At 61.5% G+C, this 57,442-nt stretch carries 47 protein-coding genes, 1 tRNA gene and 1 pseudogene; 31 read left to right on the forward strand and 18 right to left on the reverse strand.

Annotation, left to right across the window (positions count from 1 at the left end):
• Positions 1 to 160: 160 nt before the first annotated feature.
• From HMPREF3009_RS04145 to HMPREF3009_RS04155, 3 genes are all read right to left on the reverse strand, one after another.
• The gene (locus HMPREF3009_RS04145) at positions 161 to 1,447 is read right to left on the reverse strand and encodes an MFS transporter (protein ID WP_070509652.1); all 1,287 of its coding nucleotides are present in this window, start codon (positions 1,445 to 1,447) and stop codon (positions 161 to 163) included.
• Between the two features lie 46 nt (positions 1,448 to 1,493).
• Entirely contained in the window at positions 1,494 to 2,846 is a 1,353-nt protein-coding gene (locus HMPREF3009_RS04150; protein ID WP_070516782.1) for a dicarboxylate/amino acid:cation symporter, read from the reverse strand.
• 117 nt (positions 2,847 to 2,963) lie between these two features.
• On the reverse strand, positions 2,964 to 4,034 hold the full coding sequence (locus HMPREF3009_RS04155) for a lipoate--protein ligase family protein (RefSeq protein WP_070680187.1): 1,071 nt from the start codon (positions 4,032 to 4,034) through the stop codon (positions 2,964 to 2,966).
• Positions 4,035 to 4,497: 463 nt separating this feature from the next.
• Between HMPREF3009_RS04155 and HMPREF3009_RS04160 the strand changes: the two genes are divergently transcribed.
• From HMPREF3009_RS04160 to nrfD, 4 genes are all read left to right on the forward strand, one after another.
• Entirely contained in the window at positions 4,498 to 5,340 is an 843-nt protein-coding gene (locus HMPREF3009_RS04160; protein WP_070516786.1) for a PRC and DUF2382 domain-containing protein, read from the forward strand.
• Positions 5,341 to 5,463: 123 nt separating this feature from the next.
• Complete coding sequence (gene fdnG, locus HMPREF3009_RS04170; protein WP_232760918.1) at positions 5,464 to 8,739, forward strand: formate dehydrogenase-N subunit alpha; 3,276 nt, start codon at positions 5,464 to 5,466, stop codon at positions 8,737 to 8,739.
• 9 nt (positions 8,740 to 8,748) lie between these two features.
• Positions 8,749 to 9,792: a 4Fe-4S dicluster domain-containing protein gene (locus tag HMPREF3009_RS04175; protein WP_070680193.1), complete on the forward strand. Its 1,044-nt coding sequence runs from the start codon at positions 8,749 to 8,751 to the stop codon at positions 9,790 to 9,792.
• A complete protein-coding gene (gene nrfD, locus HMPREF3009_RS04180; RefSeq protein ID WP_070680196.1) occupies positions 9,789 to 10,883 on the forward strand; it encodes an NrfD/PsrC family molybdoenzyme membrane anchor subunit in 1,095 nt (364 codons plus the stop codon). Before HMPREF3009_RS04175 ends, nrfD begins: the two co-directional genes overlap by 4 nt.
• Here nrfD and selD read toward each other — a convergent pair.
• The gene (selD, locus tag HMPREF3009_RS04185; RefSeq protein ID WP_070516789.1) at positions 10,873 to 11,850 is read right to left on the reverse strand and encodes a selenide, water dikinase SelD; all 978 of its coding nucleotides are present in this window, start codon (positions 11,848 to 11,850) and stop codon (positions 10,873 to 10,875) included. The two genes, nrfD and selD, sit on opposite strands and share 11 nt — an antisense overlap.
• Before the next feature lie 35 nt (positions 11,851 to 11,885).
• On the opposite strand from selD, the gene HMPREF3009_RS04190 reads away from it, so the two are divergent.
• The 5 genes from HMPREF3009_RS04190 (at position 11,886) to HMPREF3009_RS04210 (ending at position 15,851) form a co-directional block, all read left to right on the forward strand.
• Positions 11,886 to 11,980 (forward strand) — tRNA-Sec (locus tag HMPREF3009_RS04190).
• A gap of 24 nt (positions 11,981 to 12,004) precedes the next feature.
• Positions 12,005 to 13,288: an L-seryl-tRNA(Sec) selenium transferase gene (gene selA, locus HMPREF3009_RS04195; protein ID WP_198531111.1), complete on the forward strand. Its 1,284-nt coding sequence runs from the start codon at positions 12,005 to 12,007 to the stop codon at positions 13,286 to 13,288.
• Complete coding sequence (selB, locus tag HMPREF3009_RS04200) at positions 13,289 to 15,079, forward strand: selenocysteine-specific translation elongation factor (RefSeq protein WP_070680201.1); 1,791 nt, start codon at positions 13,289 to 13,291, stop codon at positions 15,077 to 15,079.
• A gap of 182 nt (positions 15,080 to 15,261) precedes the next feature.
• Complete coding sequence (locus tag HMPREF3009_RS04205) at positions 15,262 to 15,543, forward strand: type II toxin-antitoxin system RelE/ParE family toxin (RefSeq protein WP_049156403.1); 282 nt, start codon at positions 15,262 to 15,264, stop codon at positions 15,541 to 15,543.
• An 8-nt stretch (positions 15,544 to 15,551) separates the two neighbouring features.
• Positions 15,552 to 15,851, forward strand: coding sequence for a HigA family addiction module antitoxin (locus tag HMPREF3009_RS04210; RefSeq protein WP_049156400.1), 300 nt, complete (start codon positions 15,552 to 15,554; stop codon positions 15,849 to 15,851).
• Positions 15,852 to 16,299: 448 nt separating this feature from the next.
• Here the strand turns inward: HMPREF3009_RS04210 and HMPREF3009_RS04215 are convergent, their stop codons facing one another.
• Positions 16,300 to 17,148: a hypothetical protein gene (locus tag HMPREF3009_RS04215; protein ID WP_232760920.1), complete on the reverse strand. Its 849-nt coding sequence runs from the start codon at positions 17,146 to 17,148 to the stop codon at positions 16,300 to 16,302.
• A gap of 79 nt (positions 17,149 to 17,227) precedes the next feature.
• Between HMPREF3009_RS04215 and zupT the strand changes: the two are divergent.
• Positions 17,228 to 18,024, forward strand: a pseudogene (gene zupT / locus HMPREF3009_RS04220) (zinc transporter ZupT).
• Between the two features lie 3 nt (positions 18,025 to 18,027).
• Here zupT and HMPREF3009_RS04225 read toward each other — a convergent pair.
• The 3 genes from HMPREF3009_RS04225 to HMPREF3009_RS04235 are packed head-to-tail and all read right to left on the reverse strand — an operon-like array spanning position 18,028 to position 20,246.
• Positions 18,028 to 18,948, reverse strand: a complete 921-nt coding sequence (locus tag HMPREF3009_RS04225) for a DUF808 domain-containing protein (protein ID WP_070516797.1) — start codon at positions 18,946 to 18,948, stop codon at positions 18,028 to 18,030.
• A gap of 42 nt (positions 18,949 to 18,990) precedes the next feature.
• Positions 18,991 to 19,527 carry a ribonuclease FAU-1 family protein gene (locus HMPREF3009_RS04230; RefSeq protein WP_070516799.1) on the reverse strand — a complete coding sequence of 179 codons (537 nt, stop codon included), beginning with the start codon at positions 19,525 to 19,527 and terminating at the stop codon, positions 18,991 to 18,993.
• Positions 19,527 to 20,246 (reverse strand): Rv1157c family protein, encoded by a 720-nt coding sequence (locus HMPREF3009_RS04235; RefSeq protein WP_070547287.1) that lies wholly within the window; start codon positions 20,244 to 20,246, stop codon positions 19,527 to 19,529. Before HMPREF3009_RS04235 ends, HMPREF3009_RS04230 begins: the two co-directional genes overlap by 1 nt.
• Before the next feature lie 280 nt (positions 20,247 to 20,526).
• Here HMPREF3009_RS04235 and typA point away from each other — a divergent pair, with 280 nt between their 5' ends.
• The 8 genes from typA (at position 20,527) to HMPREF3009_RS04275 (ending at position 28,294) form a co-directional block, all read left to right on the forward strand.
• Positions 20,527 to 22,437 (forward strand): translational GTPase TypA, encoded by a 1,911-nt coding sequence (gene typA, locus HMPREF3009_RS04240; protein ID WP_070680207.1) that lies wholly within the window; start codon positions 20,527 to 20,529, stop codon positions 22,435 to 22,437.
• Between the two features lie 68 nt (positions 22,438 to 22,505).
• Positions 22,506 to 24,107 (forward strand): ABC transporter family substrate-binding protein, encoded by a 1,602-nt coding sequence (locus HMPREF3009_RS04245; RefSeq protein ID WP_070680212.1) that lies wholly within the window; start codon positions 22,506 to 22,508, stop codon positions 24,105 to 24,107.
• Positions 24,097 to 24,966 (forward strand): PIG-L family deacetylase, encoded by an 870-nt coding sequence (locus HMPREF3009_RS04250; protein WP_070680215.1) that lies wholly within the window; start codon positions 24,097 to 24,099, stop codon positions 24,964 to 24,966. The genes HMPREF3009_RS04245 and HMPREF3009_RS04250 overlap by 11 nt, the downstream gene beginning before the upstream one ends.
• A complete protein-coding gene (locus HMPREF3009_RS04255) occupies positions 24,963 to 25,355 on the forward strand; it encodes a hypothetical protein (RefSeq protein ID WP_049154368.1) in 393 nt (130 codons plus the stop codon). Before HMPREF3009_RS04250 ends, HMPREF3009_RS04255 begins: the two co-directional genes overlap by 4 nt.
• A 50-nt stretch (positions 25,356 to 25,405) precedes the next feature.
• The gene (gene fdxA, locus HMPREF3009_RS04260) at positions 25,406 to 25,729 is read left to right on the forward strand and encodes a ferredoxin (RefSeq protein WP_005327491.1); all 324 of its coding nucleotides are present in this window, start codon (positions 25,406 to 25,408) and stop codon (positions 25,727 to 25,729) included.
• 3 nt (positions 25,730 to 25,732) lie between these two features.
• The gene (gene dapC / locus HMPREF3009_RS04265) at positions 25,733 to 26,818 is read left to right on the forward strand and encodes a succinyldiaminopimelate transaminase (RefSeq protein WP_070680221.1); all 1,086 of its coding nucleotides are present in this window, start codon (positions 25,733 to 25,735) and stop codon (positions 26,816 to 26,818) included.
• On the forward strand, positions 26,819 to 27,625 hold the full coding sequence (locus HMPREF3009_RS04270; RefSeq protein WP_070680224.1) for a pseudouridine synthase: 807 nt from the start codon (positions 26,819 to 26,821) through the stop codon (positions 27,623 to 27,625). It abuts the gene before it with no gap.
• A 105-nt stretch (positions 27,626 to 27,730) separates the two neighbouring features.
• On the forward strand, positions 27,731 to 28,294 hold the full coding sequence (locus HMPREF3009_RS04275) for a GtrA family protein (RefSeq protein ID WP_070680228.1): 564 nt from the start codon (positions 27,731 to 27,733) through the stop codon (positions 28,292 to 28,294).
• A 433-nt stretch (positions 28,295 to 28,727) separates the two neighbouring features.
• Here HMPREF3009_RS04275 and HMPREF3009_RS04280 read toward each other — a convergent pair whose 3' ends face one another.
• The 6 genes from HMPREF3009_RS04280 to HMPREF3009_RS04305 all read right to left on the reverse strand — a co-directional run bounded on the left by HMPREF3009_RS04280 (position 28,728) and on the right by HMPREF3009_RS04305 (position 34,667).
• Positions 28,728 to 29,207, reverse strand: coding sequence for a SoxR reducing system RseC family protein (locus HMPREF3009_RS04280; protein ID WP_232745310.1), 480 nt, complete (start codon positions 29,205 to 29,207; stop codon positions 28,728 to 28,730).
• A complete protein-coding gene (locus HMPREF3009_RS13540) occupies positions 29,191 to 29,400 on the reverse strand; it encodes a helix-turn-helix transcriptional regulator (protein ID WP_046648286.1) in 210 nt (69 codons plus the stop codon). The genes HMPREF3009_RS04280 and HMPREF3009_RS13540 overlap by 17 nt, the downstream gene beginning before the upstream one ends.
• Positions 29,401 to 29,454: 54 nt before the next feature.
• Complete coding sequence (locus tag HMPREF3009_RS04290) at positions 29,455 to 30,315, reverse strand: DUF559 domain-containing protein (RefSeq protein ID WP_070516808.1); 861 nt, start codon at positions 30,313 to 30,315, stop codon at positions 29,455 to 29,457.
• A gap of 483 nt (positions 30,316 to 30,798) precedes the next feature.
• On the reverse strand, positions 30,799 to 32,229 hold the full coding sequence (locus HMPREF3009_RS04295; protein ID WP_046648289.1) for an amino acid permease: 1,431 nt from the start codon (positions 32,227 to 32,229) through the stop codon (positions 30,799 to 30,801).
• A gap of 89 nt (positions 32,230 to 32,318) precedes the next feature.
• Positions 32,319 to 33,290, reverse strand: coding sequence for a 2,3,4,5-tetrahydropyridine-2,6-dicarboxylate N-succinyltransferase (dapD, locus tag HMPREF3009_RS04300; protein WP_070516812.1), 972 nt, complete (start codon positions 33,288 to 33,290; stop codon positions 32,319 to 32,321).
• Positions 33,291 to 33,308: 18 nt separating this feature from the next.
• On the reverse strand, positions 33,309 to 34,667 hold the full coding sequence (locus HMPREF3009_RS04305; protein WP_070680231.1) for an amino acid permease: 1,359 nt from the start codon (positions 34,665 to 34,667) through the stop codon (positions 33,309 to 33,311).
• A 91-nt stretch (positions 34,668 to 34,758) separates the two neighbouring features.
• Here HMPREF3009_RS04305 and dapE point away from each other — a divergent pair, with 91 nt between their 5' ends.
• Genes dapE through HMPREF3009_RS04340 form a run of 7 tightly spaced genes read left to right on the forward strand, consistent with a single transcriptional unit; the run spans position 34,759 to position 39,662 of the window.
• Positions 34,759 to 35,847: a succinyl-diaminopimelate desuccinylase gene (gene dapE, locus HMPREF3009_RS04310; protein ID WP_070680234.1), complete on the forward strand. Its 1,089-nt coding sequence runs from the start codon at positions 34,759 to 34,761 to the stop codon at positions 35,845 to 35,847.
• 7 nt (positions 35,848 to 35,854) lie between these two features.
• Positions 35,855 to 36,625: an LOG family protein gene (locus HMPREF3009_RS04315; RefSeq protein ID WP_046648293.1), complete on the forward strand. Its 771-nt coding sequence runs from the start codon at positions 35,855 to 35,857 to the stop codon at positions 36,623 to 36,625.
• 26 nt (positions 36,626 to 36,651) lie between these two features.
• Complete coding sequence (gene folP, locus HMPREF3009_RS04320) at positions 36,652 to 37,464, forward strand: dihydropteroate synthase (protein ID WP_185963809.1); 813 nt, start codon at positions 36,652 to 36,654, stop codon at positions 37,462 to 37,464.
• 3 nt (positions 37,465 to 37,467) lie between these two features.
• On the forward strand, positions 37,468 to 38,205 hold the full coding sequence (locus HMPREF3009_RS04325) for a glucosyl-3-phosphoglycerate synthase (protein WP_070680240.1): 738 nt from the start codon (positions 37,468 to 37,470) through the stop codon (positions 38,203 to 38,205).
• Positions 38,206 to 38,208: 3 nt separating this feature from the next.
• Positions 38,209 to 38,562: a DivIVA domain-containing protein gene (locus HMPREF3009_RS04330; RefSeq protein ID WP_070516820.1), complete on the forward strand. Its 354-nt coding sequence runs from the start codon at positions 38,209 to 38,211 to the stop codon at positions 38,560 to 38,562.
• A gap of 35 nt (positions 38,563 to 38,597) precedes the next feature.
• Positions 38,598 to 38,765, forward strand: a complete 168-nt coding sequence (locus tag HMPREF3009_RS04335) for a DUF3117 domain-containing protein (RefSeq protein WP_010187237.1) — start codon at positions 38,598 to 38,600, stop codon at positions 38,763 to 38,765.
• A gap of 9 nt (positions 38,766 to 38,774) precedes the next feature.
• Entirely contained in the window at positions 38,775 to 39,662 is an 888-nt protein-coding gene (locus tag HMPREF3009_RS04340) for a methyltransferase domain-containing protein (protein ID WP_046648297.1), read from the forward strand.
• A gap of 444 nt (positions 39,663 to 40,106) precedes the next feature.
• On the opposite strand, the gene HMPREF3009_RS04345 is transcribed toward HMPREF3009_RS04340, so the two are convergent.
• Complete coding sequence (locus HMPREF3009_RS04345; RefSeq protein ID WP_070680243.1) at positions 40,107 to 41,564, reverse strand: GH32 C-terminal domain-containing protein; 1,458 nt, start codon at positions 41,562 to 41,564, stop codon at positions 40,107 to 40,109.
• Between the two features lie 11 nt (positions 41,565 to 41,575).
• Entirely contained in the window at positions 41,576 to 42,730 is a 1,155-nt protein-coding gene (glgA, locus tag HMPREF3009_RS04350) for a glycogen synthase (protein WP_070680246.1), read from the reverse strand.
• A 188-nt stretch (positions 42,731 to 42,918) separates the two neighbouring features.
• On the opposite strand from glgA, the gene glgC reads away from it, so the two are divergent.
• Positions 42,919 to 44,136 (forward strand): glucose-1-phosphate adenylyltransferase, encoded by a 1,218-nt coding sequence (glgC, locus tag HMPREF3009_RS04355; RefSeq protein WP_070680249.1) that lies wholly within the window; start codon positions 42,919 to 42,921, stop codon positions 44,134 to 44,136.
• Between the two features lie 432 nt (positions 44,137 to 44,568).
• Here the strand turns inward: glgC and HMPREF3009_RS04360 are convergent, their stop codons facing one another.
• Positions 44,569 to 45,216, reverse strand: a complete 648-nt coding sequence (locus tag HMPREF3009_RS04360; RefSeq protein WP_046648301.1) for an O-methyltransferase — start codon at positions 45,214 to 45,216, stop codon at positions 44,569 to 44,571.
• 164 nt (positions 45,217 to 45,380) lie between these two features.
• Between HMPREF3009_RS04360 and sigE the strand changes: the two genes are divergently transcribed.
• From sigE to HMPREF3009_RS04375, 3 genes are all read left to right on the forward strand, one after another.
• Complete coding sequence (sigE, locus tag HMPREF3009_RS04365) at positions 45,381 to 46,046, forward strand: RNA polymerase sigma factor SigE (RefSeq protein WP_070516829.1); 666 nt, start codon at positions 45,381 to 45,383, stop codon at positions 46,044 to 46,046.
• Between the two features lie 83 nt (positions 46,047 to 46,129).
• Positions 46,130 to 46,579, forward strand: a complete 450-nt coding sequence (locus tag HMPREF3009_RS04370) for an anti-sigma factor family protein (RefSeq protein ID WP_046648303.1) — start codon at positions 46,130 to 46,132, stop codon at positions 46,577 to 46,579.
• A gap of 67 nt (positions 46,580 to 46,646) precedes the next feature.
• Complete coding sequence (locus tag HMPREF3009_RS04375; protein ID WP_070680252.1) at positions 46,647 to 47,219, forward strand: twin-arginine translocase TatA/TatE family subunit; 573 nt, start codon at positions 46,647 to 46,649, stop codon at positions 47,217 to 47,219.
• Between the two features lie 6 nt (positions 47,220 to 47,225).
• Here the strand turns inward: HMPREF3009_RS04375 and HMPREF3009_RS04380 are convergent, their stop codons facing one another.
• The gene (locus HMPREF3009_RS04380) at positions 47,226 to 48,365 is read right to left on the reverse strand and encodes an Mrp/NBP35 family ATP-binding protein (RefSeq protein WP_198531112.1); all 1,140 of its coding nucleotides are present in this window, start codon (positions 48,363 to 48,365) and stop codon (positions 47,226 to 47,228) included.
• Between the two features lie 159 nt (positions 48,366 to 48,524).
• On the opposite strand from HMPREF3009_RS04380, the gene HMPREF3009_RS04385 reads away from it, so the two are divergent.
• Together HMPREF3009_RS04385 and HMPREF3009_RS13545 are read left to right on the forward strand one after the other, a co-directional pair.
• On the forward strand, positions 48,525 to 49,301 hold the full coding sequence (locus tag HMPREF3009_RS04385) for a hypothetical protein (protein WP_070509648.1): 777 nt from the start codon (positions 48,525 to 48,527) through the stop codon (positions 49,299 to 49,301).
• A 389-nt stretch (positions 49,302 to 49,690) separates the two neighbouring features.
• The gene (locus HMPREF3009_RS13545) at positions 49,691 to 57,283 is read left to right on the forward strand and encodes a G5 domain-containing protein (RefSeq protein WP_070680255.1); all 7,593 of its coding nucleotides are present in this window, start codon (positions 49,691 to 49,693) and stop codon (positions 57,281 to 57,283) included.
• Positions 57,284 to 57,442 lie beyond the last annotated feature (159 nt).

The following is a 57,442-nucleotide window of genomic DNA, read 5'->3' on the forward strand; positions in this document are numbered from 1 at the left end:
TCAGGTGTCTACCTAACAGGGGTCAGGTCCCCTGGCCCTGCTCGTCGTCTGAAACGACAATTCGGATCGCCAGCGGTCGGGCGATTGACGCTGCCGCTGAAGCTCAAGTGTGGGTCGTTGATGGAAGTTACTACCAGGAGGGGGAGAGTGAGGCGGTGGGCTAGATCTCTTTTAGGCGATTCCGCTTGGAGGCGAAGAGAACGCCTCCGCCGGTGATAATCGCAGCGGCAACAAGGTAATACGCCGGGGCGAGTTGGTTGTCTGTTTTGTCAATAAGCCAGGTGGCGATCATGGGCGCTGTGCCGCCGAAGACAGCGTTAGCTGTGTTGAAGGTGAGTGCAAAGCCGGAAAGGCGAACATGGGTGGGGAACTGTTCGGAGAGGAAGGAGGGGAGGACGCCGTCGTTAAGCGCAAGCACGCCGCCCAGGCACACCTGGATGATGATGACCAGGAGAATCCCAGCGCCGTCTAGGAGCATGAAGGCAGGGACGATGAAGAGGCCCATGAAAAGTGCAGCACACAGCATGGTGGTGCGGCGTCCCAGGCGGTCCGAAAGCAGGCCGGTGAGAAGTGCGAAGCCGACATAGAAAGCGGAAGCGACCGACGACGCAATGAAGGCAGGTGTTTCCGCCATGCCCAGCTCCTGGGAAAGGTAGGTTGGCAGGTAAGTCAGGATGACATAGAAACCGATGGCGTTGAGAACTGCGCCCGAGAAGGCAATTGCTAGGGCCTTGGGGTATTTGATGACCTCGCGAAGAGGGGATTCTTCCGTGTCATCTTGATTCTCAAAGCGGGAAGACTCGTCGGCGTTGCGGCGAATCCACAGGCCATAAAGGCCCAGAGGTAGTGCGATGAGGAAGGGGACGCGCCAACCCCAAGAAATGAGAGCATCGTCGTCTAGTACGCCGGTGAGTAAAGCCGCAATGAGGGAGCCCAATAGCAGGCCGGATGCTGTGGCGGAAGGAACGATTGCGGCGTAAATGCCCCGCTTATGCGTCGGGGCGATTTCTGCGAGGTGCGTGGCTGCACCGGCATATTCGCCAGCCGCGGAGAAACCTTGGACCATGCGCGAAAGTAGAAGCAGCAGGGTGGCGGCGAATCCGATGGTTTCGTAGCTGGGGAGGAAGCCGATCACGGCTGTCGCTAGTGACATCATCGTGATCGATACCGTCAGGGTTTGAATTCGTCCGTGTTTGTCACCAAAGTGTCCCCACACTATTCCGCCGAGCGGGCGGACGAGGAAAGAAAGCGCAAAGAGTGCGAATGTCATGATGAGCGCGCGGCGCCCTTCCATCTCCGGGAAGAAGACTCGGGAGATAATGGCCGACATATAAATGTAGGCCGCATAGTCAAACCATTCGATGAAGGTTCCTATGAAGGACGCTTTGATAGCGCTGTGGTGTTGTGTGGAATCGGGGCCTGGTGGTGCTTGGGTTGACGTGGACATAGCTTCCACCGTACAGAAACTATATGTGCTCCACGTCACTTAATTCCTAAACGTTCACGCTTTCCCGCTCGTTCTCGTCAGCGTTCATGATGTCATTGACGCCACCCTCGGCAGCGTCCCAGGTTGCTCGGTCTTGGATGCCGGCGCGCTTGGCGACGATCGTGGCGCACAGAGCCTGACCGGTGACATTGACGGCGGTGCGGCCCATATCGATGATGGGCTCGATGGCGAGCAAGAGGCCGACGCCTGCCAGCGGGAGACCCAGTGTGGAGAGCGTCAGTGTCAACATAACGGTGGCGCCTGTCGTGCCGGCAGTAGCTGCGGAACCAATGACGGAAACGAAGATGATGAGAAGGTATTGGGTCGGGGAAAGGTCAATTCCGTAGAACTGCGCAATGAAGATGGCGGCGATAGCCGGGTAGACGGAAGCGCAGCCGTCCATCTTCGTGGTAGCGCCGAGCGGGATGGCGAAGGAGGCGTATTCGCGAGGCACACCCATAGCCCTCTCCGTAAAGCGCTGGGTAACCGGCATGACTCCCATAGAAGAACGGGTGACGAAACCGAGGGAGAATACTGGCCATACGCGCTTGTAGAAGCCAATGATTGGAATGCGGTTGAATGCGAGGACGGCAGGGTAGACCACAACAATGACAAGGGCGAGCCCGACATACATCGCGAGGACGAACTTGCCCAAGGAGCTCAGCGCATCCCAGCCGTAGGTAGACACGGCTTTACCGATGAGGGCGGCGGTGCCAATCGGGGCGAGACGGATGATCCACCAGAGAACCACCTGGATGACCTTGAGGAAGGATTCGGTAAAGCGCAGGAAGGGATCGGCTGCCTTGCCAGCCTTGACCGCTGCGATGCCCAGAGCCAAAGAAATGACAAGGAGCTGAAGGGCGCCGAAGCTGAGGGAGACTTCGCCATCACTCAGGGAAGCCTTGAGTCCAAAGAAGTTGGCGGGGACGAGTTGCTGGAGGAAGGCGGTCCAGGACCCAACGTTGGAAGGATCGGCGGCGGTGGAGGCGTCGACAGTTGTGCCCACTCCGGGCTTCATCACGAGGGCAACGAGAATGCCGGCCAAGACGGAGAAGAAGGCCGTAATGGCGAACCATACGAGGGTGGAGATTGCCAGCGAGGCGGCGTTAGCCACCTTGCGCAGGTTGGCAACCGAGGTGACGACGGCCGCGAAGATGAGCGGCGGGACCATTACTTTGAGCAATTGGACGTACGCGCCGCCGACGCCGGACAAGGTATCGGAGAGCCACGAGGACTCCATGCCGGAGGCGATGAAGCCGAGAATGAGGCCGATAATGAGGCCGGCGATGACTTGGGCGCCAAAGCCGGTGGCCCACGAGGGCAGCGTGCGCGAGGATGCGCGGGAGGAAGTGTCGGACACGAGATTTTCCTTCTAGACAGTGTTGTATAGAAATGGACCATTTGGTTCGGTAAAGTCATACCGATCGGTTCATTAGAACATGTAACACCGTACGCTGCCCAGAAATTCCCCCGCAAATTATGGGATGCGCTTGGTCCACTCGTCGTTGAGGAACTTGGTGTCGACGAGGTGGCGGGCGGCGGCTAGGGAGTCGTCGGAAAGCTCGGCGTCGACGGCGCCGTAGCGGGTAGCGAACTCGCGTGCCATGGTCTCGATGATTTCCTCGCGGGGCACGCCGGTTTGGCGGCGCAGCGGGTCCACGCGCTTCTTTGCGCTGGCCAGGCCCTTGGAGGAGACCTTGACCTTGCCGATGCGCAAGACTTCCATCATCTTGTCCGCATCGATGTCATAGCTCATCGTGGTGTGGTGGAGCACCGCACCTTTGCGGCGCTTTTGCGCGGCACCGCCAATCTTTCCGCCGTCCGAGGTGATGTCATTAATCGGCACGTACCAGGCGTTGACGCCAAGCTTGCTCAGCGTCGCGAGTACCCATTGGTCCAGGTACTCGTAGCTAGCCTCGTAGGAATAACCGGCCACGAGCGAGTCTGGGGCGTACAGGGAATAAGTCACGCAATTGCCGCCCTCCATGAACATTGCGCCACCACCGGAGATTCGGCGTACTGGAATGATGCCGTGCTTGTCGACGCCCTCCTGGTCCAACTCATTGGCATAGGACTGGTAGGAACCGAACACGACGGCACGGTCTTCCCATTCCCAGAAGCGCAGAGTGGGGCCACGCTTTCCTTCAGCGACTTCGTTGAGGAGGACTTCGTCAAGGGCAACGTTGACTGGGGTGGGCAGAACCCCTGGGCGCAAGATTTCCCAGTTGTGATCCGTGAAGTCGGTACCGCCTGACAGCGCGCGCTTGACCGTGACAGCTAGGTGATGGGTATCAAAGCCGTGGAGAGCTACGGGTGAATCGATTCGCGCAAGCGCGGCATCGAGGCGGGACTGGATGTCCTCGGTGCTTGTGGCGGTAGTGATGCCGACCAGCGCTGGGGCTAGTGCCTCGTAGGCTTCCTCCGGTTCGAGGAAGAAATCACCGGAGACCTTGGCTGCGGTAACGGTGCTGTCGGCGTCAATATCGAGATCGACAACGAGTAGCTTGCCGCCGGGGACTTTGAGTTCGAAGTGTTTAGTTTGGTTCATGGTGTTCAGGGTACTCAGATATGGCGGTGTGATGATTGGGAAAGTAGACCATTTAACGAATCTGAAAACTGGGGTGGGGGTAGCTAACATTTATTGGATTTGCCTGTGGGGGTAGTAAAGGGTTGCGTAGAGGGCTGTTGTTGAGTGCTATGTTGCGAGCGCAAGTTAATGGCTTTGAGTCTCGGCTCGGGTGTGGGAGCGGGATGGCGGGCTAACGGGCGTTTGAAATGCTCAATTAGTCTGTAATCCAATCGTTATAGCTAATATGACCTGCGGCTAAGCGCGATTTTGGCACAAGAAGGGGTTGCTGCGGTGGCGCATTGTAGTTTCGTCCGTATGGTGGGTGGCGACGCAAACGAAATAGCAAATCGTCCCCCAATTTCCTTTGACTTATGGGGGTAGAAGTTAAAGCTATGGTTTGCCATCTCAATATAGACCAAATGTAGAAAGGTTTAGAGAAACAATGGGTAAGAACATCAAGGATCTGTTTAACGCAACCGCATACGACAAGGCCGGCGAGAAGCTGGGCTCTGTCAAGGAGGTCTTCGTCGACGAGCAGTCCGGTCAGCCGACTTTCGTTGAGGTCAACCATGGTCTGTTCGGTATGAGCTCCAGCTTGGTTCCGCTCCGTGGTCACGATTTCACCGGTGATGAGCTCAAGCTGGCTTTCTCTAAGGACCGCATCGAGAACGCGCCGGATTTTGACTCCGATAAGCCGCTGACTCCTGAGGCGCAGGCGGACATCTTCAAGCACTACGACCTCGAGAACGCACAGGACGTAACCACCTACCGTGACGAGCGTGATGAGCGCGCTGGCGTTGCCGGTGCTGGCGTAGCTGGCGCTGGTGTTGCCGGTGCTGGTGCAGGTGCACACGCTAAGGATGAGACCGAGCGCGCCGCTGTCTCCGACAATAGCGTCACCAACAACGAGGGCGAGGTTATCCGCTCCGAGGAGCGCTTGGACGTCAACAAGGAGCGCGTGGCCACCGGCGAGGCGCGCCTGCGCAAGTACGTCGTGACCGATACCGAGACCGTCGAGGTTCCGGTTGAGCGCGAAGAGGTTCGCGTCGAGCGCACCCCGATTTCCGAGGCTGACGCTGCCAACTACACCGGCACCATCGGTGATAACGGCGCGGAGGAAGCCTCCGTCACCCTGCACGAAGAGCGCGTGAATGTAGAGAAGAAGACCGTCCCGGTGGAGAAGGTTAACCTTTCCAAGGAGACCATCAAGGACACCGAGACCCACACCGAGGATCTGCGCAAGGAGCAAATCGATACCGACGGCATCACCGAGACCCGCAAGTAATCTCGGTTAAGGGCTAAGAGGCTGGAGCTGCAAAGCTCCAGCTTTTCGCGTTTTGGGTTTGTTCAGTATTTTCTGGTCTTGAACAGGGTGGAAAACGCAAGGCCAAGCCAGTAGGTTTGAATCATGTCACGTTTTAGCCCACTGAATTGGCCCGTTGTGCGCCAAATCCGGAACAAGGATGCCTTCGGCCGCGACGTGTCCACGCAGTCGGCTAAGAGTGAAGACCTGCGCGGACGCACCGTTGACGCGGACCGCGTCGTCCAGTCGGTCTGCCCCTACTGCGCAGTGGGTTGTTCTCAGCGCGTTTATGTCAAGGATGACCGCGTCATCCAAATCGAGGGCGACCCAGATTCCCCGATTTCCCGCGGCCGCCTGTGTCCCAAGGGCTCTGCTTCTGAGCAGCTTATTAATTCCTCGACACGCATCACCACGATCAAGTACCGAGCTCCCTATGCCACCGAGTGGCAGGAGCTCGACGAAGAAACCGCGATGGATATGATCGCGGACCGTTTCGTGGAGGCGCGCGCGAGGCACTGGGAGGACGTCGATAAGCATGGGCGTCGTCTCAACCGCACCATGGGCATTGCGGGCCTGGGTGGTGCGACGCTGGATAATGAGGAGAACTACCTTATCAAGAAGCTGTTTACCGCCACCGGCGCCATTCAGGTGGAAAACCAGGCGCGTATATGACACTCCGCCACTGTTCCTAGTCTAGGAACGTCGTTTGGCCGCGGCGGCGCAACCCAACCGCTGCAGGATATGGCGAATGCGGACTGCATCGTCATCGAGGGTTCTAATATGGCGGAATGCCACCCCGTGGGATTCCAATGGGTCGTGGAAGCCAAGAAGCGTGGTGCGCGCATTATCCACGTGGATCCGCGCTACACACGTACGTCTGCCTTTGCGAACCGTCACATCGGCATTCGCGGAGGCACGGACGTGGTGTTGCTCGGCGCGATTATCAAGTACGTGCTGGATAATGACCTGTATTTCCACGATTACGTGGTGAATTACACGAACGCGGCGTCGATCATCTCGCCGGATTTCCAGGACACCGAGGATTTGGAGGGCTTGTTCTCCGGGTACGACGCAGAGAAGGGCAAGTACGTCACGGACTCGTGGCAGTACGTGCGAAAGCCTGAGGGCTCCTCGTGGAACGTGGAGAAGGACATGACGCTGGAGGATCCGAACACGGTCTTCCAGATTCTCAAGCGCCACTACTCGCGCTACACCCCGGAGATGGTGGAGGAGACCTGTGGCATTTCGCCGGAGGACTTCTACTACTTGGCGGACTCGATTGCGCAGAACTCCACCCCGGAGCGCACCACGTGCTTCGCCTACGCGCTGGGCTTTACACAGCACACCCTGGGCGCACAGTTCATCCGTACCGCGGCGATCCTGCAGCTGCTCATGGGCAACGTGGGACGACCTGGCTCGGGGATCATGGCTTTGCGCGGGCACGCCTCGATTCAGGGATCGACCGATATTCCGACCCTCTTTAACTCGCTGCCGGGCTACCTGCCCATGCCGCACGCGGATCAGGAGACCTGGGAAGATTACCTGGATTCCTTCCGGCAGGAAGACCAGAAGGGTTTCTGGCAGCTGGGTGAGAACTACGCGGTCTCGCTCATGAAGTCCTACTGGGGCGACGCCGCAACCAAGGAAAATAACTGGGGTTTTGACCTCATGCCGCGCCTGTCCGGTGCGCACTCGACGTATGAGACCTTGTTGGCCATGCTGCGCAAGGAGGTGGAAGGCTACTTTGTCTTTGGCCAGAACCCGGCGGTGGCGCAGTCCAACGGCGGCATGCAGCGCCGCGGACTGGCCTCGCTGAAGTGGCTGGTTGTCCGCGATTTCCAGGAGATTGAAACGGCAAGTTTCTGGAAGGATTCGCCGGAAGTCAAGAACGGCGAGCTCAAGACCGAGGAGATTGCCACCGAGGTCTTCCTCATGCCTGCGGCAACGCACGTGGAGAAGTCCGGAACTTTTACCCAGACTCAGCGCATGGTGCAGTGGCGCTTCCAGGCGACTCCGCCGCCGGGCCAGGCCCGCAGTGAGGCGTGGTTCTTCTACCACCTAGGCAAGAAGATTAGGGAGCGCTTGGCGGATTCGACTGATCCGCGCGATCTGCCGATCAAGTCTGTCACCTGGGACTACACCGAGGATGAGCACGGCGATCCAAGCTCGGACGAGATCTTGCGCGAGATCAACGGCTACTACCTTGATGGGCCTAAGAAGGGCCAGCTTTTGCCGGCCTTTACGGAGATGCGGGCCGACGGTTCCACCTCCGGCGGCTGCTGGATCTACACCGGCGTGTATAAGGACGGCATCAACCACGCCGCGAAGAAGGTCCCGGGTTCGGAGCAGAACGAGGTGGCACTCGAGTGGGGCTGGGTCTGGCCGGCCAACCGACGCATCCTGTACAACCGCGCCTCCGCCAAGCCGGATGGCACTCCATGGTCGGAGCGCAAGAAGTACATTTGGTGGGACGAGGACCAGGGCAAGTGGGTCGGCGATGATGTCCCGGACTTCCCGGTGACCAAGCGCCCGGACTACGTCGCGCCTGTCGACGCCGTCGGCCCCGATGCCCTCGATGGCGACGATCCGTTTATCATGCAGGCCGACGGCCTGGGTTGGCTGTTCGCGCCGAAGGGGCTGTCCGACGGTCCTCTTCCGACCCATTACGAGCCCCAGGAATCGCCGGTGCACAACGCGCTGTACAAGCAGCAGCAATCGCCGACGCGCCTGACTATCAAACGCGCGGACAACCTTTCCCGCCCCGAGCCAGGGGAGCGGGGCGAGGACGTGTTCCCGTTTGTCTTCTCCACCTACCGTCTGACGGAGATGTACACCTCGGGCGCGATGTCGCGCCGCTTGCCTTACTTGGCGGAGTTGCAGCCGGGGCTCTTCTGCGAGGTGGACAAGGAACTGGCCGCCAAGCGTGGATTGGTCAACGGCGAGTGGGCCACCATCGTGTCCCCGCGCGGCGTCATCGAGGCTCAGGTTTTGGTGACGGACCGCATGGAGATGCTCACCATCAATGGTGAGGACTTCCACCAGATCGGCTTGCCGTATCACTACGGAGAATCGGAGACCACCGAGGTGGCCGGCGATGGCGCCAACGACTTGTTGGGCCTGACCCTAGAGCCGAACGTGTTCATCCAGAACTCCAAGGTGGGGGCATGCGATATCCAGCCGGGCCGCCGTCCGCGTGGCGAAGCACGCGTCAAGCTGTTGCGCGAATACCAAGAGCGGGCGCACCTCACTGTAGATTCGGGTAACCGGATCCTCGATGTCTCAGACGCTTTCAGCACGGAAGAGAACACTGCTTCTGCAGAAAACACTGGTGATGATTCCACAGCTGGCAACGAAGCAGACTATGAAGGCAAAGAAAGCTAAGGAGGACTAATGGCTAATCTTTTCACCGAAAAGGCTGATCGGCATGGCTATGGGTCCTATCAGCGCATGGCGTTCTTTACCGATACGTCCATTTGCATTGGGTGTAAAGCCTGTGAGGTGGCCTGTAAGGAGTGGAACCGCAATCCGGTGGAAGGCTATGCGGTCACCGGCGATTCCTATGACAACACCGGCTCGCTAGGTGCGAATACCTGGCGCCACGTGGCCTTCATTGAGCAGAGCAATGACCGTATCCAGCACGCCCGTGAGGAAGGGCGCAAGCTTGTCGCGCTGGGTATGCCCACAACCTCTGCACCAAGCGTCACCCCAGATACCGATGATTTTCGCTGGCTGATGTCCTCCGACGTGTGCAAGCACTGCACCAATGCTGGATGCTTGGACGTGTGCCCGACGGGCGCGCTCTTTCGCTCCGAGTTCGGCACCGTCGTGGTGCAGGATGATGTGTGCAATGGCTGCGGTACGTGCGTGGCCGGGTGTCCCTTTGGCGTCATCGAGCGCCGCGATGACGGCGGCGTGACGCTCAAGGCGGACAAGACCGCCACCGTGGATTATGAGGTCCCTGACCACGCGGGTGTGAACGTGCTGGCAAAGCTGAAGCAGCTGAAACCCCAGGGGCCTGACCACATGCCGGGGCAGGCGATGCCGATCAAGAACTTGGGCGTGGCCCAGAAGTGCACCATGTGTTATGACCGCCTCAAGATCGGCGAGCAGCCCGCGTGCGCCAAGACGTGTCCGACGGATTCCATCCAGTTCGGCCCTTACGAGGAGATGCTCGCTGCCGCGCAGGAGCGTGTGCGCGTCCTGCACGAGCAGGGGCTGACCGAGGCTCGTCTCTACGGTGCCAATTCCCAGGATGGGGTCGGTGGAACGGGTTCTATTTTCCTCTTGCTCGATTCCCCAGAGGTCTACGGGCTGCCGCCGGATCCGCGCGTGCCCACGGCGGATTTGCCGCAGATGTACAAGACCGCAGTGAAAGCTATCGGAGGAATGGCGCTGGCCGTGGCCGGCGCATTCATGTTGGGAGGCCGCAAGTGAGCGAGTTCGATGAGTACCGCCCGCCGCAGGAGCCTAGGCGCAGGCGAGGCGGCGGCAAGAAGCGCCGGCGTGGAAGAGTCGGCGCTGGCGCGCAGGACGGCTCCAAAGAAGAGCGTATGGCGGAGGACTTCGAGTTTTCCTCGTATTACGGCAAGCCCGTAGTCAAGGCCCCGCCGTGGGAGTGGCCCATCGGCGGCTATCTCTTCCTCGGCGGCGTGGCCGGCGGTTCTGCGATGTTGGCCGCCGGTGCCCAGGCCACTGGGAACGCACCGCTGAAACGCTCGACGCGGATGACGGCTTTCTCCGCGGCATCGGTAGGGTCGGTCTTTTTGGTGCTCGACCTCGGCCGCCCAGAGCGCCTGCTCAACATGTTCCGCGTCTTCAAGGTGACCTCGCCGATGTCCATCGGCTCGTGGATCCTGGGCAGCTTCGCTTCCGCCGCGGCCCTGCCGGCGGTCGAGGAAGCGGACGAACTGGTCGGCGGTGTGCTGCCGAAGTCGCTTCGCCGCCTCCTCGATAAGGCGGCGGGTCCAGCAGGCGCTGTCGCCGGCGTGCTTGGTGGCCCGCTGGCGGGCTACACGGCGGTGCTGTTGGCCAACACGTCAAACCCGACGTGGAATGACGCGAAGAAGCATCTGCCTTATGTGTTCGTGTCCTCGGCCTCGGCTGCGGCGTCGGGTGCCGCCATGGTCTTTACCCCGGTGGAGAATGCTGGTGCGGCACGAGCGCTCGGTATCACTGCCGCGGCGACCGATCTGGCCGCGACCCGTGTCATGGAAGCGAACATGGAGCCAGAGCCTCTGCGCCCGCTGCACGAAGGCACACCCGGGAAACTCATGAAGGCCTCCGAGGCGCTCATTGCCGCGGGCGGGGTGGGAACCGCAATCGCGTCGGTCACAAAGTCGCGCGCGGTGTCGGTGGTCTCCGGCCTGGCGCTTCTGGCGGGTTCTGCCTGCACTCGTTTCGGCGTGCTCAATGCGGGGTTGGAGGCGGTGAAAGATCCGTCGACAAGCATCGGCCCGCAGAAGCGCCGTGCTGAGGCCCGCCGCCAGACAGAAGGCCTCACGCACTCGACGGTGACTAGCGGATAGTAATGCGCGCCTCACCCGTCACGGTGCGCCCAATGACCGGATAGCCAGGAACCTCGCCGATGACCAGCAGGCCACCCGAGGTTTGGGCATCGGCGAGGAAGATCAAGTCCTCTTCGCTCAAGTCTGAGTCGAGGTGGGGGCGGACCCAATCCAGGTTGCGGCGCGAGCCGCCCGGGATGAAGCCCTCCGACAGGGCCTCCATGGCGCCGTCCACCGCAGGAACAGCGGAAAAATCCAGCTCCGCACCAATACCGGAGGCGCGGCACATCTTGTAGAGGTGGCCCAGAAGCCCGAAGCCAGTGACGTCCGTGGCCGCGCGCACGCCCGCGGCTACGGCGGCCGCGGCAGCGTCGCGGTTGAGCGTGGTCATGGAATCCACCGCGGCCTGGGAGACTTCACCGGTGGCCTTGTGCTTGTTATTGAGGATGCCCACACCGATTGGTTTGGTCAGCGTGATGGGCAGGCCCGCCTCGGCGGCGTCGTTGCGCATAATCTTGTCGGGGTGGACGATGCCCGTGGCAGCCAAACCATACGTGGGCTCCGGGGCAGTGATGGAGTGTCCACCAGTAATGGATATCCCCGCCTCGCTGGCCACATCCATGCCACCGCGCAGGACTTCGCGCAATACATCAAGACCGAGCTTCTCGCGCGGCCAGCCCACGAGGTTGATGGCGGTGATGGGAGTGCCGCCCATGGCGTAGACGTCGGAAAGCGCATTGGCTGCCGCCACCCGGCCCCAGTCATAGGGGTCGTTGATCATCGGGGTGAAGAAGTCCGCGGTGGAGATGACCGCGAGGCCGTTTGGGATGCGCACGGCGGCGGCATCGTCGCCGTCGTCAAGCCCGACCAGCACGTTGGGGTCCGCGGTGCCCACGAGGCCCGCGACGGCGGATTCGAGCTCTCCCGGGGGGATCTTGCAGGCGCAGCCGCCACCGGCGGCAAAGGAGGTAAGTGTGATGTCAGACATGGGGGTTATTCTAGCCGCGTGTATGGTGAGCAGACGGAGGCGTACGTGTCCTGGTGGGCGCCCCGGTCTTCAAAACCGGTGAGGCCGAGCATCTCGGTCTGGCAGGTTCGATTCCTGTCCGTCTCCGCCATTAGCGCAGCTAGGAGGAACTTTGATGACTGACCCCCGCCGCTTCATCCCGAAGATGGATGAGATCCTCCAGTACCCAGCGGTGCAGGACGCCCACCAACGATTGGCGCCGCATTCGGTCCGCGCGATCATCGACGCCGTGCTTGCCGACGCCCGCTCCGGCTCCCTCGACCCCACCCGCATTCAAGAGGAGCTGGCCGACAGACTGGAAGCAGGGCAGCCCTATTCCTTGCGCCGCGTCATTAACGCCACGGGCGTGATCATCCACACGAACCTGGGCCGCGCCCCTTTGCCGCCGGCAGCGGTAGATGCGCTCGTGGCAGCAGCTGGCTACACGGACGTCGAGATGGACTTGGACAGCGGCCTGCGCTCACGGGATAGGGGCCGTGGCGCGGTCGACGCTGTCTTGGCTGCCTGCCCCGGCGCGGAGGATGCACTGGTGGTCAACAATGGGGCATCCGCGCTGTTGCTGGCGACCGCCGCCTTGGCCCCGGGCAAGGAGGTCATCATTTCCCGCGGCGAACTTATTGAGATTGGTGCGGGCTTCCGTCTGCCGGAGCTCATCGAGTCCACGGCCACCCGCTTGCGGGAGGTGGGCGCGACGAACCGCACCCACGTGGCGGACTACGAGCGGGCGCTCGGGGAGAACACCGGGGCGATTCTCAAGGTGCATCCCTCGAACTTCTTGATCAGTGGGTTTACGTCTTCTGTGCCGGTTGCAGACCTGCGCAGACTCACAGATCTGCCGCTCATCGTGGATATCGGCTCAGGGTTGCTCGCACCCGATGAGGTGCTTCCTGAGGAACCCTCCGCCAGCGAGGCTCTTCGGGATGGCGCGGACGTAGTGCTCTTCTCGGGGGATAAGCTCCTCGGCGGACCGCAAGCCGGCGTGCTTGTGGGAAAGAAGGAAGCGATCGCCGCGTGTAAGAAACATCCGCTGGCGAGGGCGGTGCGCATCGACAAGCTGCGGCTTAACGCGCTCGAGGCCTCCCTTGCCACTCCCTCCAACGCCGTGCAGGATGCGCTGCACACTGACGCTAAACGTCATCGCGAGCGTACCGAGAAGGTCGCCGCGGCGGTGGGCGGCGAGGTTGTCGAGCATGCCGGGCGTGTGGGCGGCGGCGGGGCGCCCGAGGTACCGCTGCCGGGCTGGGCTGTGGCGTTGCCAGAGGAGCTGGCGCGTCCACTGCGGTTGGGCGAGCCTCCTGTGGTGGCACGCGTGAACCAGGGACGCTGCCTGGTGGATGTGCGCTGCGTGCCGGAGGCGCAGGACGCGGAGCTTATTGCTGCGATTCAGGCGGTGATGTAGGTGTACGTTGTGGCGACCGCCGGGCATGTGGATCACGGAAAGTCGAGCCTGGTGAAGGCGCTGACGGGAATGGAGCCGGATCGTTGGGAGGAAGAGAAGCGGCGCGGCCTAACCATTGACTTGGGCTTCGTGTGGATGAAGCTGGACTCCGGCGCTGACGTAGCTTTTGTCGATGTGCCGGGGCACGAGAAGTTCCTGGGCAACATGCTGGTCGGGGTGGGGCCCGCGCCGGTGGTGCTCTTTGTCGTGGCGGCCGATGAAGGGTGGCAAGCGCAGTCCACCGACCACCGGGATGCCCTGCGCGCCGTGGGAATCGAACACGGCGCGGTGGCGCTGACCCGCGCGGATAAGGCAGACGCTGCCCGCCGCGCTGAGGTCACCGCGCAGGTCAAGGCAGAGCTGGCGGGAACAGCGCTTGCCGACGCTCCCGTGGTCGAAGTCTCCGCAAGGACCGGCGAGGGCGTCGAAAAGCTTCGCGCCGAGTTAGACCAGGTGCTCGCCGCTATGCCCGCGCCGGATTGCCAAGCACGCGTGCGGTTGTGGGTCGATCGCGCCTTCAGCGTGAAGGGTGCTGGCACCGTGGTGACGGGAACGCTGGCGGCGGGGACTGTCTCGGTGGGGGATGAGATGGAGCTTGGCGGGCAACTCGTGACGGTGCGCGGTGTGCACAGTGAAAACACGTCGGTGGACAGCGCTGGTCCGGTTACGCGTGTAGCGCTCAACCTCCGTGGGGTGGCCGCGGATGAGGTTCATCGTGGGGATGCACTGCTGAGCCCAGGTCGCTGGCGGGTGCTCGATACCGTGGATATTCGCCGCACCTTTGGCACTGAGATGGCTGAGCTTCCCCAGAACCTCGTGGTGCACATTGGCACGGTGGGGGTGGGCGCGCGTTTGCGGCCTTTAGGCGGTGAGTTCGCGCGGTTGACACTGGAAAGCCCGCTACCTCTCACGTTGCTCGATAGGTTTGTAGTGCGCAGCCCCGGCGGGCGGCACGTAGCGGCGGGCTTCGAAGTCGTGGACGTGCACCCGGCTGAGCTGAGCAGGCGTGGTGATGCGAAGAAGCGCGCAGCTGAGCTAGAAGCTCTAGAGCCGACCAACCCGTCCGAGTGGCTCAAACGCTGCGGCTACGCTGCACACGAAGAACTCGTGCGCGATGGCTTCTCGGTGGAGGAAAAGCCTGCCGGAGTCATCGAGTTCGCTCAGTGGTGGATTGCCGCACGACAGGTGACCGCGTGGAAGAATGCTCTCGTTTCGGCTGTGGAAGCACATGCCGCAGCGAACCCACTTTCCCCAGGACTGACGAAAGCAGCGGCCATGGACGCGCTGAACCTGTCAGAGCCGGCCCTGCTGGGCCTAGCAGTAGCGGCAGCCAAGCTCGAATCGGTCGATGGCGTGCTGCGCGTGCCCGGTCAGTCCGTCGACCTGGGCCCCGCGGAGAGGGGAGTAGCTGAGCTCGAGCAACGCCTGCACGCCGAGCCTTTCGCTGCCCCGGAGGCAGAAGAACTCAAGGAACTAGGACTGGGCCCCAAAGAGCTCGCCGCTGCCGAGCGCGCCGGGCGTGTGCTCCGGTTAGACAAAGGCGTTGTGCTTTTGCCTTCCGCTCCTCGCGAGGCACTCGAAGTTGTCTCTACGTTGGAACAGCCTTTCACCCTCTCGGAGGCGCGCCAAGCCCTGGGGACGACGCGCCGGGTTGCCATCCCGCTCTTCGAGCACCTCGATGCCACCGGCGCGACCCGCCTAGTCGACGGCAAGCGCTTCGCATTCGGGCCAGGGGCAAAGGAACCAAAGTAAAGGCACCATTTGTCGCCGGTTTTCGGATAAACCCCAGGTCAATGAATTAGCGTAAGTGCATAAGGTGCCAGTTAAAAGGTGCCTTTGGTGGCCATTGAGAAAACTTTGAAGGCGCAAGTGTCTTCATTGGCTTAGCGGTGACCGTCATTGACGGTCTCCGTTATGTTTTGTAGGGTGAACCCATGATCCAGTCTTTCGGTAACCGTGATACCGAGCTTGTCTGGTTACGCGAAGCGTCGCCGCGGATTGATTCGAGAATCCACAAAACTGCTAATAGAAAACTCCATCAGCTCGATGCTGCTGTTTCGCTGAACTCCTTACGTATTCCACCGGGCAACCGCCTCGAAGCTTTGAAAGGTGACCGGAAAGGAACATTCAGTATCCGAGTCAATCAGCAGTGGAGGATCACCTTCCGCTGGACCGAGGCCGGCCCAGCGGACGTTGTTATCGAGGACTATCACTAAGGACGGTTATGAGTACTAAGCTTTATCCGCCGATTCACCCCGGCGAAGTGCTTAATGAAGATTTCATCGAAGCTTTTGGGATTACCCAACACCAACTGGCTGTAGAAATTGGCGTCCCGCTGCGGAAGATTAATGAGATTGTTCACGGCAAGCGTGGAATCACCGCAGATACCGCTCTTCGGCTAGGAAAGTACTTCGGAATCGAACCGCAGTATTGGCTCAACCTGCAAAGCCGTTATGAATTGGAGGTGGCTGAGGATGCCGTCGCTGATGAAATCGATGGCATCCGGCCCCTCGGGGCGGCTTAAATTCAGCGGTTAATAGCGAGAGCGATTGGACTGGGGGCGTCCGCCAGAAGCAGAGCGGACTGAATGGCGGCTGCCTAGGTCAGGATCATCGCTTCCCCAGGAGTCTTCGGCCCAGATCGCAAAATCGCGATCGGCATAGCGCTCTTGTCGGGTGGCAAGGTGCTCCATCCTCTGCGCATAGCGTTTCTTCGAAGCATTAACTTCGTCAGCTTTAGAGCCTGTAGAGGATCGATTTCTGCGATTGTTGTGTTGTTTGCTGGGCATGATGAGTTCCTGAGCTTCTGAAACGGTGAGCTAGCGTAAATAAGACCCTACGCGAGAGGTGGGTTTAGCAGCCAGGTCGCGGCCGACCAACAGGGGCAAAGGAACCAAACTAGAGGTACCATTTGCGGGCGGTTTTCGGAGAAATCCCAGGTCAATGAATTAGCGTAAGTGCATAAGGTGCCAGTCAAAAGGTGCCTTTGGGGGACGTGAAGGCACGCGATCCGGTGGGCAGAGGTGAGGCAAGAGGATCCGCAGGCGTGGTGAACTCCCAATCGGCGTCAGGGTCGAGTGCCGGGGGGATGGCGGGCTTCTCCGGGTCGAGCGGCAACGGCGGGACCGCGGGTGCGAAGAGCTCAGCAGCGTCTGCGGGGTCGAGGGGAAGGTCCACGGCGATGCGCCCTCCAGCCGCATAAGCGCGGGCAGCGAGGGAAGCCCCGGACTGGGAAGCAGCTGCGAACGCGGCGGCCAGCGCCGGGGCATCGGAGAGCTCCGCGCACGGTCCGAGGACGAGGTTGTCGTGGGTGGCGAGGACGGTGCCGTCGAGAAGCGCAAGCGTCACAAAGAGCTGCTCGGTTCCCATCTCGCGCAGCTGGTGCGCGGTGAGCTCACCTTCCGCGACGCAGACAAGCGCGCCGTGGCCCCCGCTGAGCAGGGCAGTACCCGCCGGTTGATTGTTTGCGGAAATCATCCACGGGTCGAGTCCCAGGGCAACGGCGACCTCCACCTCGCCATCAACAATCTCGACGGTGGCTTGCGTCGTTGGAGTCATCGCCGCAGTGCGCAGACGATTGAGCGCCTGATACCCGGAGGACTCCTCGCCATCGAGCGCGCCCAGAAAACCGAAATCCGAGCGCACACGCCAGCCTCCCGTGGTGGGGTCGGGGAGCAAGGACACGTCGACGAGCGCAGGCTGCTGCGTCAACCCCGGGATGCTCAGCGCGGTGCCGAGGCTAAGATGCTCGAGAATCGCGACGTGCTCAACACCAAAGTAAGACGGAGCCAGCGGATATAGCGCCATGGTTGCGACAGTCACCTCAAGAGTCAGATGGGATGCGATGGACTTCTTTCAAGCTTACGCAGAGGCCGGGTTAGACACGCTATAGTTTGCCACTATGGACTTAGCCACCATCGCGTTCGCTTTCAGCCTTGTGTTGCTGTCTGGCTTGTCGACGTCCATCGGAGGCGCCCTCGCCGTAGGCAAGAGAGAACCTGGCCCGAAGTTCATGGCCGCTGCCCTGGGCCTGTCCGCGGGCGTGATGCTCTACGTCTCCTTCATGGAAATCTTGCCGGAGGCCCTGAAGAAACTAGAAAGCACCCTCGGGGACGAAGCGCGCGCCACCTGGACGATGATGGCGGCATTCTTCGCGGGCATTGCGATTATCGCCATCATTGACCGCCTGGTACCTGAAGAGATCAACCCGCACGAGCCGGCCACGACCGAAGAAGAGGCGCGGCGCAAAAGGCTGATGAAGACCGGCATGTTCACCGCCTTCGCGCTGGCCATTCACAATTTCCCTGAGGGCTTCGCCACGTTCCTCTCGGGACTTGAAGCTCCAGAGATCGCCATCCCCGTTGCCGTGGCTATCGCCATTCACAACATCCCCGAGGGCATTGCGGTGGCGGTACCCCTGCGCAGCGCGACGGGCTCGCGGAAGAGGGCCTTCTGGTGGGCCACGCTATCTGGCTTGGCCGAGCCCTCGGCGCTCTCATTGGCTTCGCGCTGCTGATGCCATTTATCGGCCCGATGACGTTCGGCATCAGCTTTGCCGTCATCGCCGGCATCATGGTGTTCATCTCCTTGGATGAGCTTCTGCCCACGGCAGAGGAGACCGGCGAACACCACTGCGCCATCTACGGGCTGATAGCCGGTATGGCGGTGATGGCTGTTTCGCTCGCGATGTTTATCTAAGGTTTATTTCACGCGCTCCGCGGTGGCCTTGACCGCCATGACAATGGAGACGATGACTGCGCCCAGAATAAAACCACACAGCATGGACAAGGCAGTATCTGCCGTCCAGGCGAGTGCGCCGTTGCCGATGCTTTCGGTGACGTGGTGGATGAAGCCATAGGGTTGCTCGGCGCCGAACTCGCTCAGACCCTTGACCACGATGTGGCCGCCGACCCACAGCATGGCGGCGGTGCCGATAATGCCGATGATCTTGAGCACGATAGGCATTCCCTTGACCAATGCGGTACCCAGGGCAGAGTCACCATCGTGACGCTTGAGCAGGGCGACGCCGATGTCATCCATCTTGACTAGAAGCCCGACGGCGCCATAGACACCCAAAGTGAGAAGCACGCCGACGGTGACCAGGGCACCGAGGCGCAGCCAGAAGGGCTGATCAATGACCTCGTTGAGGGAGATCACCATGATTTCGGCCGACAGGATGAGGTCGGTGGTGATAGCGGATTTCACCAGGGAGTCCTCGGCATCGGGGCCCTTTTCTTCCACGGTCTTTTCGTCCTTCTCACCGCGGTGAAGGACAGCATGGAAGATCTTCTCCGCCCCCTCGAAGCACAGGTACGTACCTCCGCACATGAGGATAGGGGTGAGCGCCCACGGCGCGATCCAGGACAGGATGAGCGCGATGGGAAGGATGATGACCAGCTTGTTGATGAGCGAGCCCTTGGTGATGCGCCAAATCATGGGCAGCTCACGCTGCGGCTTGACGCCCTGGACATATTGAGGCGTGACAGCGGCGTCATCGACGACGACTCCCGCTGCTTTCGCCGAGGTTTTGCCGGCCAACGCTGCCACGTCGTCGACGCTGGAGGCAGCGGAGCGGGCGATCAGGGCGACGTCGTCAAGCAGGGCAAAGAGGCCACCGGCCATGACTCACATCCTTTAAGGTAGGGGAGAAGTACTCACCCTAGGTTACTCGGCAGGAACGAGCTCCACATTTTCTGCCCAAGTAAGGTCCATTCCCAGCGTGCGCAACCAATTCATGGCGTCATCGCCGTAGCGCGTGATGCCCTCGACGGCGGCCAGCGTGCGCTCCATGGCGCGCTCGGCTTCCTCCGCGCTGATAAGGCCGTTGGAGGTGGCGGCGGCTAGCTCGTCGATGTCGAGCACGTCAACCGGCTCGCCGGAGGTGGAGACCAAGTCGACGTAGAGATCGCGGGTGGTCCACACGTCCCCGTCAATGTCGATATCGGCAACGTCGATGTAGAAGTCTTGGTGCACGTCCACACCTTCACGGAAGTGGAAGATATTGGCGCGCAGGCCGAGCTCCGGCAGCAGCCAAGACTCGAGGTAGCCGAAGCGCGGGTGGTTAGCGCCGCGGGCCATGTAGAGGCCAAAGTCGGTGACCCGGTAGGTGTCTACCTCGCGCTGGAAACCTTTCGGGTCGACATTGATGTTGTCGGCCGTATTGAAGGTCTCTTGCTTGACTGGGTGCAGGTCTGTGCTCATTAGTTCACCTCGAGGAAAGCCGCGGTAGGTGGGAAGGAACACGAGGATTCAGCAGTGTTAACCGCACCGGAGAGAACCGCCACGATGGTTCCCTTGCCGGTCGTTGCGCGGCCCGAGACCGTGGTTGGCCCATCGGTGTTGATGCCGTTGTTGAAGAGGGGTGTGGTGCCGAACTGGAAGGTGTCCAGGTTGAACCACTGAACGCGCATGGCGCCCTGCTCTTCAGCGGCGGTCGGGGTGCCCAGGGCGGTGAAGAGGAAGACGGCTTCGCCTTCGCCTGCGCCTGGGGCCGGCATCTCGGTCGGGCCAGGCACGGCGATGGCGGAACCCACCGAATCGCCCTGCCCGCCGATGCACTGCGCGGAGACCGTGGGCCAGTAGAACTGGCGGAAGCCGGGGTTATTTCCCTCCGGCATCGCGACGCCGCCCTCGCCGCCTTCACCAGCGGTGAAGTTGAGTGCGGTGAGGATGGCGCTACGGGCCTCCTGCGGGATCCATGGCTGTGCCGCGAAAGCACGAACGCGCTCCTGCGTCTCCGGGGTGGGACGACCGAGGCTGTCCAGCGGGTTGCTGCTCTGGGGGACGTTCACCAGCGAGGAGAGGTCGGGGGCGCCGGCATGTGCGGGCGTGATGCTGAGCAGGCCCATCATCAGGGCAGCAGTGAGTCCGGCTACGCCGCGACGGGCGGAGCCGGTGGAGTGCTGTTCAGAAAAGGCCATGGAGAATCCTTGCGTGTGGGTGGGGAAGTGACGTCACAGAAACTACACAGTGATCACGTCAGTCACAATAGTATCTGCTGTCACAATATTCACTTTTTCGGCGTAGTCAACTCTTTTTAGCGCCCTACTGTGCGGTATGTCGGTGCTTGATACCAATCTGTTACATCCCGCAGCGCTCTGCGGGATGATGCGCGCGATGCTGCACATCAAAGGGCTAGAGAGTATATTTAAGGGCCGTTCACATCGCTAACGCACCATGCTTTGAAGGAGCACCCCACACGTGAGTAATACTGAATTCCGTAACGTAGCCATCGTCGCGCACGTTGACCACGGTAAAACCACCCTTGTCAACGGCATGCTGGAGCAGTCCGGCGCTTTCGGCGACCATGGCGAACACTCGGATCGCGTCATGGACTCCAACGATCAGGAGCGCGAGCGCGGCATCACCATTCTGGCGAAGAACACCGCCATCCACCGCAAGGGCCTGGGCAAGGACGGCGGGGATCTCATCATCAACGTCATCGATACCCCAGGCCACGCCGACTTCGGCGGCGAGGTCGAGCGCGGTATCTCCATGGTGGACGGCGTTGTGCTGCTTGTCGACGCCTCCGAAGGCCCCCTCCCGCAGACCCGCTTCGTGCTCACCAAGGCACTGGAGGCGAAGCTGCCGGTCATCATTTGCGTGAATAAGACCGACCGCCCCGACGCCCGCATCGACGAGGTCGTCACCGAGGCCCAGGACCTGCTGCTGGAAATCGCCGCCGGCCTCGAGGACGAGGAAGCAGCCGCTGCCGCCGAGGAGCTGCTGGGCCTGCCGGTCCTCTACACCTCCGGCCGCGAGGGCAAGGCTTCCACTGAGAACCCAGGCAATGGCAACGTCCCGAACGCCGATGATCTGCAGGCGCTTTTCGACGTTATTTATGACGTCCTCCCCGAGCCCTCCGCCAAGGTCGACGCCCCTCTGCAGGCACACGTGACCAACCTGGACTCCGATGACTTCCTTGGTCGTATCGCCCTGCTTCGTATCTACTCGGGCACCCTCAAGAAGGGCCAGCAGGTGGCCTGGATGCACTACGACGAGGAAGGGGAGATGCACACCAAGACCGTCAAGGTGGCGGAGCTCCTGCGTACCGTCGGTTTCCAGCGCCAGCCGGATACCGAGGCCATCGCCGGTGACATCGTGGCGATCTCCGGTATCTCCGACATCATGATCGGTGACACCATCGCGGACGTGGAGAACCCGCAGCCGCTGCCGCGCATCAAGGTCGACGAGCCGGCCATCTCCATGACCATTGGCGTGAACACCTCCCCGATGGCAGGCCAGGGCGGCGGCGATAAGCTCACCGCCCGCTTGGTCAAGGCCCGCCTGGACCAGGAGCTCATCGGTAACGTCTCCATCAAGGTGCTGCCGACCGAGCGTCCCGACGCTTGGGAAGTCCAGGGCCGCGGCGAGATGGCGCTTTCCGTACTCATCGAGAACATGCGCCGCGAGGGCTTCGAGTTGACCGTCGGTAAGCCGCAGGTAGTCACCCAGGTCATCGACGGAAAGACGATGGAGCCCTATGAGATGCTCACCATCGATTCCCCCTCCGAGCACCAGGGCGCTATTACCCAGCTGCTGGCCACCCGCAAGGGGCAGATGCAGTCCATGGACGTGCGCGAGGGCGACTGGGTCCGCATGGTCTTCCGCGTTCCCGCCCGCGGTCTCATCGGTTTCCGCACCCAGTTCATGACGGAGACCCGCGGCGCTGGCATCGCCAACTCCATCTCCGATGGCCTCGACGTCTGGGCCGGTGACATCAAGGCCCGGCCGACCGGCTCGCTGGTGGCCGACCGTTCCGGACAGATCACCGCCTACGCCCTCCAGCAGTTGGCGGACCGCGGTGACTTCTTCGTGGAGCCGGGCATGGAGGCCTACGAGGGCATGGTTGTCGGCGCCAATAACCGTGATGAGGATATGGATATCAACATCACCAAGGAAAAGAAGCTGACCAACATGCGCTCCGCCACCGCGGATGCCACCGTCACCCTCGCCAAGGCCCGGACCCTGTCCCTGGAAGAGGCGCTGGAGTTCTGTGGCACCGACGAGTGCGTCGAGGTCGGCCCGAACGTTCTGCGCGTGCGCAAGGTCGATCTGTCCGCCACCGACCGCAAGCGCGCGGCCGCCCGCGCCAAGCAGCTCAACAAGTAGTTCGCTCAGCGCCGCCCCGGGCAACTACAGTGGTAGGGAAAGTTTTCGGAATGTAAAGGTTGTGTGGAGTGGACCGTTTCCTGCCTCGGCTTGGCGTTATCCTCGCAGCCGCCCTGCTTACCGCCTGCCAGGCCAACCCCGGTCCGCCGCCGGTGGTAGATGAGAACGATCGCAGTACCACTCCAACGAATTCCAGCACCACGGCCCCGCCACCTGAGGCAGCACCCGAAGAGGACCTTCTGCCGGAGCGCAGCACCGTGGCGATTGGGGTGGACCCGCTGCGCGGCGGGCTCAACCCACACCTAGTGGCGAACAACTCCGAGCTGGTCAACCAGATTGCGGAGCTGGTCCTTCCTTCAGCTTTCCACGGCTCTGAGATGGATACGGATGTCCTGGAATCCGCAGAGGAGATCGAAGCCCCCGGCAGCATTGCCATGCGGGTACGCTATACCATCGCCGGGCCGGCGCAATGGTCGGATGGCACGCCGATCAGCGGCTCCGATTTTAACTACCTGTGGTCACAGATAACGCGCACGCCGGGCGCGAAGGACGTGGCTGGCTACCGGGCAATTACAGCCGTGCGGACCTCCGGGAATGGGCGCGTGGTCACCGTTGACTTTGCCCATCGCGTGGAGGATTGGCAGAAGCTCTTTGCCAACCTCGTGCCCTCCCACCTCCTGGAAGACCGCGATTTCGCCTCGGCCCTGGCTGACGGGATCCCCGCCTCGGCCGGGCGCTACCTCGTCGCCGGAATGGATCGCGGCCGGGGAATCATTACCCTCAACCGCAACGACCGGTTCTGGGGAGAAGATCCCGCGAATATCGACGTCATTCAGCTGCGCGCTGTGCGTGATACCGCGCAGGCGGTGAACATGCTGCGCTCGCACCAGATCGGTTTTGCTGATATCACCCCGCAGCAGACCACCCTGGAGAACTTGAGCCTGCTCAGCAACGTCAATACCGGTGTGGTGACCCGGCAACGCCAGCTGCGGCTGAACATGTCGGCGGTTGAAGGAGCGCTCGATGAGCAGGCGCAACGCCGTGCGTTGGCCTCGCTTCTCGACACCGACCAACTAGCCCGCCTCGCCACCGGCCGCGCCTCGGAGCTCAAGGCTGGGAACAATCCCTTCGATAGCCACGCGGAGCTCGCCCCATTGCGCGAGCGTGCGGGCCGCAAGCCGGTGCGGATTGCCGTGGATCCCCAGTACCCCACCGCCTTGGCGGCGGCCACCACCATCGTGGACGTGCTCCAAGCCAAGGCCATCGACGCGGAGGTCGTCACCGAACGCTTGACCACGATTACCTCCGACCTGCTCCCGGCGGGCAAGGTGGATGCTGTGGTGGCGTGGGATGAGAACGGCGAGGACGCACTCAGCCTGGCCAGCTATTTCGTGTGCGCGACACCCACGCGCCCGGCGGCAACGTTGTCCGGGTACTGCCCGGAAAACTCCGCCGACACTGCCCTGGGTATTCTCTCTGGCGAGGTGGATTCCGCGACCGCGCAGGAGCGCGTAGAGCATCTCAACAGGGAGGAAGCGCTCTTCGTCCCGCTGCTCAACGAGGTGCGTATCCATGCTTTGGGCAAGGGTATTGTTGGCCCCGGACAAAGCATTGAGGACTGGGACTCCGGCCTCATCAGCGCACCGCAGTGGAGGAAAGATGATGACTAAGGATCTCACCGGCTACCGTGTCGTGGCCGTTCATGCCCACCCAGATGACGAGGTGCTTTTTACCGGCGGAACGTTGGCGGACCTGTCCGCGCGCGGTGCACAGGTCACGGTGATTACCGCGACGCTGGGTGAGGAAGGCGAGATCATCGGCGAGCCCTACCAGGGCCTCGCGGAGACCGATCAGCTGGGAGGGTTCCGCGCCTGGGAGCTTAAGCACGCGCTCGACGCTTTAGGCGTCGACGGCATCCAGCTGGGTGGTTTCGGGCACTTCCGCGATTCCGGCATGGAAGGCTCGCCCGCTCACGAGAATCCGCGGGCCCTGGTCAACCGCGTGGAAGAGGCCGCCGACCTGTTGCGGGGCCACCTTGTCGCGCTGCGACCGCATGCAGTGCTGACCTATGGCCCGGACGGCGGTTACGGGCACCCCGACCATATCGCTGTGCACAAGGCGGTGCATGCGGCTGCCACGCCTGAGCAGCGCATCTGGTGGTCCGTCTTTGAGCGCGCCGCCCACTACCGCGGCCTTGATGCTGTTACCCCTCCGGAGGGCTGGAGCCTGCCCGATAAGGAGTACCTGGATAACTTCACCAATGCTGGCTGCGATGTGGCCTACGAGCTCACTGACGCGGCTCTCAGCGCCAAGCGCGCAGCGATGCTGGCCCACGCCACGCAGATCTGGCTTGCCGACGGCTCCCTCACCACCGTCAACCCTCACGCCGCCCAGGCGGGTTTGAAGGATCCCGCGGAGGTTCCCGCTGCCTATGCCTTGTCCAACCTGCTCACCATGCCGCTGCTGCGCCACGAGTTCTACCAGCTGGGCCAAGGTGAGCCGCAGGATTCATTGCTGGGGGAGAAATGAGCGAGCGCGCAATCCGCACCGACTTCTCCCGCGGCGAGCAAGTAGGGGGCCTAGTGTGGCTCGTCTTAGGCGCACTCTGCTCGCTGACCCTCGAAGTTGTCTATCTCACCGCCCGCGTGCCATGGTTCGACGGGGCCAGCGTGGCTTTTCCGATCACCATCCTCATCGCCTTCTGGTTCAACGGGGTGCTGACCCGCACAGCGCGGCTGTGGAGTGAGAATCCCTACATCGCGGGCTTGCCCGGTTTAGCTTGGGTGGCGGGTTTCCTCGCGTTCATGCTGGGTGCCGCCATCGGGGACGGTAGCTTGCTAGCCAATAATATTCTCAGCCTGCTGCTGTTCGCCGCGGGAATCGCGGGTAGCGTTTGGCCATTTTTCGCCTCGGAGTAGCATACTGTTAGTCGTAGAAAACCCGTGACACACAGGAGTTTAAACACCTTATGACTTACACCATCGCGCAGCCTTGCGTCGACGTGATGGACCGCGGCTGCGTTGAAGAGTGCCCGGTCGACTGCATCTACGAGGGCAAGCGCATGCTCTACATCCACCCGGACGAGTGCGTGGACTGCGGCGCCTGTGAGCCGGCTTGCCCGGTGGAGGCCATCTTCTACGAGGATGATGTTCCGGATGAGTGGCTGGACTACAACGATGCTAACGCCGCCTTCTTTGATGATCTCGGCTCCCCGGGCGGCGCAGCTGCGCTCGGCCCGCAGGACTTTGATGTCCCGATGATCGCTGCACTCCCGCCTCAGAACCAGGAGTAATAGATGAGCCGCACGCCGCTGGGAGACACGCTCCCGGATTTTCCGTGGAACTCGCTTGCTGACGCCAAGAAGAAAGCACAGGCGCACCCGGACGGGATCGTTGACCTATCGGTGGGCAATCCCGTCGATCCGGTGGCCCCAGGCGTGCAGTTAGCGCTGTCCGCAGCGGCCGAGGCCCCCGGCTACCCGCAGACACAGGGCACCCCGGAGCTGCGGGAGGCCATCGCGAAGGCGCTGCAGCGCCGCTACAACATGAATGTGGATGCGGTGCTGCCGGTCATCGGCACCAAGGAGGCCATCGCCTGGCTGCCCACTTTGCTGGGCATGCGTGGCGAGACCGTGGCTTTCCCGACGGTGGCTTATCCCACCTATGAAGTCGGCGCGCTCTTGGCCGGTGCTAAGCCCCTGCGTGCGGACGATGACTTCGAAGACGCCTCGCTGGTGTTCATCAACTCGCCGTCGAACCCGACGGGCAAGGTGTTGGGCGTCGAGAAGCTGCGTGAGATCGTCGCTTGGGCGCGCGCGAACAATGCCATCGTGGCCTCGGATGAGTGCTACATGGGCTTGGGCTGGGATGATGAGAACCCGCCGGTGTCCATCCTGGATCCGCGCGTAACAGACGGCGACAATACCGGACTCATCGCCATGCATTCGCTGTCGAAGAGCGCGAACATGGCGTCCTATCGCGCGGGCTTCTTCGCGGGCGATGCCAAGCTCATCGCGGAGCTATTAGAGCTGCGCAAGCACGCAGGACTCATCGTCCCAGGTCCCATCCAGGCGGCCATGGTCGCCGCGCTTGACGACGACCCCTCCGAAGCCCTCCAGCGCCAGCGCTACGCCGCGCGCCGTGTGGATCTGATGCGGGCGCTGACCAGCGCGGGCTTTAGGATTGATCACTCCGAAGCCGGTCTCTATCTGTGGGCAACCCGCGGTGAAAACTGCCGCGAAACCGTCGACTGGCTGGCCGAGCGCGGCATCCTCGTTGCGCCTGGTGATTTCTATGGCCCGGCGGGTGAGCAGTACGTGCGCATTGGTCTGAACGGTACCGATGAGCGGATTGCCGCAGCCGTCGCGCGCTTGGCTGAGTAAGTGGTCTTTCGCCCGCCGGCGCGGGAGGGGATTAGCCCGCGCAAAGTGATGCTGAGCGGCACCGTGCCCGCCACTCCTACCTACTGGGCAGGTGAGGCGGGCGATTCCGCGTTTTCGCCCGGTACTCGATTGGAGCCTGGCACTGTGCTTCCCGGCCCGACGCTGGCCTGGTATCACCCTTCGGTGCCTTCCGAAGAACCTATTCCCTTTGACTATCGGGTGGTGTTTGAGGACGGGGACCTGATAGTCGTCGACAAGCCGCACTTTCTGCCCACGACGTCGAACGGGCGCATCGTGCGCGAGACCCTCCAGACCCGCCTGCGCGTGGATTACGGGGAGGATTCTATTGTTCCGCTGCATCGCTTGGACCGGCTGACGTCGGGGTTGGTGTTATGTTCGCGCAATCCGCGCACGCGGTCTGCCTACCAGCGGCTTTTTCAGGAGCGGGCGGTGGTGAAGCACTACCGTGCTCGGCTCTCTACGCGGTTGGACTATGACGGTACGGTGCGGCTGGGTATGCGGCGGGTTCGTGGTGAGCGCCAAGTCCGCATGGATCCTTGCGGCACGCCTACGGTGACTCGGGTGCGCGCTCGGGGAAAGGTGGCGAATGTCTGGCCGCTGACCGGACATACCCACCAGATTCGCGTGGTGCTCAACCATCTGGGCCATCCGATTGTGGGGGATGATACCTATCCCGTGGACCGCGGGTTGTCCCTCTATGACTTTTCAACGCCGCTGCAGCTTTCCCATATTGCGATGAGTTTTAAGGACCCGCTTTCTGGCGAGAAGCGTGAGTTTAAGCTGTGACATTCGGCCCTGTTGCGGCGCGGGTTTTAGTGTGCGCTTCGCGAGGGACTAGACTCATACCAAGTTTTATTCATCATTTTTGAGCATTTTGCAAAGGACGTGTCCATGGCGGATCTGAGCTTTGCTCGCTTTGCCTCGAATCTTGGCCAGTTCATTAAGTTCGGTCTGGTCGGTGGTTCGGGCACGTTGGTCAACATTGCGACCTCAATTGTGGCTGCAAAGTGCGGTTTGGCGTGGTTTGGTGCCACGCCGCATGACGCGCTGTTCAATCTGTTCGGCACACAGTTCCACGTGCGTTGGTTCATGCTCTTTTCCACCATTGCCTTCCTTGTGGCTAACACCTGGAACTACCAGCTCAACCGCATGTGGACGTTCAAGTCCGTCAACAAGGTGTCGTGGTTGCGGGGGTTCTTCCCGTTTCTCATTACGGGCATCGGTGCATACTTGGTGACCCTCGCGGTGCAGTACCTGCTGATGAATCCGACTTCGCCGCTGCAACTGCCTCCCCATATTTTCGATGATTCAACCGGATTCCGCACCATGTACTACTGGGCCAACGCGATTTCCATCGTGGTAGCCATGCCCATTAATTTCATCTTCAATAAGCTGTGGACGTTCCGCTCGAAGCCAAAGACGCCGATCTTGGTTCACGAGACCGAACCGGCTTAATACCAGCCCTTTGCCCCGCCTCGCCCCGCCTCGCCCCGCACCCTTCGCGCTCACCAGCGTAAGGCTGCGGGGCCTTTGTGTCGCGGCGGTGAGCGGGAAGGGAGGCGTCGGCACGCACCGCTTCCTTCGCGCTCACTGGAGACACGGCGTGGAAGCGCTCCATCGTGCTGGTGAGCGCTTAGGGACGAAAATCGGAAACCCGCCCTTTGCGCTCACCGGCATCTAATAGATTCGCTAGTTCCCGTTTACAGTGAGCGGGAAGGGGCGGCGGCAGCGGTTTAGCGGGGCAGGGCAAGGCTGCATTCTTTGCGGGGGCCGGCAGTATCGGCTTGAACTACCCTTGGCGCTCACCGGCGCCTGCAAAATAGAGGAACCCGCCGTCCGCGGTGAGCGCGAAGGGCGGGATGGATGGGGATTGGCCGGGCAGTGCGGTCTAGTCGTCGAGCTCGGAGTCGAGGCGGGCCTGGTCGCGTTGATGCTGGCGGCGGCGAAGGAATGGCGTGAAGATGATGGCGGCGGTCACGCCAGCCCCAGCGCCAAGCAAGTAGGAGGTGGAGTCCGGTGCGTAAGCGTTGTGGGCAATTCCAACGAACATCACAATGAGCGGGATGAGGTAGACGGTCATCGCAGGCCAAATGCGGCCAACAGGCGGGGTGGCGACGCGCTTGCGCAGCCACGCCGTGCCGAAGAGATTGCCGATGATAGACGGTGCGATGGCGAGGAAGCACAGCATGCTCATCTGACCAGGAAGGACCCAGGCGAGGATGGCTGCGGCGACGAGCTCGAGGAAGCGGGTCGGGGTAGCGCTGATGGTGTTGGCCTTGTAGAAAGTCTCGCGCTCGAATTCGTCGCGAGAGGCGCGGTCGATCTCGCGGAGCGTGTAGTTGGCCAGGGCGTTAATCATGTTGTTCATCTCCAAAGACTTCTTCGATGGTTTTTCCTAGTTCGCGGCAGATGTCTAGCGCTAGGTAGACGGAGGGGGAGTAGTTGCCGCGTTCGATATTGGCGATTGTCTGGCGGGAAACGCCGGCCCGTTCAGCAAGGTCGGCTTGAGACATCTCGAGCCAGCGTCGCCATTTGCGAACCATGTTCTGATGCTCGGCCATCTGGCCTCCTTTACGGTGTGTAACTCTTACATGACTAAGTGTAAAGAAAACTTGTCACGATGGCAATGTTTGCATGCATAAGTGCCAAGTCCAATAAGGCTGGGTCGCCGCAGAAGGGAGCTTGGGATTTCGCCCTTTGAGCAGCTCAAGAGTCGCTTTGATAAGCAAGAAGGCGTCGTTGAGGTGGTAGCGGATATCGTCGGCAGTAAAGCGCAAAACCGTATACCCATGGGCTACGGCCGCGTTCTGCTTCGAGCGGTCCGCTTGAAACGCCCGATCATTTTTGTGGTACTCCCAGCCGTCGACCTCGATGATGAGCTTGCCAATCTTCAGGTCAAAGCGGTACCCCGCAATGAGCGCGTTGTGCTCAGGAAAGATCCCGTCCGCGCTAAGCCTTCGGCTGAGCTGGCGCTCCGGTACGCTATCGGCCCCAATCGGCGTGCGGCGGATAGTCTCTTTCAAACGCCGGGGAACCCGACGCATCCTTCGCCGGTCATCTTCGAGGCGGGCGGGCCCTGTTTTGCCGCGGTAGTACTCTTCCAGCAGCTGCCCGCACGCCGCGGCTATACGACGGGCTGCCCACAGCACCTGAACAACAGGCAGGCCGTTCACCTTGGCAGTAGCCGACAGGCGTGAATGCGTCACGCGAAAATTTTTGCCCTTAAGCGTGCGCGGGCCCTCGGCTTCCAGCGGAAACGTCAGCTTCCTCCCCAGGTGAATCTCCTGCGCGGTCTTGCCCGTGAAATGTATTCGACTGAGCCCGTGTGCCAGAGCCCGCGCCACGGCAAGCGGCGACCACTCGTCGCTATAAATCCCGCGGTGCACGCGAAAGAGCGTCCCCGCGCGAAGCTTCCGCCTGATTGCCTCCTTGCTCAAGCCTTGCTCGCGAAGCTCTGCGGTCGTCCATGCCTTCATGAAGCTCAAGGTATGCAGTGCTTCACGACGCGTCGATGGTCAATTCCCCGCCTGTGGATAACTTGGCCCTGCGGCGTCGATTTTGCGCTAAAAAGCTGTCGCGTCCGCAATTTTTGCACCTCTTGCCCGCCCCGAAACTCCCTTCGCGCCCACGGGCAGCCTTGAAAAGGCGACACCCCGGTCGCCGGTGAGCGCGAAGGGTGGTCAGTGATAGGCGTGGCGGGAAAGCGGCCCGTTTGGTTCCGCCTTCCCCTTTGCGCTCACGGAGCACGTGCCTGGTGCTCTTCAGCTCATCGATGGTGAGCGCGAAGGGAGTGATTGAGTGGGTAAGCTCCTGCGCCTGACCCTTGGCGGCCACCAAGAGCGGACAAACGGTACAACGCTGGTCGGCCGGTGAGCGCGAAAGGTGGGGCGGCGATGGAAACGAGGGGGTTGGGCGGCGATGGAAACGAGGGAGTGGGGCGGCGAGATGGCGAGGGGCGGCTAGCGGGCCTCGAGCTCCTCGGCCGTCGGTAGGGGCAGGCGCGAGGTCGGGGCAATGCCGCGGGCCTTCGCGTTGATGACACCTGCAACTGCGAGTACCGCGAACATGGCGGCGGCGGAGAAGAGTTGGATGCGGGCGGAGGCGTCGGTAAGCATGAGCACCGCAATGGCCGCAAAGAGCGCCAGCGCGAACCACGTGAGGTAGGGGTAGGCCCACATGCGCACCGGCAGCGGGTGGATGGCCTCGAGCTGTGGGCGCAGGCGCAACTGGCTCACTGCGATGAAGACCCACACGATGAGCAGCGAGGCGCCAGCGGCGTTGAGCATGAAGGACAGCAGCCACCCGTTATCTGCATAGTTGAGAACAACCATCACCGCGGAAAGAATGACAGACAGCGCGATGGCCGCCGTCGGGACGCCGCGATGGTCGGTGTCGGCGAAGAGCTTGGGGGCTTCACCGCGGCTAGCCAGCGAGTGCATCATGCGGGAGGAAGCGTAGATCTGCGCGTTAAAAGCAGAGAGCAGTGCGAGAACGATGACCACTTCCATGATGGCAGCAGCACCTGGAATTCCCGCGCGGTCCAAGACCATGGTGAAGGGCGACTCGGCAGCAGACTTCGCGGAGCCGAGCGAGGAATAGGGCAGGAGGAAGGTGATGACGAGGACAGAACCCAGGTAGAACACCGAAATGCGCGTAATGGTGGTGCGCACTGCGTTGACGAGGGACTTCTCGGGGTCCTCGGATTCCGCCGCGGCGATGGCGACGACCTCGATGCCGCCGAAGGCGAAGGCCACGGCAAGCAAGCCGGCGGCGACGCCTCCGAGGCCGTTGGGCATGAAGCCGTCTTCGAGGAAGACAGACGTGCCGATGAAGGTGTGGCCGGGGAGAAGGCCGAAGATGAGCAGCGCGCCGATAACGAGGAAAGCAATAATGACGGCGACCTTGATGAAGGCGAACCAGTACTCAAACTCACCAAACAAGCGCACTCGCAGCAGGTTGATGGTGCCGAAGAGAGCCACGCAGATGGCTGCGGGGATCCAGGGCGGGCAGTTAAACCACGCGCCGATGAATCCGGCCGCGCCGGTGATTTCCGCGCCCAGAACCGCGACGGTGGCGAGCCAATAAATCCAGCCCTGCGTAAATCCTGCCCAGCGGCCAATGCCGTGCTCCGCGTATTCGGAGAAGGAGCCGGATGCGGGGATAACCGTGCCCATCTCACCGAGCATCTGCATGACCAGGATGGCAAGGAATCCAGCGATGAGATAAGCCAGAAGGACCGCGGGGCCGGCGGCGGAGATGCCGACGCCCGTGCCTAAGAAAAGGCCGGCGCCAATGGTGGAGCCCAGCCCCATCATGGTCAGGTGGCGGACCTTCAAGCCGCTGCCGAGTGAGCGAGGAGAGGAATCGTTTTGAGCAGTCACCTTTAGCATTCTAGGCCGCGGCTTTAGTCGCTTGGGCATAAAGGGGCCCGGGATCAAGAAAAGCCCCCGCAGACACGGGGGCCTTAATGCTGCTAAGCCTAGTTCTTGTGCAGGTCCTCGTTGAGGGCCACAGCCTCAGACTTCCATTCCACGGCCTCGACGGCGCCGGTCACGGAGTTACGGCGCAGCAGCACGCCGGAGACGCCAGAGAGCTTGGAGCCCTTGATGGTGTCGCCCTCAGACAGGCCCAGAGCCTCCGCGATCTTGCCGAAGACCGCAATCTTGGTACCGGCGGTGACGTAGAGGCCGGCTTCGACGACGGCGTCGTCGCCAAGCGAAATGCCCACGCCGGAGTTCGCGCCGAGCAGGCAGCGCTCACCGATGGAGATGACCTCCTTGCCGCCGCCGGACAGGGTGCCCATGATGGAGGCGCCGCCGCCGATATCGGAGCCATCGCCCACGACGACGCCTGCGGAAATACGGCCCTCGACCATGGAGGCGCCCAGGGTGCCGGCGTTGAAGTTAACGAAGCCCTCGTGCATCACGGTCGTGCCCTCAGCGAGGTGGGCGCCCAGGCGAACGCGGTCGGCGTCACCGATGCGCACGCCGGACGGGACAACGTAGTCCACCATGCGCGGGAACTTATCGACGGAGTAGACCACGACCGGGCCGCGGGAAGCGAGGCGGCCGCGGACCATCTGGAAATCGGCAACCGCGCAGGGGCCGTAGTTGGTCCACACGACGTTGGCCAGCTTGCCGAAGATACCGTCTACGTTCAGGCCGTGAGGCTTGACTGCGCGGTGGGAGAGCAGGTGCAGGCGCAGGTAAGCGTCGTAGGTGTCGGCGGGAGCCTCGTCCAGATCCTTGATGGTGGTCTCCACCGCGATGCGGGCGACGCCGCGCTCCTCGTCGGGGCCAACGAGGTCAGCGAACTGCTGCGGAACCTCCTCTAGGCGCTCGGTGCCGCTGGCTTCTACAGAGATATCGGTGTGAACTGCGGGGAACCAGACGTCCAGGACGGTGCCGTCGTGGGTAATGGTTGCCAGGCCGCGTGCGGATGCTGAAGTCATAGGGTCACACCCTAGCAGCTACGCGTTCGACGCGCGCCTTTTGTTACCCGGGAGTAGGTGGAAGATCACAACCAGGGAAACGGTCAGGATGAGGACGGCGAGGACTTGGTTGCGGGCGGAGGCGTCGAAAAGCATGAGAATCGTAAGACCCACCAGTGCTAGGGCAGTCAGCCACGGCAGCCAGGGGAAGCCCGGCACGCGCAGCGTCGTGAGCTCGCCGTTGGCCTTCATCTGAGGGTGCAGTTTGATGTAGGAGGCCACGATGAAACACCAGATGACCAGCAGGCAGCCGCCCACCGCGTTGAAGAGGAAGGCCAGAAGCCCCGGCGGGTTCCAGTACTGCAGCACCACCGATGCGAAGGCAAAGATGATGGAGAGCACGACCGCATAAATGGGGGAGCCGGAGACGTTGGTCTTCAAGAAGACGTGGTGCGCGCTGTGGTCCTTGGCCATGTCGTAGACCAAGCGGGAGGTGGCGTAAATCTGCGCATTGAAGGCAGACAGCAGCGCCAAGGCGATGATGGCTTCCATGAATCCCGCGGCGAAGGGGATTTTCGCGGCGGCGAGGACCAGGGTGAAGGGCGAGTCCGCGGCCACATCGGCGTCCTGGATGGAGCTGAAAGGCAAGGCCATGGTGATGACCAGGATGGAGCCGATGTAGAAGACCATGATGCGCACGATGATGGCGCGCACGGCAGTAGCGACGTTGTGGGCCGGGTCCTCAGATTCCGCCGCGGCAATGGTGACCAGTTCGATGCCACCGAAAGCGAAAGCCACGGCGAGCAAGCCGGCAGCAAAGCCGGGGCCGCCGTTGGGCAGGAAGTTCTCCGTGAAGTTATGTCCCGCCATGGACAGGTCCATACCCGGCAGGATACCCAGTGCCATGAGCACACCGACGCCCAGGAAGGCCACGATCGTGGCCACCTTGATGATGGCGAACCAGAACTCGAATTCGCCGAAGCCACCCACGGCGGCAAAGTTAACGATGGCGAAGAAGACCACGGCCACCAATGCCGGAATCCAGGGGTCCACCCCGAACCAGTTGGAGACAATCGCCGCGGCACCGGTAATCTCCGCGCCCATCACCATGACCAGCATGAACCAGTAAATCCAGCCCAAGGTAAACCTGGCCCAGGGCCCGAAGGCCTGGCCCGCATAGGTAGAGAAAGCGCCCAACGAAGGCCGGGCGGCGGCCATCTCGCCGAGCATCCACATCACCAAGGCAATGAGCGCACCAGCCACCGCATAGGAAATAAGGACGGAGGTGCCGGAGACCTGGATGCCCAGGCCGACGCCTAGGAAGAGGCCCGCGCCCACCGCGGAGCCGAGGCCCATCATGGTGAGGGGGCGGGTTTTGAGTTGAGTGGCCGCAGCCATAGGGAAATCACCTTCAACGCTGTTGATTGTTTGCAACGGGAAGTACTTTACGCAATGCACTAAGCAACCGGGGGCGCTAGCATGGCGGGTTGTGACTTTAAATCTCTTCTCCGATCCCATCGAGCTGACCAAGGCGCTGGTGGATATCCCTAGCCCTTCGCACCACGAGCAAGCGATCGCTGATGCCGTCGAGGAAGCCCTGCGCGGTCTGGACCAGAGCACAGTAGAGGTGGAACGCTACGGCAACACTGTCTGCGCCCGGACGAATCGGGGCTTCGAAAGCCGCGTGGTCCTCGCCGGCCACATCGATACCGTGCCCTTGGCCGATAACGTCCCCCACACCATGTCGGAGGACGGCGCCACCATGTATGGCTGCGGCACCGTGGACATGAAGTCCGGCATGGCGGTCTACCTCAACGCCTTTGCGCAGCTGTATAACTCCGATGAGCTCAAGCACGATCTCACGGTCATCGCCTATGAGGGCGAGGAGGTCGCTACCGAATTCAACGGCCTGGGCCACCTGCAGAAGGATCACCCGGAGTGGCTGCATGGAGATCTGGCCCTGCTGGGCGAGCCTTCCGGCGCCATGATCGAAGCCGGCTGCCAGGGCACCATCCGCGTGCGCGTCACCGCCCACGGCATCCGCGCGCACTCGGCCCGCGCCTGGCTGGGCTCCAACGCGGCGCACACCTTGGCGCCGGTGATGCTCAACGTGGCCAACTACCAGCCGCGCGACGTCGAGATTGACGGCTGCACCTACAAGGAAGGCCTCAACATCGTTCACCTCGAATCCGGCGTGGCTACCAATACCATTCCGGATGAGGCCTGGATGTTCGTCAACTTCCGCTTCGCTCCCGACCGCAGCTCCGAGGAGGCGATGGCGCACCTGATGGATGTCCTCGGCGAACACGACAACATCACCGTGGAGGTCGATGACATCGCTGGGGCCGCCCTGCCCGGTTTGGGGCAGCCAGCGGCACGCGCGCTTGTCGACGCCGTCGGCGGCAACGTCCGCGCAAAATACGGCTGGACCGACGTGGCCCGTTTCTCCGAGATGGGTACCCCGGCCGTTAACTTCGGCCCCGGCGATCCGGGCTTTGCTCACAAGAAGGACGAGCAGGTGCCCATCACCCAGATCACCGAAGTCTCGACCGCACTCTTGAACTACCTGAAGGGATAAGACCACCATGACGCCTGAGCAACTGCGCACCCTGCGCGGACCTCTCCTCGTGCGTACTGCTGGAGAGCAGTCCTCTACCTTTGACCAACGGCTGCTGCAGTCCGGCGCCGATCACGAGTGGCAGCACGCCGACCCGTGGCGCGTCCTGCGCATCCAAGGCGAGTTCGTGGACGGCTTCGACGCCCTGGCTAAGCTGCCGAAGGCCGTCACCGTCTTCGGCTCTGCCCGCACCCCGGAGGATGACCCGAATTATCAGTTGGGCGTGGCTTTGGGCCGCCGCCTCGTGGAGGCCAAGTATGCCGTCATCACCGGCGGTGGCCCTGGCATCATGGAGGCGGCCAACCGCGGCGCGCACGAGGCCGGCGGGCTGTCTGTGGGCCTCGGCATCGAGCTGCCGCACGAACAGGGCCTGAACCCCTACGTCGATCTGGGCCTGAACTTTCGCTACTTCTTCGCCCGCAAGACCATGTTCCTCAAGTACTCCCAGGCCTTCATCTGCCTGCCCGGCGGCATGGGCACCATGGATGAGTTCTTCGAGGTCATGTGCATGGTCCAAACCGGCAAGGTGACCAACTATCCCATCGTCCTCATGGGCACCGAGTACTGGGCAGGCCTGGTGGAATGGATGAAGAAGACCCTGGCCGAGGGCGGGTTCATCAACCCCGAAGACCTCGATCTCTTCCTGGTCACCGACGATATCGACGAAGCCGTCGCTCACATCTTGGCCGCGCACAAGGTCATGTCGGACAAGCGCCTGCGGGAGCAAGAAGACAAGTGACCTCTGCCCCCAACCTCGCGCGGGTCATGGCGATTGTGAACCGCACGCCCGACTCCTTCTACGACAAGGGCGCCACCTTCGAGCTCGACCCCGCCATCCAGCGCGCTGAGCAGGCGCTTGACGACGGCGCCTCCATCATCGACATCGGCGGAGTCAAGGCTGGCCCGGGTGAACACGTGGATGCGGCCGAGGAAATCGAGCGCGTCGTGCCGACTATCGCGGAGCTGCATCGGCGCCGCCCGGACGCGCTGATTTCCGTGGACACGTGGCGCGCCGAGGTAGCAGAAGCAGCTATCGCCGCTGGTGCCAGCTTGGTCAATGACACGTGGGCTGGGTGGGATCCTGAGCTCATCGAGGTGGCTGGCCACCACAAGGTCGGCTACGTGTGTTCGCACACCGGTGGTGTCACACCGCGCACCCGCCCGCACCGCGTGCACTTCGACGATGTGGTTGCCAACGTCATCGCGGAAACCACGCGGCTGGCCGAACGAGCCGCAGACCTCGGTTGCCCGGAGGAGCTGACGTTCATCGACCCCACGCACGATTTTGGCAAGAACACCTTTCACGGCCTGGAACTGTTGCGGCGCATCGATGAGATCGTGGCGACGGGGTGGCCAGTGCTCATGGCCTTGTCGAACAAGGACTTTGTGGGTGAGACCCTCGACCGCGCCGTGGACCAGCGCGTCGCGGGCACGCTGGCGGCAACGGCATGGTCGGCAGCGCGCGGCGTGGCGGCGTTTCGGGTACATGAGGTGGGCCCGACGTTGGATGTCATCCGTATGACCGCCGCCATCCAGGGGCAGATGGCGCCCTTGGCGACGACCCGGGGGCTAGCCTAAGCCATGTTTCCGAGCGTTTCCGTTGTCATCCCTGCGCTCAATGAGGAGCGCACCGTCGCGCACGTCGTGCGTGCTTGCCTGGCGGATGAACCTTTAGAGGTCATCGTCATCGACGCCGATTCCACCGATGAGACCGCCGCTCGGGCCGCCGCGGCTGGTGCCCGGGTGTGCAACTGGCGCGAGATACTGGAAGAGGAGCCGTGTCCGGGCAAGGGCGAGTCTCTGTGGCGCGGGGTCGCCGCGGCCCGGGGCGAGGTGGTCGTATTCATCGACGCGGACTTAGAATCCGCGCGGCCCGGCATGGTTACCGCGCTGAGTGAGCCTTTCGTGGATCCCCACGTGCAGATGGTCAAGGCGCGCTATGCACGCAGCCTGAACGGTCAGCCCACGGGCGGCGGGCGGGTCACGGAGCTGAGCGCCAAGCCGCTGCTGCGCATGTTCTTCCCCGAGCTCGCGCACATCGATCAACCTCTGGGCGGGGAGTACGCGATTCGCCGCGAGACAGCCCTGGGCCTGCCTTTTGTGGCGGGCTACGGGGTGGAGGCGGGGTTGCTGATAGACGTCGCCAAGCGCTATGGGCCCCATGCTATCGCCGAGGTGGAGTTAGGCACCCGCGCCCACCGCAACCGCCCGCTCGAGGAGCTGTCCCCGATGGCCGATGTCGTCGCGCGCACCATCCTGTCCCGCGCGGGTGTGGTTGGGCCCGTTGCCCAACGTCCGCCGCTGCTGGGTAAGATTTAGCGCATGATGTCCTGGATTCTTCTTATCGTTGTCCTCATCGCCCTCGTCATCATTGGCACATGGGCGTGGGGAAGCATCGTGGGTCGGGGGACCGTGATGGAGGCTCCCGATACGGCCGTGGATACCAACGAGGAGAATCTGCGCGCCCTTGAGGAGGGGCGCTTCGATGATCTGCGTTTCGACGTCGTGACACGCGGCTACCGCCAGGACCAAGTGGATGCGCTGCTGGCTGCCGTCGAGCGCCGCATGGGCGCTGCGCCGGTGGCTTCTGATGGTTCTGCAGATGATTCTGCGGAACCATCCCCCGCGGGTGCGGCAACGAGCCTGCCGCTGTCAGCCGAAAAAGAGCTAGACTAGAAGGACGTTCTAAAAATAGTCGAAGGAGACTCAATATGGCAGCGATGAAGCCCCGTACCACTGGTGGAGAGATGGAAGCGGTAGAGGAGTCCCGCAAGATCGTGATGCGCATTCCTTCTGACGGGGGTGGGCGCATTGTCATTGAGCTCAGTAAAGAAGAAGCAGCGGAGCTGGGTTCACTCCTCGTAGCAGTTTCTAGCTAGTCTAGGAGCATGCTTTCACATATCGTCGATATTCTGGCCGATCCTGCCGATGGCAGCGCCCTGCAGGGCGCGGATGATTTTTCTCGCCTCGTGTCGGAGACCGGCCACTCTTATGACGTGGCCAAGCAGGGCTACGTCACGCTGGCGGCCGGCGCGGGCCTGAAACATCAGGGCGACGATGCCGCGATGGTTACCGCCCGCGAGACCTACCTGGCCATGGGGCACTTCGCGCCCTTCGTGGAGGCAGTGACCGGCGCGGTCCAGGACTCTTTGGAAACCCAGGATGCGGCTGAGCACGCGGCTGGCCTGGATGTGGACACCGCCCCCGCGCTCCTTGAGGTGGGCGCGGGCACGGGTTACTACCTAGCCCACACGCTCGATTCGATTGAGGGCGCTCGCGGCGTGGGCCTGGATATCTCTACGCATGCGGCCAAGCACCTGGCCAAGTCGCACGAGCGCGTCGGTGCCGTGGTCGCGGATGTGTGGGAGCGTCTGCCGCTGAAGGATGATTCGATTCACGCCATCTCGGTCGTCTTCGCCCCGCGCAACCCGGCGGAATTCCAGCGCGTGCTCGCCCCCGGCGGGGAGGTCATTGTGCTGACTCCGCAGGCTGGCCACCTCGATGAGCTGCGGGAGCCGTTGGGCATCCTCGGCGTCGAGGAAGGAAAGGTGGAGCGCCTCTACGCGCAGGCGGAAGGTTTCCTTGAGCAGGCGGCCGACCCGGTCGATATTTCCTTCCCCATTGTCTTGGATAAGGCTTCTATCGCCGCGCAGGTGGGAATGAGCCCCTCGGCGCGCCACATCAGCCCGGAAGAGCTGGCCGAGCGTATGGCCTCTCTGCCGCAAACCTTGACCGTGACGGCGCATGCTCGTCTGGACCGCCTGCGCTCTGCTTAATAGGCGGCTTTATTCTCGGCCGCATGCTGGTTGCATTTCTTGCCTAAACGCTTCAAAGCTGCAGCTGTGGCCCATCCTCAGCATTTCATGGCTACATCCCCGGTCCAGCCTCAGCATTTCATGGCTACATCCTCGGTCCGGCCTTGACGCCGCGCGGCTACCAAACCTCCCTTCGCGCTCACCGGCAGTGCACGCGACGGTTGTCTGAAGCCCACGGTGAGCGCGAAGGGCGGAGTGAGGCCCGGCCTGGCTGAGTGACGCGCGTCAGCTGCGTGGTCCCGCTGGCGCTCGAGGGCATCCTCGCTAATCTCCCTTCGCGCTCACCGGCAGCGCCCGCGGTGGTTGTTTGATGTCCACGGTGAGCGCGAAGGGTAGGGGAGCGCATTAAGAGGAGGACCGGTCATCCCGGTCCTCCTCTTATAGTTCAACACACGCGCGATGCGATTAAGAGTGCTTGGTGCCCTTTCGGCTCCACGACTGCTCAATGACAGCCTCGCCCTCCGTGCTGACCTCGATGGCAGAGCACCCGCCCTCGAAGTAGACGCGAGAGCTCATGGCCACCAAGCCGCCATCCACAAACACCTCAACGCTAGCGCCGTCCTGGATGACGGTGAGCGTGTCCGAATCGCCCTCAGCCAGCTGGGTCACCGCAGGAGCAGAGTCCTTGAAGTAGTGATCAAAGGCCTTCGACATGGAGCGATCCAGGCTGATCTCGGAGCCGGTGTGGCGGATGACTGCGGCGGCATCACCGTTACCGTCCTTCAGCGTGACGGTCACGGCGGAGCCTTCCGGAACCTCCAAAACACCAGTCCAGGATTGGGCATAATCGGAGAGCTTCACCGCATCCGGCAGACCCTCCGCCGGGGTCTGGTACAGCACACCGCCCTGCAGCGTGACCGCACGGGGCAGCGACAGGCTATTAGCCCAGCCCTCCGCCTCCCAGGATGGGTGCTTGGTGGCGTCGTCACCGCGACCGTTGCCGTTAAGCAGACCGAGGATGACCGCGCGGTCGTAGCGGCGCTCTTGCGGAATCGTTCCAGTCGTGGTGTTGGTGTTGCGCGGACGGGAGAAATCGTGGCCAAAGTCCACGCGCTGGAACCCCTTCGCCACGGTGAACACCGTGCCATCAAGGCGGCCCACAATATAGCCGGAAACATCGCGGCCCTCGCGCTCTAAGGTCACGAAGAGCACATCGTAGATTTCCCTATCGACCTCGTCGCGCAGGCGCACCAAGCGCGGCGAGACCACCGGCGGGATGGGGGAGGTAGCCGGAACCTCGCCCTCCTCAAAACCGGGGTCGCCGTCGAAACTCAACGGCCCGAGGAGTGTCCAGGATTCGCCATCGGGGCTATCCAGGATCACCGGCACCGGCGCGTCCGAGTGCCCGGTCAGCGCAAGCATGAGCCAGCCATCGTGGCCTTCCTCGCGGTCCTCCTTGGCCCAATCTGGGACCACAGAGGGAGAGCGGAAGCGGTCGTGATTGGTGCTGGCACCGACAGCCTCGCCGAAGCGGACGACATCCGGGTCGAGCGCCGTAGGGTCATCGGAGACGACGCACTCATCGGCGTAGTCGGTGTAGCGCGCTAGGCGCACGCTCGTACCCACCGAGGTCACCGAGGTGAAATACAGGTTGAGGGCCTCCTTACCCTCCGCGACGGAGCCAGCACGCAGCGACAGCTCTCCGCCCACGGGGGCGAGGACATCGTCGCAGTCGAGCCACTCAAAAGCTGTTTCTTCAGACGTGGAGTGGCCCCAGCGTGCGGGCTGGTCAGCCGCGGGCCGGTACTGGTGGAACAGGTGCCACGTGTTACCGTCGCGGACGATTCCCGCGGGGGCTTCGAGGACCCCGGTGTCGGGAACGAAATGTAGTTCTGGGCGATGAGGCGGTTCGTTAAGAGTCACGGCAGTCCTTCCTACATCAACGAACGGTAAATGTCCACGGTCTGCTGCGCGATGGTAGCCCACGAGAAGTCATCAATCGCGCGCTGGCGACCGGCGCTGCCAAAGCGTTGCGTCAGATCCTTGTCCGCTGCCACTCGATTCACGGCGGCGGCGAGATCAGCCTCAAAGGTGGCTTCATCAGCGGCATCGTAATTGACCAAAACGCCGGTCTCACCATCCACGACGACCTCTGGGATGCCACCCACATTGGAGGCTACGACCGCGGTGCCGCAAGCCATGGCTTCGAGGTTAACAATGCCCAGCGGCTCATAGATCGACGGGCAGACGAACACATCGGCACCGGAATAGACCTGCTTAATCTCCTCGCGAGAGAGCATGTCCTTGACCCAGAACACACCATCGCGCTTGGAGCGCAGCTCCTCCACAAGGGCTTCGGTCTCCGCCGCAATTTCCGGCGTATCCGGCGCGCCCGCACACAGCACGAGCTGGATATCCTCGTCAAAGCTCTGGACCGCCTTGAGCAGGTGCTTCACGCCCTTCTGTCGGGTAATCCGGCCCACGAAGGCAACGATCGGACGCTGCTTGTCGGCGCCCAACTTATCCAGCACCGCCGACTCACCCGGCTGCCAGACCTGCGTATCGATGCCGTTGAGGACCACGTGGACCTTATCGGCGTCGATACGGGGGTAGGCATCCAAGATGGAATCTTTCATGCCGGCAGATACCGCGATGACGGCGTCGGCGTATTCCATCGCGTTCTTCTCCGACCAAGAGGAGACCTCATAACCACCGCCCAGCTGCTCGCGCTTCCACGGGCGGTGCGGCTCGAGGGAGTGCGCGGGAACCACGTGGGGGATGCCGTACAACTGGCTGGCGAGGTGCCCACCAAGGCCCGTGTACCAGGTGTGAGAGTGAGCCACATCGATATCGGAGGCGGCGTTGGCCATGCGCAGACCCGTAGACAATGTCTGCAGCGCGGCGTTCGCATCCTTTAATGCGGGGTCAACGCCATGGACAAAAACGTCTTTCTCGTCGCGCTCAGACCCCATGCAGTGGACGGAGACATCGATGATCTCGCGCATGAAACGGGTGAGCTCTGCAACATGGACGCCAGCTCCGCCGTAAATCTCAGGCGGATACTCCTTAGAAAATATTCCGGCTCTCATACTCGCCAGAATACGGACATTCCGCAGCGCGCGCTAAACCTTCCTATCGCGCGCCATGAGCGCGGCGCGCAGCGGCGTTGGGACGAAAACACGGAGGAAGCACGCAAGCGGGGTGAGGGAGGTTAAAGGGGGTAAAAACACGCAAACTTCTACTGCACGATGCGGAAAATGTCTATAAGTTGGGTGGTGTGAGAAGCCTTCCTAATGTCCTTGCCATTGTCCTTGCCGGCGGCGAGGGAAAGCGCCTCTTTCCGCTGACGGAAGACCGCGCTAAGCCCGCCGTTCCTTTCGGCGGTTCCTACCGCCTGATCGATTTCGTGCTGTCCAACCTCGTTAACGCCGGATTCCTCAAGATTGCGGTGCTAACGCAGTACAAGTCCCACTCCTTGGACCGCCACATTTCCCAGGCGTGGAACCTCTCCGGCCCCACCCCGCAGTACATCGCCTCCGTGCCCGCCCAGCAGCGCCGCGGTAAGCGCTGGTACAACGGTTCGGCCGATGCCATCTTGCAGTCACTGAACCTGATTTATGACGAGAAGCCGGATTACGTCATCGTCTTCGGTGCCGACCACGTCTACCGCATGGACCCGGCCCAGATGGTGGAGGAGCACATCGCGACTGGCCTGGACTGTTCGGTGGCAGGCATCCGCGTCCCGCGTTCGGAGGCTTCTGCCTTTGGCTGCATCCAGGCGGATGGGATGGGCACGATTACGGAGTTCGTCGAGAAGCCTGCGAATCCCCCGGCCACCCCGGATGATCCGAACCTGACCTACGCCTCCATGGGCAACTACGTCTTCACCACGCAGGCGCTTATCGACGCTTTGCTGGAAGACGAAAAGAATGAGGACTCCGCGCATGATATGGGCGGAAACATCATTCCTTATTTCGTGAAGCGTGAGCAGGCACACGTCTACGACTTCATGGCCAATGAGGTGCCCGGTTCCACGGAGCGTGACCATGGCTATTGGCGCGATGTCGGTACCATCGACTCCTTCTATGAGGCACACATGGACATGATTTCGGTGCACCCCATTTTCAACTTGTACAACCGTTCATGGCCGATTCACTCCACGGATGATTCGAACTTCCCGCCGGCGAAGTTCGTGCAGAACGGTATCGCCCAGTCCTCGATGGTGGCTCCGGGCTGCATTGTCTCCGGCGGTACGGTGCGCAACTCTGTGCTCTCCTCGGACGTGCACGTGGCCGATGGCGCGACGGTGGAAGGCTCCGTCATCCTGCCGGGCGTGCGCATTGGACGCGGCGCGGTGGTCCGCCACGCCATCCTGGACAAGAACGTGGTGGTCAGCGATGGTGCGATCATCGGCGTGGACCGCGAGCGCGATGAGGAGCGCTTCAAGGTTTCCGAAGGCGGCGTGGTCGTCGTGGGCAAGAACGTAAAGGTCTAAGCCGCGAGACGGCGCAGCACTTTAAGCGGGCGTGCGGGTGGATTGAAGTCCACTCCACGCCCGCTTTTCGTGGCTTTGATGTCGCCGACGAGTTCTGGGGTGCTTCAGGATCCTGCGCAACAACGCCCTGCAACAACGCCCTGCAACACCGCACCTTTCAGTACACTCCCTTCGCGCTCACCGAGAGAGCGCAGCCCGTCTAGCGAAGCCCCCACGGTGAGCGCGAAGGGTGGGGAAAAGGGTGAGCGCGAAGGGTGGGGGGAACGGAGAAGGAGTAAAAAGTCGGCGCAAAAGGCCACCGGCGACACAGGGCGGGGTTTAGCTCGGAGACGTATCAGCGGCTAAACCAACGGTGCCCTAGATGACGAAAATCTCCGTGCCGATCGAAAAACGCGCGATGGTTTTGGCAGATCGGGCAGTTTCAGAAGGCGACTACAGCTTGGTGATGAGTGTCAGACCCGCACCGTAGGGCAGGCGCGTGACGGCCGCGCCCTCGAGGGAGCGGGCAACCTCGTCGGCCTCGCGGGCAGCGGCGGTGTCGCGGTCGGTGCGGGAGGGGTCGGCCACGGTGCCGTCGAGAAGCGCATTGGCCAGCACCAAAGTGCCGTGCTGGTGCAGCAGCGGCCAGGCGGCCTTGAGCAGTGCAGGCATATCGAGCGCTGGGACCTCGGCGTAGATCACCTGGTAGGTGTCATTAGCCAGACGGCCCATGATGTCGAGGGGGCGCGAGGGTAAGAAACGGCCGCGGCTGGGGGAGTAGCCGGCCTCGCGGAAGGTTCGCTTGGCGCTGGCCTGGTGCTCTGCCTCCGGATCGATGCAGGTGAGGATTCCGTTCTCCGGCATGCCGGCAAGCAGATAGAGGCCCACGACGGATGCTGCGGGAGTAATCGCCACCGCCTGTGGGCGCGAGGTGGTGCCGGATGAAACCGCCGCGAGCGTGGTGAGCAACTGGCCGGTTGCCTCATCCGGTGCTGGCAGGCCATACTCCTCCGCGTGGGCGCGGGCGCCGGCGAGAACCTCGGAGACCTCGCTGGTGGATTCGATGTAGGTTCGCATTGCGTCATAAGCCGTAGTAGTCACAAAAGAAAACCATAGTGAAATCACCGAGGTTGCGTGTTGAGAATCGCCCGTAACTCGCTGGCCCGTGTGACGCAAGAAGCGCATGTAAGCGTTGTGACGGATTCACAGGCTGCTCACAGGGCCGTGGCTGGAGTTTCGACGCGCACTATAGAAAGATATTCGGCATGACCACACAGCAGCGCGAGTTTGAGCACGCTCACCGTTCCACCGATTCCTCCGCCACTGGCAGCCATGATGCCAGCGCTGAAACTGAGAAGTTGACCGGAACCGCTGCGTTCGACGCCGGCCAAGCCGATATGCCTTCCTGGGGCGAACTCGTGGCTGAGCACGCCGATGATGTCTACCGCTTGGCTTACCGCCTTTCCGGCAACCAGCACGATGCCGAAGACCTCACCCAAGAGACCTTCATGCGCGTCTTCCGCTCCTTGGATAAGTACCAAGCGGGAACCTTTGGGGGCTGGCTGCACCGCATCACCACCAACCTCTTCCTGGACATGGTCCGCCACCGCTCCAAGATTCGCATGGAGGCCCTGCCGGAGGATTATGAACGCGTCCCCGGCACGGACATGACACCGGAGCAGGCCTATTCGGTAGCTAACCTGGATCCGGCGCTGCAGTCCGCGCTGGATAACCTCGCACCGGATTTCCGCGTGGCCGTGGTTCTCTGTGATGTCGTGGGCATGAGCTACGACGAAATCGCCGAAACCCTCGGCGTCAAGATGGGCACCGTGCGCTCCCGCATCCACCGCGGCCGCTCCCAGCTGCGTGCCGCACTGGAGAAGGAAGCCGAGAGCAACGCAGACACCCGCAGCCTGCTGCGTACGCGCTAGACTGGGCAGCGTTTAAATCTGAGACCGCGAGAATTCTGCCGCCTAGGGCAGAGGAGCGCGCACTGAGGTGAGGTGACGTTGAGGTGAAAGCAGAAGGACATAGCAGCGACGGCCAGTCCCTGAGTCTGTCCGGGTTCTTCACCGAGGCCCAAGCCAAAGTCCGCGATAAGGCAAAGGCCCGCGCTCAGCGGGCAGATACTATCGGCCATTTGGGGCCCGAGGCGGTCGTCGCTTTCGTCGACGGCGAGATGCCCGCCAAATATGCCCACCGCGTACGCATCCACCTCGTGCACTGCCCGGAATGCCGGGCAGAAATCCACCACCAGCGCAACGCCGCCGAGTGGGTCCGTGAATGCAGCGTGGAATCCCATGTCAAGGCTCCTGATTCCCTGATGGCGAAGCTTGCTGGCATCGCCCATCAGGGCGTAGGGCCCGGGCCGGATGCGGAAGCGCCTGCGCACCAGCCACGTCAGGATTTCCTGGACAAGGTGGAGATGGTTGTGCGCGCCATCCGGCACAACCAGCGGGGCTAACAAGAGACCGAAGCCTTCCGCGCGCCCGTCGCCCTGTCATCACTAGCGAAGTAGTTAAGATAGTTTCGTGTTTTCCTCAATTGGATGGGTAGAGATCCTCGTCATCGTGCTGCTGGGTCTGGTGATCATCGGCCCCGAGCGCCTGCCCGGCGTGATCATGGACGTCCGCGCGGCTATCTACGCCGCGCGCAAGGCCATTGCGAATGCCAAGGCGGAGCTCAACGGTGAGATGAGCGGTCTCGGCGCGGAGTTCGATGATCTTCGCGTACCGCTGAGTCAGGCGGCGGAGGGGACGCGCATGGGGCCGCGCGGGGTGATCACCAAGGCGCTTTTCGACGGCGACGATTCCGCCTGGGACGACTTCAACCCGAAGAAGATGGCAGAGGACATCAAGAAGAGCACCAGCCCGTATGAGCATGACGCGGAAGTAAACAACCAACCCGCGCATAACCAGCAGGGACCGGCACAGCCAGCGCCGGAGCAGAACACTGGCCGGCCGACCTTCGATTATTCGCAGGTCTATCCGGACCTTGGCGCCCAGCAGCCAGCGGGGGAGAAGGCGGCTAAAACGACACAGCCCCCGCGCGGCGGAAATGCATCCACCGGCGAGGGCCGCTCCTCCTGGGAGGACGTCACCTAAGGGCTTTTAGCTCTTGCGGGTAACACCCAAGCCGAGCTTCTTGCCCACGAGGGAATCGGAGCGCACGGCAATGGAATCGGCCACCTTGTTAATGGCTTGGGCAGCGGGGGAGTCGGGCGCGGAAATAACGATGGGCGTTCCGGCATCGCCAGCCGCGCGCAGGCTCGGATCGAGCGGGATGCTGGAGAGCAAAGGAACCTCGTGGCCCAGCAGCACGCTGAGGCGCTCGGCCACCACGCTGCCGCCGCCGGAGCCGAAGATATCCATGGTGGAGCCATCCGGCATGACCATCGCACCCATGTTCTCAATCACGCCGGCCACGCGCTGGCGCGTTTGCTGCGAGATGGAACCGGCGCGCTCGGCCACCTCGGCCGCAGCCGCCTGCGGGGTGGTCACAATCAGCAGCTCCGCATTGGGGATGAGCTGGGCCACCGACAGGGCAACGTCGCCGGTACCCGGCGGCAGGTCCAGCAGGAGCACGTCGAGGTCGCCCCAGAAGACGTCCGCGAGGAATTGCTGGAGGGCGCGGTGGAGCATCGGCCCGCGCCAGACCACCGGCGCGTTGCCCTCCACGAATTGGCCAATAGAAATGTGCTTGATGCCGTGGGAGATGGGGGGAAGCAGCATTTCGTCGTCAAGCACTGTGGGGCCCGCCGTGGAACCCAGCAGGCTGGGCACGGAGTGGCCGTAAATATCGGCGTCCACGATGCCCACCTTGAGCCCCTTGTTGACCAAGGCAGCGGCCAGGTTCACCGTGACGGAGGACTTGCCCACGCCACCCTTCCCGGAGGCCACCGCGAACACGCGGGTGGTGGACTCGGGCTTGGCAAAGGGGATCTCCGGCTCGGCCTGCCCGCCGCGCAGCTTCTGCTTGAGCTCTTTACGCTGCTCATCGCTCATCGGTGTCATCGAGATGTTGATGTTGCCGACACCGTCGAGCTCCTCCACGGCCGCGCGGGTATTGGACTCGATGGTGCCCTTCATCGGGCAGCCGGCGATGGTGAGATAAAGCTCGATGTCCACGTCCGGACCGTTAACGGCCACGGACTTCACCATGCCCAGCTCCGTGATGGGGCGTCCGATTTCTGGGTCATCGACGCGGGTGAGCGCGTCGCGAACGGAAGATTCAGTAATAGCGCTAGTCATAACGCGCATTAGTCTAGTCACTTGCTATCGGGGAGAGCCACACCGCCGTCTGGCCAGTGGGGTGTGTAAGATTCAGCCAGATGCTGCGGCCCAGCGCTGCGGACTGAGGACTCTGAAGAACAGTGACATGTGTGCTGCATGTCCGGTTGAATAGAAAGAATGCGCCTGATTCTGATGCCCCGCCTTATTGCACGTTCCCGCACCTTCGCCCGCGTTGTTGGGGTGGCCTTGGTGGGGGTTGCGGGGGCGTCGTTAAGCGCCTGCTCTGGGTATGAACCCAAGCCGGATCCGAACCCAGTGAACTCGGCACCGATCACCATCATGATTGATCCGACTTCTCATGAGCAGAGCGTGCTGGCGGAGATCTACCGCCAGACCCTGCGCGATGAGGGGCGCGCGGCCACCGTTTCTCAGAAGCCTATGCTGGTGCGCCAGGGAGGGGAGCACGTCAGCGGGGTCAGCACTAACGGCAACTTCTTCGTGGGCTGCACGGGTGAATTCTTAAGCGTCTACAACCCGGAGGAAGCCCGCGCGATTTCCAAGGACTACGTGGCTGCCAAGGAAGAGGGCACCAAGGACGTGGACTTTTTGGAGCGCACCCACGTCGCCCTCATGGCCTCGCTGCCCCCGGAGGTCTCCGTCGTGGAGCCCGCCGGTGCCGAAGGCTGCCCTAATTCAAAGCCGGAGCTTCCACAGAATTACGTCGTGGTCTACCAAGACGGGCTATTCAACCGCGATGAAAAGCTCGAAGTTGCCTCCTTTACCAAGTTCCTCACCGCGCAGGACCTTGATGAAGTGGTGAAGGAAGTAGACGACTCCGAGGACTTTGAGGAGACCGTGCGCGCCTGGATGGAGGCCAACCTCATGCAGAACCTCAATGAGGAAGGTGACTCTAACTCTTCCGGCGGCTCGGATTTGGTCCACGAGGAATCCTAGGAGATACAAGCTAGGGGGCGCAGTCCTCGGCGCCTGGGGGAACAACCTAGGACTGTATAAAACGGCGCTGGACACGCCCTGCTTGGCGACGTCTCGCCGCACCGCCCCACTCCCTACGTGTGGAAACCGATCAGTATCTCACAGAGTGGTCGATTCCAGGAAATCTATAATTCCCACGCGCTTGTGTACTTATTCTTAAAGATTCCAGGTAAAACCCTGTTTTTCTTGCGGGTTTATGTATAGGAGGGTACAATTTCTAGCGTTCACCTGCCTATTTCCTGTCAATCCTTAAACGAATTTGTGAGGAAATACCTTGAGAAGCCGCCGCGGCTTTCGGGTTTCCGCACTGTGGGGTGGGGCAGGGTACTGCATTTGAAAGGACCTAAGGAATGAATGCACCACGAAGTGGCTCGGCCCGTCGGCCCTCTTCCCGTAAAGGAGTAGCAGCACTTTCTGCTATTACACTCGCGCTGAGCGGCCTCAGCATCACCTCTTTTAATACTGTCGTCCCCGAGGCCACAGCAGCTTCTGGCTTTACCGGCGGCCTCCGCGGCAGCGACGGCAACGGCGCGGTAGAGCAGGACGCCCAGAAGGCCTCCGACCTGCCGGCCGGTTCGTGTGTTGTCGGCTCAAACGCTCAGAAGGGCAGCCAGGCTGGTTTCAGCTGGAACACCCAAGAACCGACTGGTGAGACCCCTTCGAAAACCCGGTGGGGTTTGAGCGTCGCCTTTGATAACTCGAAGGACCGCACGTTCGCTGATTGGGGCTTTACCAATTCAGGCAATATGGGCGCGTACCTCGACGCAGGCCAATTCCAGTCGATGAATGTCGGCCAGACGTTTCTTCCAGGCGAGGTAGTCACGCACAAGGCCGACGAATTCCTCGCTATTACCCCTTCTAGGGCACAGCGAAACCTGAACCTCAACGCGGAACTGACCGATGCGAAAGTCAAGCAGTTCGCTGAGGCCACCGCCGCCAACCCGGTACGTTACGCCTGGCAGGGTAACTATAAGCAGGAAAATCCCGACCCAAGGACTAGGGCCACCCGGGGAGAATCTGCAGGCTTTACGGCCGTCGTGAACCCGTGGCCGAGTGAGAACATCGAATGTAACCCGATCACGGTCTCGTGGAAGAACCAGGAGAAGCTGGTCATCAGGCCGGGCGAGGTGCTCGAGGTCGGCAAGATCAACGTTCCTGCTGTTACTGGTGGCGGCACGGATGACTCCATGTCCCGCATGGTCGTGGAGGCTTTCGACTCGCAAGGTAACTTTATCGGCACGAGTGACCCCGACGCGTCCGCTGAAGACAAGCGCCTGACTATTGACGCTGACGGCACCATCAAGTACACCATGCCGAAGTACAAGGGCACGAAGCTGAGCGATCAGCAGGGCATGCGCTTCAGTGTGCTGGCCAAGCCGCGTACGGTTACACAGCTCCAGGACGCTGCTAAGAGCAACAATGAGTTTCTCGAGCATGATGGAGCCTTCGAAAGCTCGAACTCGCTAACGCGCTATAACAAGCCGAACGTTATCGGGAACCACCAGTGGAGCTTCGACGACACCCAGTTCCACGATCCGGAGTATTCTCCGGTCCAGCAATCGGTGACCTCTGGTGTTGATAAGACTACTAATACAGTTGTGACTGGGCGCCAGACGCTGACCTATAAGCAGGTTGGTGACAAGATCGCTGATTTGGTGAGGAAGCGTGAGGACGGCGGCGTTGAAGCCGAGGTCAAGCTTGATAAGCGCTATGTCTACCAGGGCTGGGACGCCAAGTTAGATCCAAACACCTATGACGTCACCGTCACGACACCTGCCAACCCGCTCCCGGGTACCTTTGCGCAGCCCCAGGTCATTGTCACCTATTCCAATGGTTCGCGGGATATTATCCCGCTGCTCGCAGTTATTGATCCGAACAATACCCAGGTGACGGAACTTGCTGTCAGAGGAACCGTCGAGGGCCCAGCTGGTAAAGTACTCGTTTCAGAGCTTGATTTAAAGCCCAGCTTTGAGGGATACGACCCAGTCCGGCCCAAGTCTTTTGATGTTGACCCTGCGTCCGTTCCGGAAGGATGGAAAGTAACGGTCGATGATGATGGAACTGTAAAGGTCAAGGCGACGTCGCCGGAAGCTGCTAAGAACAACACTAAGATTTTGCCGAGGGTTATCGCTACCTACCCAGATGGGACGACCGATACCGTTGAGGTTCCCTTCCAGATCGTCAATGCGATCAAGGTTCCGGACTACACCGCGGAATCCGGCCACATAAATGAAACGGTTACGCTTCAGCCGACCTTGCCGGAGATTGGCTTGGGCGGTCGCGCCGATGACGAGAAGCCCAATCGCTATACTTTCCCAGACGGTTCTTTGGAGTACAAATATGGTGACTGGACAGTCACTATCGACGAGAATACTGGTGAGCTGACTTCGACGATTCCGGAAACAGCTATACCTGGCGCGCGACTAACCATCCCAGTGAAGGCTTACTACGCTACGGGCGCTACCCCACAGGTGGTGACCGGAACCATCAACGTTATTGGTGATGGTTCCGGTAAGGACTTCGCTTCCTACCCTGCGCAGGTGACTAAGGCAGGGGAGAAGGCGACTTCGGATATCGATACGATGTTGTCCGATCCGAAGCTCGCTAAGTACAAGTTGCCTGATAACTTGCCGCAGGACTGGGAGTTCGGCATTGATGAGAAGGGTACGGTTACCGCAACCCCGAATGCGACAGTGGAGAATGGTACGACTGTCACCGTCAATGTAGAAGTAACCTACCCGGATGGTTCCACCGCTACTGTTCCGGCAGAGTTTACGGTCATCGATGCCTACGCGCGTACGAATGATCCCTTGTATCCGACGGTTAGTGGTCAACCCGGTACATTAGTGGTTAGCCAGGTGGATCGTACTAACCTGTACGATGCTGCTGAACCGAAGTTTTCCATTATTACGGATCCGAATGACCCGGATTATATTGATCCACCCCGCAACCTGAAATGGGAAGATGTGAAGATTGACCCGGTTACGGGTGTCATCACCACTCCGATCAGCAAGTTTGCTCTGCCTGGAACCTCTGCGGATATCCCTGTTCGTGTCACATACAAAGACGGTTCGACTGATAAGACGATTGCCACAGTCGTCGTTAAGGCGGAAGTACGGCAGGTCTATGAGGCACAGTACTTGCTGCAAAACACCACGCCTGGTGGAACAATTAAGTCCGAGATTACGGAAGTAACGAGGATTCCTGAACGCGACCTCGCTAAGGATCCTTCGAAGCGTTTCCAGGTGCCCTCAGACTTCAATGGATGGAAGGTCAGCGTCGACGAAAACGGTGTCGTCACCGCCACCGCACCGAAGGACGCTCGACCTGGTGACGGCGTGAGTATCCCTGTTACCGTCACTTACTATGACGGCTCCACCGACACGGTCTATGCACCGTTTAATGTCAAGGAGAACCAGAAGGACATCAGCGAGCCTACATACCCGGTCGAATCAACCAAGCCAGGCACCGAGGTGAAGCGTTCCGTTAACCGGGACGGTGCGCCGAACGGTACGACCTTCTCCTTCGGCTTGGACGGCGACAAGCCGAAAACTGAGGACACCGTTGACGGGTGGACCTACAAGATCGATCCGAAGACCGGTGAGGTTTCCGTAACCCCGCCCGCTGACTCTAAGCCGGGTGACAAGCACGTACACAACGTCACGGTGACGTACCCCGATGGTTCGACCGACGAGACTCCAGTAACCACTGTGGTGAACTTGACTCAGAACTTCGAGGTCGATCCAACCTACCCGCCGGAGACTACGTTCCCTGGTGAGACGGTTACTTCTCCGCTCACTATTGAGCTGCCTGAAGGTATTACCGTGGCGCCGGATCAGCCGTACAAGATCACTCCGGCTGATGGCTACACTGCAACCGGGGATAAAAACGAGTTTGGTAATCCGACGTACACGGTTACGACGGCCAACGGCAATTGGCTGGTCGGCCTGGATGACAAGGGCAACGTAATTGCTACTGCACCTAAGACCGCGAAGCCGGGTGACTCTATCAAGGTTCCGGTCACGGTTACCTACTCCGACGGTTCCACCGATCGGATTTATGCACCGATCAACATCCAGGATGCCCCGACGCGCGAGGTGCCGTTCGATGTTGAGTACAAGTTCGATGACACCGTCCCGCAGGGCACCTACAAGGTCGAAACCGAAGGTGTTCCAGGCACAGAGGTACAGGACCGAAAGGGCAAGTGGTCGCAGACCAAGGCTCCGGTCAATGAGGTCGTCGTCATTGGTACCAAGCCTGCAAAGGCTACCGATGAAATGACTTGGAAGATGTCTACTGGTTTCGACACCATCATGCGTCCGAACTCGGCACTCAAGCCGGGTGAGGTGAAGGTTGTTCAGGAGGGCGAAGCTGGCGAGCGCACCATCACTGCGAAATTCGACGCCACCCTTGAGCCGGGCGGTGTTCCAACGGTGAAGACCACGTCGGATACCGTGACCAAGGATCCGAAGCCACGCATTGTGGAGTACGGCCCGCGCCTTGAGGATCAGGAACTGGTTTTCACTGACAAGAACCGCATCCCGTTCGAGACTGAGATCATTTATGACGACACTCTTAAGGCTGGCGAGCAGGTCGTTAAACAGAAGGGTGAAGAAGGCGAAGAGACCGTTACGACTAAGCAGAAGCTTGTCGACGGAATACCTTCCGGTGATCCGGTAGTCACCAAGGAACGGACTAAGGCTCCGGTCAAGCAGATCATCCGCGTTGGTGGCAAGACCACTGGTGAGAACGTCGAAACCTTCAAGACGGAAGCTCCGTTCAAGGTCGTCATCAAGTACGACCCGAACATGCCTGCTGGTGAGTCCAAGGTGACGACGCCAGGTGTTCCGGGTGAGAAGACGGTGACGATCAAGCGCAACATCACCAACTCGAACCCGGACAGTGAGCCGACGGTCTCTGAAGAGATCACGAAGCAGCCTGTCGACGAGGTCATCACCGTTGGTACCAAGCAGGCCACTGCGACCGATACGGTCGAGTGGAAGGAGCCGATTCCATTCGGCACGACTCTGCGTCCGAACCCTGACCTCGCTCCGGGTGAGACTAGGGTGGTTCAGGAAGGCAAGAACGGCGAGGCTTCCTATGCTGCAGTCTTTACCAGCACCAACGGTGAAGCACAGGTTAAGGAAGTCAAGGCCCGCACTGAACCTGTCGAGCGCATCGTCGAGTACGGCCCGAAGACTGAAGACACCTCTGTGGTGACCAAGACTGAGAAGCCGGTGCCGTTCGAGACGAAGATTACCGCGGACCCGAACTTGGAGGCAGGCAAGCAGGTCGTCGACAAGCAGGGTGAGCTCGGCACTGATGTCGAGACCTCTACTCAGAAGATCGTGGATGGCAAGCCTTTCGGCGAGCCGACCGTGACGACTGAGCGCACCAAGGAGCCGGTTGCGGCCGAGATTCGTGTGGGTACCAAGACCGAGGGCTCTCATGAGACAGTGACCGAGGTTGACGTTCCATTCGAAACCGAGATTCAGTTCGACGACACCATGGAGGCCGGCACCCAGGAAACGGTTCAAGAAGGTAAGCCGGGCAAGGACAAGGTAACGACGACTCAGAAGATTGAGAACTCGAATGTTGTCGGTACCGAGACCAAGACCGAGCGCGTGACCGAGCCTGTCAAGAAGATCATCAAGGTCGGCACTAAGGGCAAGACCACGTCCAAGACCATCGAGTGGACCGAAAACACCCCATTCGAGGTCGAGGTTCGCGAGAATCCGAACCTGAAGGCTGGTGAGACCAAGGTTGTCCAGGAAGGCAAGCCGGGCGAGGTCAAGCACACCGTTACGGTGACCTCCGACAACGGTGAGATTTCCACCAAGGATGACGCCACGGAGATCAGCAAGCCGACCAAGCAGATCATCGAGGTCGGTACTGCGCCGACTCAGACCGAGCTGACGGATAAGCACACCGAGCAGACTCCGTATGAGACCCTCATTGAGACTGACCCGAACCTTGAGGCCGGAAAGGTTGTAGAAGACCAGGCCGGTTCCTTCGGCGAGAAGGAAGTCACGAAGGTTTGGAAGCTCAAGGATGGAAAGGCCGTAGGTGACCCAGAGACCTCTGAAAAGGTCACCAAGGAACCGACGCCACGCAAGCTGCGCATCGGTACCAAGGCCGTCACGGAGACCTCTAAGGTCACCACGACGGAGAAGGTTACCGAGACCAGCAACACCACCACGACGGTGACGGAGAAGGAGCCGGCCCCGGAGATTGAACGCTCCTTCTACGGTGTTGAGCTGGTTAAGCCAGGCCAGTCTGAGTCGCAGGACGTGAAGAAGCACACGGATGGCAACACCTATGAGGTGCCGTCGGACGTGGATGGCTGGACCGTCTCCGTTGATGAGAACGGCCGAGTGACGGCAACCGCACCGTCGACGGCGAAGTCTGGCGACTACATCAAGGTTCCGGTAAGGGTGACCCCGAAGGGCGGCAAGCCGTACGAGACGAACGCTGTCTTCATCGTGAAGGAAGACGAGCCGATCGCTCCGGAGCCGAATGACCCGGAGATCATTCAGGCACCGACCTACAACCCGGATGTCATCAAGGCCGGCGATACCAAGAAGGTTGGCATCAACTATGGCCATACTGAGGGCAACACCTACGAGTTGGGTGAGGCGCCGGCTGGTTGGACCGTGACCATTGATGAGTCCACGGGTGAGCTGACGGTGACTCCGCCGGCTGATACCCCAAGCGGCACCATCAAGGAGATTCCGGTTAGGGTCACCACGAAGAACGGTGATGTCTTCAACGTGAAGACTGTTATCGGTGTCGTTAGCGATAACTGTGGCTGTGGCCCAGTTGAGCCGACGGAACCAACCGAACCAACGGATGAACCGACCGAAGAACCCACGGACGACCCGACCAAGCCGACCGAGCCGACCGAGCCGACGGACGACCCGACCAAGCCGACCGACGAGCCGAACGCAAGTCCAACGACGACGGTGACGGTCACCACGACGGTCAATCCGTCTGAGCCCGAGCCATCCGAGGATCCCTCGGAGCCTCAGCCGACTTCTGAAACCCCAACGCCGACGCCTTCTGATAGTGGCACTACGACGGTAACTGTCACTGAGACAAAGGAGTCTCCGGAGCCGAAGCCGAGTGAGGAGCCAGAACCCTCTGGTACCGCAAAGCCGACGACGTCCAACACGGCTAAGCCGACCACCACGGTAACGGTGACTGAGGATCCGTCTCGTCCGAAGCCGTCGGAGGAGCCGACCACAGACAAGCCGAAGCCGTCGGAGGACCCGACTGTGACGGTGACTGTGACAGAGACCAAGGGCACGCCGGAACCGAAGCCGACCGACGAGTCGACGACTCCGTTGGTTCCGACTGAACCGACGGATCCGACTCAGCCGAACGAGCCAAATGAGCCGAACGAGCCAGGTGAGCCGGGCAAGCCAGGTGAGCCGGGAGAGCCGGGAGAGCCGGGCAAGCCAGGTGAGCCGGGAGAGCCGGGCAAGCCAGGTGAGCCTAACGAGCCTCGTATACCTGAGCTCGGTGGGTTGTGGCCGCTGCTCATTCCGCTGGTTCTTGTGCCGCCAGTCTTGAGTCACTTCTTCAAGCCGCCGCATGATCCTGCACTGCCGCAGAAGCCGTTCGAGCCGCTGAAGCCGTTGGAGCCGAAGGCCCCAGGCGAGGCTCCGCAGCAACCGCAGCCGGAACAGCCGCAGCCGCTGGCACCGGGTGAGGCAGCACAGCCGAGTGCTGTGGAGTCCAACAACAATGCTCAGCCGAGCCAGAGCGACAACACCACTCGCTCTACTAGCTCGACCTCGAGCAGCAAGGACTCCAAGAAGAGTTCCTCTTCTAGAGCCCTGGCGAATACCGGTGCAAATATCCTGTGGCTTCTCGCCGCAGCATGGGCACTGATTGCTGGAGCAGTACTGCTTCTGCGTCCTGGTCGCCGCAAGGAGTCCTAGTCCGCTAGGAAGCTTCAGGGCCGGGCTGGCCCTGAAGACACGGTTTACTAAGCCGTGAATGAAACGCCCGAGCATAAGCTCGGGCGTTTCTCTTTTGCCTAGTTCATTGCGGTGGTTCGATTTCGTTGTTGAGAGCCAATGCGGTGTATTAGGGCAGAG

This window comes from Corynebacterium sp. HMSC034H07, from assembly GCF_001815175.1.
Taxonomy (GTDB): Bacteria; Actinomycetota; Actinomycetes; order Mycobacteriales; family Mycobacteriaceae; genus Corynebacterium; species Corynebacterium hiratae.

Excerpts from the sequence above, each read along its gene's own strand:
- HMPREF3009_RS04145 (WP_070509652.1), bottom strand. The coding sequence starts at position 1,447 with ATGTCCACGTCAACCCAAGCACCACCAGGCCCCGATTCCACACAACAC.
- HMPREF3009_RS04155 (WP_070680187.1), bottom strand. The coding sequence starts at position 4,034 with ATGAACCAAACTAAACACTTCGAACTCAAAGTCCCCGGCGGCAAGCTA.
- HMPREF3009_RS04160 (WP_070516786.1), top strand. The coding sequence starts at position 4,498 with ATGGGTAAGAACATCAAGGATCTGTTTAACGCAACCGCATACGACAAG.
- HMPREF3009_RS04175 (WP_070680193.1), top strand. The coding sequence starts at position 8,749 with ATGGCTAATCTTTTCACCGAAAAGGCTGATCGGCATGGCTATGGGTCC.
- selD (WP_070516789.1), bottom strand. The coding sequence starts at position 11,850 with ATGTCTGACATCACACTTACCTCCTTTGCCGCCGGTGGCGGCTGCGCC.
- selA (WP_198531111.1), top strand. The coding sequence starts at position 12,005 with ATGACTGACCCCCGCCGCTTCATCCCGAAGATGGATGAGATCCTCCAG.
- HMPREF3009_RS04205 (WP_049156403.1), top strand. The coding sequence starts at position 15,262 with ATGATCCAGTCTTTCGGTAACCGTGATACCGAGCTTGTCTGGTTACGC.
- HMPREF3009_RS04210 (WP_049156400.1), top strand. The coding sequence starts at position 15,552 with ATGAGTACTAAGCTTTATCCGCCGATTCACCCCGGCGAAGTGCTTAAT.
- HMPREF3009_RS04225 (WP_070516797.1), bottom strand. The coding sequence starts at position 18,948 with ATGGCCGGTGGCCTCTTTGCCCTGCTTGACGACGTCGCCCTGATCGCC.
- HMPREF3009_RS04230 (WP_070516799.1), bottom strand. The coding sequence starts at position 19,527 with ATGAGCACAGACCTGCACCCAGTCAAGCAAGAGACCTTCAATACGGCC.
- HMPREF3009_RS04235 (WP_070547287.1), bottom strand. The coding sequence starts at position 20,246 with ATGGCCTTTTCTGAACAGCACTCCACCGGCTCCGCCCGTCGCGGCGTA.
- HMPREF3009_RS04250 (WP_070680215.1), top strand. The coding sequence starts at position 24,097 with ATGATGACTAAGGATCTCACCGGCTACCGTGTCGTGGCCGTTCATGCC.
- HMPREF3009_RS04255 (WP_049154368.1), top strand. The coding sequence starts at position 24,963 with ATGAGCGAGCGCGCAATCCGCACCGACTTCTCCCGCGGCGAGCAAGTA.
- fdxA (WP_005327491.1), top strand. The coding sequence starts at position 25,406 with ATGACTTACACCATCGCGCAGCCTTGCGTCGACGTGATGGACCGCGGC.
- dapC (WP_070680221.1), top strand. The coding sequence starts at position 25,733 with ATGAGCCGCACGCCGCTGGGAGACACGCTCCCGGATTTTCCGTGGAAC.
- HMPREF3009_RS04275 (WP_070680228.1), top strand. The coding sequence starts at position 27,731 with ATGGCGGATCTGAGCTTTGCTCGCTTTGCCTCGAATCTTGGCCAGTTC.
- HMPREF3009_RS04280 (WP_232745310.1), bottom strand. The coding sequence starts at position 29,207 with ATGAACAACATGATTAACGCCCTGGCCAACTACACGCTCCGCGAGATC.
- HMPREF3009_RS13540 (WP_046648286.1), bottom strand. The coding sequence starts at position 29,400 with ATGGCCGAGCATCAGAACATGGTTCGCAAATGGCGACGCTGGCTCGAG.
- HMPREF3009_RS04290 (WP_070516808.1), bottom strand. The coding sequence starts at position 30,315 with ATGAAGGCATGGACGACCGCAGAGCTTCGCGAGCAAGGCTTGAGCAAG.
- HMPREF3009_RS04295 (WP_046648289.1), bottom strand. The coding sequence starts at position 32,229 with ATGCTAAAGGTGACTGCTCAAAACGATTCCTCTCCTCGCTCACTCGGC.
- dapD (WP_070516812.1), bottom strand. The coding sequence starts at position 33,290 with ATGACTTCAGCATCCGCACGCGGCCTGGCAACCATTACCCACGACGGC.
- HMPREF3009_RS04305 (WP_070680231.1), bottom strand. The coding sequence starts at position 34,667 with ATGGCTGCGGCCACTCAACTCAAAACCCGCCCCCTCACCATGATGGGC.
- HMPREF3009_RS04315 (WP_046648293.1), top strand. The coding sequence starts at position 35,855 with ATGACGCCTGAGCAACTGCGCACCCTGCGCGGACCTCTCCTCGTGCGT.
- folP (WP_185963809.1), top strand. The coding sequence starts at position 36,652 with ATGGCGATTGTGAACCGCACGCCCGACTCCTTCTACGACAAGGGCGCC.
- HMPREF3009_RS04325 (WP_070680240.1), top strand. The coding sequence starts at position 37,468 with ATGTTTCCGAGCGTTTCCGTTGTCATCCCTGCGCTCAATGAGGAGCGC.
- HMPREF3009_RS04330 (WP_070516820.1), top strand. The coding sequence starts at position 38,209 with ATGATGTCCTGGATTCTTCTTATCGTTGTCCTCATCGCCCTCGTCATC.
- HMPREF3009_RS04335 (WP_010187237.1), top strand. The coding sequence starts at position 38,598 with ATGGCAGCGATGAAGCCCCGTACCACTGGTGGAGAGATGGAAGCGGTA.
- HMPREF3009_RS04340 (WP_046648297.1), top strand. The coding sequence starts at position 38,775 with ATGCTTTCACATATCGTCGATATTCTGGCCGATCCTGCCGATGGCAGC.
- glgA (WP_070680246.1), bottom strand. The coding sequence starts at position 42,730 with ATGAGAGCCGGAATATTTTCTAAGGAGTATCCGCCTGAGATTTACGGC.
- sigE (WP_070516829.1), top strand. The coding sequence starts at position 45,381 with ATGACCACACAGCAGCGCGAGTTTGAGCACGCTCACCGTTCCACCGAT.
- HMPREF3009_RS04380 (WP_198531112.1), bottom strand. The coding sequence starts at position 48,365 with ATGACTAGCGCTATTACTGAATCTTCCGTTCGCGACGCGCTCACCCGC.
- HMPREF3009_RS04385 (WP_070509648.1), top strand. The coding sequence starts at position 48,525 with ATGCGCCTGATTCTGATGCCCCGCCTTATTGCACGTTCCCGCACCTTC.
- HMPREF3009_RS13545 (WP_070680255.1), top strand. The coding sequence starts at position 49,691 with ATGAATGCACCACGAAGTGGCTCGGCCCGTCGGCCCTCTTCCCGTAAA.